This window comes from Kitasatospora sp. NPDC059673 (assembly GCF_042734215.1).
Classification (GTDB): Bacteria; Actinomycetota; Actinomycetes; order Streptomycetales; family Streptomycetaceae; genus Kitasatospora.
In genome coordinates, this window is record NZ_JBHWEN010000023.1 from 57,345 (window position 1) to 113,030 (window position 55,686).

Below are 55,686 nucleotides of genomic sequence, written 5' to 3' on the forward strand. Positions count from 1 at the left end.
CACGGTGGCGAGGTCGGCCAGCGGCTGCTTGGTGGCGGCCAGCCGGGCGCCGAGCATCAGGCCGGTCAGGGTGCCGTCACCGGTGGTGGCGTGGTCGAGCAGGATCACGTGGCCGGACTGCTCGCCGCCGAGGGCGAAGCCGTGCTGCTTCATCTCCTCCAGCACGTACCGGTCGCCGACCGCGGTCTGCACCAGCTCGATGCCCTCGCGTTCCATCGCCAGCTTGAAGCCCAGGTTGGACATCACGGTGGCCACCGCGGTGTTGCGGCGCAGCGTGCCCGATTCCTTCATGGCGACCGCGAGGATCGCCAGGATCTGGTCGCCGTCGACCTCGTTGCCCTCGGCGTCGGCGGCCAGGCAGCGGTCCGCGTCGCCGTCCAGGGCGATGCCCAGGTCGGCCTTGTGCTCCTTCATCGCGGCGCGCAGCTTGTCCAGGTGGGTGGAGCCGACGCCGTCGTTGATGTTCAGGCCGGTCGGCTCGGTGCCCAGGGTGTACACCACCTCGGCGCCGGCCCGGGCGAAGGCCTCGGGGGCGACCCGGGCGGCCGCGCCGTGCGCGCCGTCGATGACGACCTTCACGCCGTCCAGCCGGTTCGGCAGCACCGCGACCAGGTGCGCCACGTACCGGTCGAAGCCCTCGTTGTACTGGCGGACCCGGCCGACCGCGGCGCCGGTCGGGCGCTCCCAGGTCTCGTCGCCGACGCCGTAGCGGCGGTAGTGCGCCTCGATCGCGTCCTCGATCGCGTCGTCCAGCTTGTGGCCGCCGCGGGCGAGGAACTTGATGCCGTTGTCGGGCATCGCGTTGTGGCTGGCGGAGAGCATCACGCCGAAGTCCGCGCCGAGCGCGCCGGTCAGGTACGCGACCGCCGGGGTGGGCAGCACGCCGACCCGCAGCACGTCCACGCCGGCGCTGGCCAGGCCGGCGATCACGGCGGCCTCCAGGAACTCTCCGGACGCGCGGGGGTCACGGCCGACCACGGCGACCGGCCGGTGCCCCTCGAACGCGTTCGCGTCGCCGAGCACATGGGCGGCGGCCACTGACAGGCCGAGCGCCAGTTCCGCGGTCAGGCCCACATTGGCCACCCCGCGCACCCCGTCCGTACCGAAGAGTCGTGCCATGTTCGCGTTCGTCCCGTCCTGTCAGCGCCTTGCGGCTCGGTTGGTACCAGCCCCCGCGGACCCCGCACGAGTCCGGGAGGCACAACGCCCCGGAGCACGAAGTGCTCCGGGGCGAGGATCGCATGCGGGGTGCGATTAGCGCTTGCTGTACTGCGGCGCCTTGCGGGCCTTCTTCAGACCGGCCTTCTTGCGCTCGACGGCGCGGGCGTCACGGGTCAGGAAGCCGGCCTTCTTCAGCGGGCCGCGGTTGTTGTCCACGTCCGCCTCGTTCAGCGCACGGGCCACGCCGAGGCGCAGCGCGTAGGCCTGACCGGAGACGCCGCCACCCGAGATGCGGGCGACAACGTCGTAACGGCCGTCCAGCTCAAGGAGCTTGAAGGGCTCGTTCACGGTCTGCTGGTGCACCTTGTTGGGGAAGTAGTTCTCCAGGGTGCGACCGTTGATCTTCCACACGCCGGTGCCGGGGACGATGCGCACGCGGGCGATCGCCTCCTTGCGGCGGCCGAGGCCGGCGCCGGGGACGGCCTCGCCGAAGCGGCCGGCCAGCGACTCGGTGGTGTACTCGGACTCGGTGGTGTACTCGTCGACGTTCTCGTCGAACTCGACCTCGAGGGTGCTCTCGATGGCAGTCTCGGCCACGGTGTTCCTCAGCTCTTCTACGTCAGTTGGGGGTGGTGGCCGGAATTACTGCGCGACCTGGGAGATCTCGAACGGCACCGGCTGCTGCGCAGCGTGCGGGTGCTGGTCGCCCGAGTAGACCTTCAGCTTCGAGAGCATCTGACGGCCGAGGCTGTTCTTCGGAACCATGCCCTTGATGGCCTTCTCGACGGCCTTCTCCGGGTTGTTCGCCAGCAGGTCGTCGTAGCGCACCGAGCGGAGACCGCCCGGGAAGCCGCTGTGACGGTAGGCGAGCTTCTGGGTCTTCTTGTTGCCCGAGAGGTGCACCTTGTCGGCGTTGATGATGATGACGAAGTCACCAGTGTCAACGTGCGGCGCGTAGATCGCCTTGTGCTTGCCCCGCAGGAGGTTGGCGGCCTGGGAGGCCAGGCGGCCGAGCACGACGTCGGTCGCGTCGATGACGTGCCACTGACGCTGGACGTCGCCGGGCTTGGGGCTGTACGTACGCACGGTCGTAGCCTTCGCTTTTCAGTGAGTGGGTCCTGACAGGAGCACACAGGGCCTGGGGCCTCCAGCCGACCGTCCCGGACGCAATTCGGGCGTTGGCCGCTGGAGTTCGGCCTGTGGTGTCTCCGGCGTACCGACCTCTCACGTGAGATAGAGCGAGCCAATACGCACAACAGCAGCCAACAATACCGGGCCGGAGGCGCGGACTCCAAACCGGCCCGGCATCGTCGCCGCTTCAGCGGTCCCGGACCACCCGGGCCTCGTCCCAGACCGGCTCCGGCGACTCGTAGACCCGGCCGTCCGAGCCGAACACCAGGAACCGGTCGAAGGTACGGGCGAACCAGCGGTCGTGGGTGACGCACAGCACCGTGCCGTCGAACGCCTCCAGGCCCTGCTGCAGCGCCTCCGCGCTCTCCAGGTCCAGGTTGTCGGTCGGCTCGTCCAGCAGCAGCGCCGTCACGCCGGACAGCTCCAGCTTGAGGATCATCAGCCGGGCCTGCTGCCCACCGGACAGCGACTCGAACTTCTGCTCCTCCTGCCGGTCCAGCTCGTAGCGGCGCAGCGCCGACATCGCGGCGCCCCGGGACAGCGCGTGCTCCTCCTCGACGATCGCCCGCACCGTGCGGCCCAGCAGCTCCGGGTGCGCATGGGTCTGCCGGAAGTGGCCCGGCACCACCCGGGCACCGAGCTTCCAGGCGCCGCCGTGCTTCACCGACTCGTCGCCGGCCAGCAGCCGCAGGAAGTGCGACTTGCCGGAGCCGTTCGAGCCCAGCACCGCGACCCGCTCGCCGTAGAAGACCTCCAGGTCGAACGGCTTCATCAGCCCGGTCAGCTCCAGGCCCTGCATGGTGAACGCCCGCACCCCGGTGCGGCCGCCCTTCAGCCGCATGGTGATGCTCTGCTCGCGCGGCGGTGCCTCCGGCGGGCCCGCGTCCTCGAACTTCTTCAGCCTGGTCTGCGCGGCCGCGTACCGGGACGCCATCTCGTGGCTGACCGCCGCCGCCTGCCGCAGCGTCACCACCAGCTTCTTCAGCTTGGCGTGCTCCTCGTCCCACCGGCGGCGCAGCTCCTCGAACCGCTCGAACCGGGCCTTGCGGGCCTCGTGGAAGGTGTCGAAGCCGCCGCCGTGCACCCACACGCTGGAACCGGCCGCGCCGGACTCCACCGCGACGATCTTCTCGGCGGTACGGGAGAGCAGCTCACGGTCGTGCGAGATGTACAGCACCGTCTTGTTGGTGGCCCGGATGGCCTCCTCCAGCCAGCGCTTGCCCGGCACGTCCAGGTAGTTGTCCGGCTCGTCCAGCAGCAGCACCTCGTCCGGGCCGCGCAGCAGCGCCTCCAGCACCAGCCGCTTCTGCTCACCGCCGGACAGCGTGTTCAGGCCCCGCCACTGCGCGCGGTCGAACGGCATGCCGAGCGCGGCCATGGTGCAGACGTCCCAGTCGGCCTCGTACTCGTAGCCGCCGGCGTCCGCCCAGTCGGAGAGCGCCTGCGCGTACGCCATCTGCGACTTCTCGTCGTCCTGCGCGATCATCGCCAGCTCCGCGGCGTCCACCCGGCGGGCGGCGTCCGCGATCCGTTTCGGCGCGACCGAGACCAGCAAGTCCCGCACCGAGGCGTCGGCGGCCAGCGCGCCCGGGGTGTCCTTGGCGTCCTCCCGGCCGGTGGTGCCGACGAACTGGCGCATCACGCCCAGTCCACCGCTCACCGTCACCGAACCGCCGTGCGGCTGCACATCCCCCGCGATCATGCGCAGCAGCGTGGTCTTCCCCGCGCCGTTCGCGCCGACCAGCGCCACGGCCGCGCCCTCGCCGACGCGGAAGGACGCGTCGTCGAACAGCACCCGCCCGTCCGGCAGGTAGTACTCCAGGTGCGAGATTTCGACGTGTCCCATGCCACGGAATTGTGCCAAGCCCTCGCCGGGCGACAAAACGGATTACCTACCGCCCCCACCCACCCACCCGAGCACCCCCAGCGAACCGGCACCTCCGCCCTCACCCCGCGCCCCGACCGGGGCGCGTGGGGGTACCTCCCGGCCCGTTAGGGCTGGGGGAGAACTGCGCGAAGGGGAACGGCACCCTCAGTCGGATCCGCCCGGCGCAGACGCATCCGCACCCTCGGCGGCATCCCCGCCCAACGTCCGCAGCCGCCGCGAAACCCGATTCCGCTCCGCCAGCAACTCGTCCGCCGGGTACCCGACCTCCTCCAGCGTCAGCCCGTGCGGCCGGATCACGTTGACCGCCGAGTTGCGCACGCCCCCCGCCAGCACCTCGCCCGGGAACTCGACCGGCCGGTGCCCGTCGCCGACCAGCAGCATCGCGCCGACCAGCGAGCGCACCATGTTGTGGCAGAACGCGTCCGCCCGCACCGTCGCCACCGCCAGCGAGCCTTCCTGGGCCGCGTACGGGTCGATCGGCACCCGGTCCCAGTGGACCTCCAGCAGCGTGCGGATGGTGGTCGCGCCCTCGCGCTTCTTGCAGTAGGCGGCGAAGTCGTGCTCGCCGACCAGCAGTTTCGCGGCGGCGTTCATCTTCTCCAGGTCGAGCGGCCGGTCGTGCCACAGCACGTGCCCGCGCAGCAGCGGATCGACCCCGCCCTGGTGGTCGGCGACCCGGTACGCGTACCGCCGCCAGATCGCCGCGAACCGCGCGTCGAACCCGTGCGGCGCCTCGGACAGCCGGTACACCCGGACGTCGGCCGGCAGCCGCCCGGCGAGCCTGCGCAGCAGCTTCTCGCCGTGCTGGGCCCACAGCTCGTCCGGCAGATCGACGTGCGCCACCTGCCCGCGCGCGTGCACTCCGGCGTCGGTACGGCCGGCCACCGTCAGCGGAAAGTTCTCCTCGCTGCGCAGCACGATCCGCAGCGCGTCCTCCAACTCGCCCTGCACGGTGCGCCGTCCGCGCTGCCGGGCCCAGCCGGAGAACTCCGCGCCGTGGTAGGCCAGATCCAGCCTGATCCGGGTGTGCCCGTCGGCCGGGCCGTCCTTCACCGGCGGCTGCTCCGCGCAGTCGTTCACCACTCCAACTCCCCTGTCTCGCTGCTGAGATGCGAACGGGCCCGCTCCCCCGACGGACGGGAGAGCGGGCCCGGTCACGGACCTAGGAGGCTCAGGCCTCGGTGGTCTCGGCGGCCTCGTCGGCCTTGGCCTCGGCGGCCTGCTCGGCCTCCTTGACGGCGCGCTTGGCAGCGGCCTCGGCCTCGGCGACGGTCGCCTTGGTGGCGATCTCGCCCTCGACCAGCTCGATCACGGCCATCGGGGCGTTGTCGCCACGACGGGTGCCGATCTTGGTGATGCGGGTGTAACCGCCGGGGCGGTTCTCGAACCGCGGGGCGATCTCGGTGAAGAGGGTGTGCAGGACCGACACGTCGGTGATGGTCTTGCGCACCAGGCGACGGTTGTGGATGTCGCCCTTCTTCGCCTTGGTGATCAGCTTCTCCGCCAGCGGGCGCAGGCGACGGGCCTTGGCCTCGGTGGTGGTGATGCGGCCGTACTGGAACAGCTCGCGGGCCAGGCCGGCCAGCAGGAGCGGCTCGTGGTGCGGGCCGCCGCCGAGGCGGGCGCCCTTGGTGGGACGGGGCATGGAATGACTCCTCGTATCTCCGACTGCGGCCGTACCAGGTACCGCAGCGGGCGTACGGACACGGTGTCCGCACGACTTTCATGGTGTCGGGGGCGGTTCACTGGGAACCGCCCCCGGTGCCAAAACTCAGTACTGCTCGGTCTCCGCGTAGCCCTGGTCGTCCAGGTCGTCGGCGCCGAAGGCGTCGGCGGCAGCGGTCGGGTCGAATCCGGGCGGGCTGTCCTTGAGGGCCAGGCCCATGCCGGCCAGCTTCGCCTTGACCTCGTCGATCGACTTCGCACCGAAGTTGCGGATGTCGAGCAGGTCGGCCTCCGAGCGGGCAACGAGCTCACCCACGGTGTGGATGCCCTCGCGCTTGAGGCAGTTGTAGGAGCGGACGGTGAGCTCCAGCTCCTCGATCGGCAGCGCCAGGTCCGCGGCCAGGGCGGCGTCCGTCGGGGACGGACCCATGTCGATGCCCTCGGCGTCGACGTTCAGCTCGCGGGCCAGGCCGAACAGCTCGACCAGGGTCTTGCCGGCCGACGCCATCGCGTCACGCGGACGCATGGCGGGCTTGGTCTCGACGTCGACGATCAGCTTGTCGAAGTCGGTGCGCTGCTCGACACGGGTGGCCTCGACCTTGTAGGTGACCTTCAGCACGGGGCTGTAGATCGAGTCGACCGGGATACGGCCGATCTCCTGGCCGGAAGCCTTGTTCTGCACGGCGGAGACGTAGCCGCGACCGCGCTCGACGGTCAGCTCCATCTCCAGCTTGCCCTTGCCGTTCAGGGTGGCGAGGACCAGCTCGGGGTTGTGCACCTCGACACCGGCCGGGGGCGCGATGTCGGCGGCGGTGACCACACCCGGGCCCTGCTTGCGCAGGTACATCACGACCGGCTCGTCGTGCTCCGAGGAGACGACCAGCTGCTTGATGTTCAGGATGAGGTCGGTGACGTCCTCCTTGACGCCCGGCACGGTGGTGAACTCGTGCAGGACACCGTCGATGCGGATGCTGGTGACAGCGGCACCCGGGATCGAGGAGAGGAGCGTGCGGCGGAGCGAGTTGCCGAGGGTGTAACCGAAGCCCGGCTCCAGCGGCTCGATCACGAACCGCGAGCGGAACTCGTCGACAACCTCTTCGGTCAGCGAAGGACGCTGAGCGATAAGCATGTTCTGGATCCTCCAGTTGTCTTCGGCACCCACTATTTGATGCCGATGGAGTCAAGCGTACGGGGTCCCGTAGAGAACGGGACCCCGTACCAGGTTCAAAGCACTACCCACGTGCCCGGATCGCCCCCGAAGGGACGACACGGATCAAACGCGGCGGCGCTTCGGCGGGCGGCAGCCGTTGTGCGGGGTGGGGGTGACGTCCTGGATCGAGCCGACCTCCAGGCCGGTGGCCTGGAGCGAACGGATCGCGGTCTCGCGGCCGGAGCCCGGACCCTTCACGAAGACGTCAACCTTGCGCATGCCGTGCTCCTGCGCGCGACGGGCAGCGGCCTCGGCGGCCATCTGCGCGGCGAACGGGGTGGACTTGCGCGAGCCCTTGAAGCCGACGTGGCCGGCGGAGGCCCAGGAGATCACGTTGCCCGAGGGGTCGGTGATCGAAACGATGGTGTTGTTGAACGTGCTCTTGATGTGGGCGTGCCCGTGAGCGACGTTCTTCTTCTCCTTGCGGCGGATCTTCTTCGCGCCGGCAGCCTGACGACCCTTGGGGGGCATAAGTCTGTTCTCCTACTGAGGTGGTCGGTCCGCTATCCCGCGGGCCGGAGGGATGTCCGGTTGACGGGACGGACTACTTCTTGCCCGGCTTCTTCTTACCGGCGATCGCGCGACGCGGGCCCTTGCGGGTACGCGCGTTGGTGTGGGTGCGCTGACCGCGGACCGGCAGGCCACGGCGGTGACGCAGGCCCTCGTAGCAGCCGATCTCGACCTTGCGGCGGATGTCGGCGGCGACGGCGCGGCGGAGGTCACCCTCGACCTCGAAGTTCGCGTCGATGAACTTCTGCAGCTTGACGAGGTCTTCCTCGGTGATGTCGCGGACGCGGACGTCCGGGCTCACACCGGTCTCGGCCAGCGTCTGCTGGGCACGGGTACGGCCGATGCCGTAGACGTAGGTGAGGGCGATCTCGATCCGCTTTTCACGGGGGAGATCAACGCCGGCGAGGCGTGCCATTGATGGCTCCTGTGGTTCTTCAGAGGTCTGACGTGCCGCCTACTCGCTGTCTCTCGACAGGGAGCCCCGGCCTCTGACCGGGGGTGGCAGTCCGTCCCGTTCGGACGGATCGGGCGGCCCGCGTATGACGTTGGTGCGCGTCGCGCGAAGGTACTACGAGAAATGCTGGGGGGTGATTCAGCCCTGGCGCTGCTTGTGGCGCAGGTTGTCGCAGATCACCATGACCCGGCCGTGGCGGCGGATCACCTTGCACTTGTCGCAGATCTTCTTGACGCTCGGCTTGACCTTCATGATCCAGGTTCTCCGGGGTCTCGATCTGGCAAGCCCCTCGCAGGACGAGGGGTTGTTCCTACTTGTAGCGGTAGACGATCCGGCCGCGGGTCAGGTCGTAGGGGCTGAGCTCCACCACGACCCGGTCATCCGGGAGGATGCGGATGTAGTGCATGCGCATCTTGCCGCTGATGTGCGCGAGGACCTTGTGACCGTTCTGCAGCTCGACCTTGAACATCGCGTTCGGAAGAGACTCGATCACGGTGCCCTCGATCTCAATGGCGCCTTGCTTCTTAGCCATGAACTGCGAGATCCACCCTTCGGGTCCGGCTACCGTATGCGGAACGCTCGTGCGAACCAGGCTTCACCTCCACCCGGGAGAACTCTCCTGGGCTGAGGGCGTGCCGAAACACGCTACGAGTGAGCCGACGCACCATCGTAAACCAGGCACCGCGCCGACGCGAAATCTCAGCCCTTGACCGTCACCTGGATGGGCAGCACCGGCTCCACCACGGCGGTGCACGCCGAGCAGCGGCGGGCCGCCTCGGGGATCTCGGTCAGGCACTCGGGGCAGGGACGCTTGGGGGTGGCGGGCTTCTTCGGCAGGTACCGGGCGGTGGCCTTGGAGACCGGCAGCACCACGCAGAAGTACAGCACCGCGGCGGTCAGGAAGAACGCGATCAGCACGTTCAGGAACTGGCCGTACGGGAAGGTCACGCCCGCCACCGTGAACTTGTACGCGCTGAAGTCGCCGGCCGCGCCCACCACCACGCCCAGCACCGGGGTGAGGAACGCGGTCACGAAGCCGGTCACGACGCCGGTGAAGGCGGCACCGATGACCACACCGACGGCCATGTCGATGACGTTGCCGCGCATCATGAAGTCGCGGAAGCCCTTGAGCACTGTCTCTCCTGGGGTAGCTGCTGCGGGTATCAGCTGACGAAGGTAGGACAAGAGGCCCGGGGGTCAAAACCCCCGGGCCTCGATCTGCCGCTTTGAGACATGTCCCTCACCTCGCGGCAGCCGCGCGTGTCGCCGCCGCAGGATCAGCCCGGCGGGATCAGCCCAGCGGGATCAGCCCAGCGGGTCCGGGGCCGCGGTGACGCCCAGCTTGGCCAGCTCCGCCTTGCCACCGTCGAACGCGGTCAGCACCAGCGGGCCCTGCTCGGTGATGGCCACCGAGTGCTCCCAGTGCGAGGCCCAGGTGCCGTCGGTGGTGACCACCGTCCAGTCGTCGTCCAGGATCGCGGTGTGCGGGGTGCCGAGCGAGACCATCGGCTCGATCGCCAGCACCGTGCCGGGCACCAGCTTCGGGCCCTTGCCCCGGCCGGCCACGTAGTTCAGCACGTGCGGCTCCATGTGCATGGCGGTGCCGATGCCGTGGCCGCCGTAGCCCTCGGTGATGCCCCACTTGCCCTTCGGCGGCAGCGGCTGGCGGCGGATGAAGCCCTCGATCGCCCGGGACACGTCGACCAGGCGGTTGCCCTTCTTCATCTGGGCGATGCTGGCCCACATCGAACCCTCGGTGACCTTCGACAGCATCACGTTCTCGGAAGCGGTCTCGCCCACCGCGACGGTGATCGCCGCGTCGCCGTGCCAGCCGTCCAGGATCGCGCCGCAGTCGATCGAGATCAGGTCACCGGCCTTCAGCACCTTGTCGCCGGGGATGCCGTGCACGACCTCCTCGTTCACCGAGGCGCAGATCACGCCCGGGAACCACAGGCCGCCGTGGTCGGCACGGAAGTTGGACGTGGCACCGTGCTTGGTGATGACCTGGTCGGCGATCTCGTTCAGCTCGCCGGTGGTCACCCCGGGGGCGACCGCCTCGCGGCACGCCTTCAGGGCCTCGGCGACGACCAGCCCGGCCGCCCGCATCTTGGCGATCTGCTCGGGGGTCTTGATCTCCACCATCTGGTCAACGCCTTCCACGTTCTGATTTCGGACTGCCTTCCACCGTACGACGCCGAGACGGCCGGGCCGCCCGCTTCGGGGCGACCCGGCCGTCTCACTGCCTCGTGGGTCAGGCGTTCTTCTTCTGCTCCAGGGCGGCGACCGCGCGCTCGGTCACCTCGTCCACCTTGCCGAGGGCGGAGATGGTGACCAGCAGGCCCTGCTCCTGGTAGTAGCCGATGATCGGCTCGGTCTTGGAGTGGTACTCCTCCAGCCGGACCCGCACGGCTTCCTCGGTGTCGTCCGAGCGCTGGTACAGCTCGCCGCCGCACTCGTCGCAGACGCCCTCGGTCTTCGGCGGGTTGTACGCCACGTGGAAGACGTGGGCGCCGTTCTTGCGGCACAGCCGGCGACCGGCGATCCGCTTGACGACCTCGTCCTCGGGGACCTCAAGGTCCAGCACGCCGTCCAGCGCGATGCCGTGCTCGGTCAGGAAGGCGTCCAGCGCCTCCGCCTGGCCGAGGTTGCGCGGGAAGCCGTCCAGCAGGAAGCCGTGGGCGGCGTCCTCCTGGAGCATGCGGTCCTTGGCCATCCCGATGGTGACCTCGTCGGGCACCAGGCGCCCGGCATCCATGTACGCCTTCGCCTCGACACCCAGCGGGGTGCCCTGGCTGATGTTGGCACGGAACAGGTCACCCGTGGAGATGTGGGGAATGGACAGGGTCTTGGCCAGAACGTGCGCCTGAGTACCCTTCCCGGCCCCGGGGGGTCCGACGAGGACGATACGCATCAGCGGAGGAACCCTTCGTAATTGCGCTGCTGGAGCTGGCTCTCGATCTGCTTCACAGTTTCGAGTCCGACGCCGACGACGATGAGCACGGAGGTGCCACCGAACGGGAAGTTGGTCTGCTGCCCGAAGGCGACGAGGGCGACCATCGGGATCAACGCGATCAGGCCCAGGTACAGCGAACCCGGCCACGTGATACGGGTGAGCACGTAGTTCAGGTACTCGGCCGTCGGTCGGCCGGCCCGGATGCCCGGGATGAACCCACCATACTTCTTCATATTGTCGGCAACTTCTTCGGGGTTGAAGGAGATGGCGACGTAGAAGAAGGCGAAGAACACGATCAGCACGAAGTAGGTGGCCATGTAGATCGGGTGGTCACCCTTGATGAAGTGGTTCTTGATCCAAATCGCCCAGCCCGCCTGCGAGTTGGTCAGCTGCACCACCAGCGCCGGGATGTACAGCAGCGAGGAGGCGAAGATGACCGGGATCACACCGGCCTGGTTGACCTTCAGCGGGATGTAGGTCGAAGTACCGCCGAAGGACCGGCGACCGACCATCCGCTTCGCGTACTGCACCGGGATCCGGCGCTGGGCCTGCTCGACGAAGATGACCAGGCAGACCACGACGATGCCGACCAGGATCACCGCGGCGAACTCGCCCCAGCCGTCCAGCAGCTTGCCGGAGCCCTTGATGGCCCACATCGAGCCGGGGAAGCCGGCCGCGATCGAGGTGAAGATCAGGATCGACATGCCGTTGCCGATACCGCGGTCGGTGATCAGCTCACCCAGCCACATGATCACCGTGGTGCCGGCGGTCATGATGATCACCATGGTGGCGATCCGGAAGATCGACTGGTCCGGCACGATGTTCTGACCCTGCGGGCAGCCGGAGAACAGCGCGCCGCTGGACGCGGTCGCGAGAATGCCGGTGCCCTGCAGCACCGCCAGCGCGATGGTCAGGTAACGGGTGTACTGGGTGATCTTCGCCTGGCCGGACTGCCCCTCCTTCTTCAGGGCCTCCAGCCGCGGAATGACCACGGTGAGCAACTGCAGGATGATGCTGGCCGTGATGTACGGCATGATGCCGAGCGCAAAAATGGTCAGCTGCAGCAGCGCGTTGCCACTGAACAGGTTGACCAGCCCGAACAGACCCTCCTTCTGGCCGGCCACGCACGCGTGCACGGCCTCGAAGTTGATCCCGGGCATCGGAATGTGGGCGCCCAGCCGGAACAGCACCATGATGCCCAGCGTGAACAGCAGCTTCTTGCGCAGGTCGGGCGTCTGGAACGCCCGCGCGAACGCACTGAGCACGGTGCCTCCTGCGCCTCCCGCGCGTCGTCGGCGGAAGGGTCGGTCCTGATGTGGGGAAAGGGAACTTCACGGACTCTAACAGTGCCCGGGCGCTCGACAGAAGCGCGCGCTGCCGCTCCCCCACGCATGGGGTACGGCTTGCCCGGGTTTGACACACAAATACAGCACACCTGTTCAAGCCGAAACGAAGCCGGGCCCCGCCCCCTCTTTCTCAAGAGGAGTGCGGGGCCCGGTTTCTGTCCGTGCGTCAGATCAGCGACGTCACAGCAGCTCGGTGACCGAGCCGCCCGCGGCGGTGATCTTCTCGGCGGCGGAGCCGGAGACGGCGTCGACCGTCACCTGCAGCGCGACCGCGATGTCGCCCTGGCCGAGAACCTTGACGAGCTCGTTCTTGCGAACGGCGCCCTTGGCGACCAGGTCGGCAACGGTGACCTCGCCACCGTTCGGGTAGAGCTCGGCCAGGCGGTCCAGGTTCACGACCTGGAACTGCTTGTGGGCCGGGTTCTTGAAGCCCTTCAGCTTCGGGAGGCGCATGTGGAGCGGCATCTGGCCACCCTCGAAGCGCTCCGGAACCTGGTAGCGGGCCTTGGTGCCCTTGGTACCACGACCTGCGGTCTTACCCTTGGAGCCCTCACCACGACCGACGCGGATCTTGTCGGTCTTGGCGCCGGGCGCCGGACGCAGGTTGTGGATCTTGATCGGCGAGTTGTCCGCCATTTCAGTCCACCTCCTCGACCGTGACGAGGTGACGAACGGTGTGGACCATGCCGCGGATCTCCGGGCGGTCCTCCTTCACCACGGTGTCGTTCAGCCGCTTCAGGCCGAGCGAACGGAGGGTGTCACGGTGGTTCTGCTTGCTACCGATGTACGACTTGGTCTGGGTGACCTTCAGGCGAGCCATCAGGCGCTCACCCCAGCCGCACGGGCCCGGAGCAGCGCGGCCGGGGCCACGTCCTCCAGGGGCAGGCCACGGCGGGCGGCGATCTCCTCGGGGCGCACGAGGCCCTTCAGAGCGGCCACGGTGGCGTGCACGATGTTGATCGCGTTGTCCGAGCCGAGCGACTTCGACAGGATGTCGTGAACGCCGGCGCACTCCAGGACGGCACGCACCGGGCCACCGGCGATAACACCGGTACCGGGGGACGCCGGCTTCAGCAGCACGACGCCGGCGGCCTTCTCGCCCTGGATCGGGTGCGGGATGGTGCCCTGGATACGGGGGACCTTGAAGAAGTTCTTCTTGGCCTCCTCAACGCCCTTGGCGATGGCGGCCGGAACCTCCTTCGCCTTGCCGTAGCCGACACCCACGGTGCCGTCACCGTCGCCCACCACGACCAGCGCGGTGAAGCTGAAACGACGACCACCCTTGACAACCTTGGCGACACGGTTGATCGCGACGACGCGCTCGACGTAAGCAGTCTTCTCGGCGACCGGGGCGCCGCCCCGCTCGTCACGCTTACGGTCGCGCCGCTCGCCACCCGTGCCGCGACCGGCGCCGCCTTCGCGGCGCTGGGGTCCAGCCATTGGAATTACCTCTCTCGTTTACGTCCGCCGACAGAGTCGACGAGCGGCTTAGAAGTCGAGCCCGGCCTCGCGAGCCGCGTCCGCCAGAGCGGCGATGCGGCCGGCGTACCGGTTGCCCGCGCGGTCGAAGACGACCGACTCGACGCCGGCAGCCTTGGCGCGCTCGGCGACCAGGCTTCCGACCTTCTTGGCCAGCTCGGTCTTGTCGCCCTCGGTGCCCTTGATGGACACGTCGAGGGTGGACGCCGACGCCAGGGTGTGACCCTTGGCGTCGTCGATGACCTGGGCGACCATGTGGCGGTTCGAACGCGTCACGACGAGGCGCGGACGCACCTCGGTGCCGACGACGCGCTTGCGAACGCGAATGGCGCGGCGCTTGCGGGCGGCGTTCTTGTAGGCGTTGCCCTTGCCGATCTTGACAGAGACGCTCATCGCTTACTTACCACTCTTTCCGACCTTGCGGCGGATGACCTCGCCCGCGTACTTGACGCCCTTGGCCTTGTACGGGTCGGGCTTGCGCAGCTTGCGGATCTTCGCGGCGATCTCGCCGACCTTCTGCTTGTCGGTGCCGTCCACGTGGAACTTGGTGGGCGACTCGACGACGAAGGTGATGCCCTCCGGCGCCTCGACCAGAATCGGGTGGCTGTAGCCCAGCGCGAACTCCATGTTGGAGCCCTTCGCCGTGACTCGGTAACCGACACCGCTGATCTCCAGCGACTTGCGGTAGCCCGCGGTCACGCCGGTGATCATGTTCGCCACCAGCGTGCGCGAAAGGCCGTGCAGGGCCTTCGACTGACGCTCGTCGTTCGGGCGGGTGACGACCAGAGTGCCGTCCTCGCCCTTGCCGATTTCGATCGGCGCGGCGACGACGTGGGTGAGGGTGCCCTTGGGGCCCTTCACCGAGACCGTCTGGCCGTCGATGGTGACGTCCACACCAGCGGGAACCTGGATGGGCAGCCGTCCAATGCGCGACATTGCTGTACCTCCCTTTCCCGAATTACCAGACGTAGGCGAGAACTTCTCCGCCTACGCCCTTCTTGGCGGCCTGCTTGTCGGTCAGGAGGCCGGAAGACGTGGAGATGATCGCCACGCCCAGGCCGCCGAGCACCTTCGGCAGGTTGGTGGACTTTGCGTAAACACGCAGACCCGGCTTGCTGATGCGCTTGATGCCGGCGATGGAGCGCTCACGGTTCGGACCGAACTTGAGCTCGATGGTCAGCTTCTTGCCAACCTCGTTCTCGGCGGGGTCCTCAACCTTGTAGGAGGAGATGTAACCCTCCTGCTGCAGGATCTCGGCGACGTGCGCCTTGATCTTGCTCGACGGCATCACGACCGAGTCGTGGTACGCCGAGTTCGCGTTACGCAGACGAGTGAGCATGTCTGCGATCGGGTCGGTCATGGTCATGGTGGCCTCAGGCCTCTCTCGCCGTGGTTTCTCCGCGCCAGGTCCCCCTCCGCGCACTCGTGAAAGAGTGCGAAAGGGGCACAAGCGCAGGGGACCTGCGACGTAGTAAGACTGGGTTCGCGAGCCCTCGACAGAGAGCCGCAGGCTGCCCGGACAGGGCGCTGCGGCAGGGGCCCGACCCCACAACCTTACGGGATGCTTTCCAGATCCCAAAAATCGTGGGGCCGGGCACACTGCTTCGCTGGTTAAGACCTACTGGTAAGGGATTACCAGGAGCTCTTGGTCACGCCCGGCAGCTCGCCGCGGTGCGCCATCTCGCGGAGGCACACACGGCACAGGCCGAACTTGCGGTACACCGAGTGCGGACGGCCGCAGCGCTGGCACCGGGTGTACGCCCGGACGCCGAACTTCGGCTTGCGCTCGGACTTAGCGATCAGGGCCTTCTTCGCCATGGCTCACGCCTCCTTGAACGGGAAGCCCAGAGCGCGCAGCAGCGCCCGGCCCTCATCGTCGGTCTGAGCGGTGGTCACGACGGTGATGTCCATACCGCGCTGACGGTCGACCTTGTCCTGGTCGATCTCGTGGAACATGACCTGCTCGGTCAGACCGAAGGTGTAGTTGCCACGGCCGTCGAACTGCTTCGGCGAGAGGCCGCGGAAGTCACGGATACGCGGCAGAGCCAGCGACACCAGACGGTCCACGAACTCCCACATGCGGTCACCGCGGAGGGTGACGTGGGCACCGATCGGCTGGCCCTCGCGCAGCTTGAACTGCGCGATGGACTTGCGGGCCTTGGTGACGGCCGGCTTCTGACCGGTGATCGCGGTCAGGTCCTTGATGGCACCCTCGATCAGCTTGCTGTCACGGGCAGCCTCGCCGACACCCATGTTGACCACGACCTTGACCAGGCCGGGGATCAGCATGACGTTCTCGTACGAGAACTGCTCGTTCAGCTGGCCCTTGACCTCGGAGAGGTACTTCTCCTTGAGGCGGGGGGCCACCTTCTCAACAGTCGTCTCAGACATCAGATGTCCTCACCCGTCCGCTTGGCAACGCGGATCTTGTTGCCCTGGTCGTCGAAGCGGTAGCCGACGCGGGTAACGACCTTCTTGCCGTCCTTCTCCACGACCAGCTGGACGTTGGAGACGTGCACCGGGGCCTCGACGGTCACGATGCCACCCTGGGTGCCGGGGCCCGGCTTGGTGTGCTTCTTGACCCGGTTGACACCCTCGACCAGGACCTTGTTGTCAGCCGGCATGGCCTGAATGACCTTGCCCTGCTTGCCCTTGTCCTTGCCGGTGATGACCTGGACCAGGTCACCCTTCTTGATCTTCATGCTGTTCGCCATGGGTCAGAGCACCTCCGGCGCCAGCGAGATGATCTTCATGAACTTCTTGTCGCGCAGCTCGCGGCCCACCGGGCCGAAGATGCGGGTACCGCGGGGGTCGCCATCGGTGTTCTTGAGAACGACAGCGGCGTTCTCGTCGAAACGGATGTACGAGCCGTCCGGACGGCGACGCTCCTTGACGGTGCGAACGACGACGCACTTGACGACGTCGCCCTTCTTCACCGAGCCGCCGGGGATCGCGTCCTTGACGGTGGCGACGATGACGTCGCCGATACCGGCGTAGCGGCGACCGGAGCCACCGAGAACGCGGATGCAGAGAATCTCCTTGGCACCCGTGTTGTCGGCGACGCGCAGTCGCGACTCCTGCTGGATCACAGCTTTCTCCTGATCGTCAACAAGTGTTGACGGGCCGGCCGCTGCTCACACCCGCGCCCTTGCGGGCCTGGTGCACATACGGCCGTACCGCGAACAACCTTGTTACTTGGCCTTCTCGAGGATCTCGACGACGCGCCAGCGCTTCGTCGCGGACAGCGGCCGGGTCTCCATCAGGAGGACACGGTCGCCGACACCGCACGCGTTCTGCTCGTCGTGCGCCTTCAGCTTGTTCGTACGGCGGATGACCTTGCCGTACAGCGCGTGCTTGACGCGGTCCTCGACGGCGACGACGACGGTCTTGTCCATCTTGTCGCTGACGACGAGACCCTCACGGGTCTTGCGGAAACCGCGCGTCTCGTTGGTGTTCTCAGTCATCAGGCGTTCTCCACCGTCTCGATGCCCAGCTCGCGCTCGCGCATCAGGGTGTAGATCCGCGCGATGTCCTTACGGACCAGCCGGAGCCGTCCGTGGTTGTCGAGCTGCCCGGTCGCCGCCTGGAAGCGGAGGTTGAACAGCTCCTCCTTGGCCTCACGGAGCTTGGCAACGAGAGCCTCGTTGTCCAGTTCGCGAAGCTCAGCAGCCTTGGTAGCGGCCGACATCAGCTCTCACCGTCCTCGCGCCGAACGATCCGGCACTTCATCGGAAGCTTGTGCGCGGCACGCGTGAGCGCCTCGCGGGCAATCTTCTCGTTCGGGTACGACAGTTCGAACATGACCCGACCCGGGTGCACGTTCGCGATCCACCACTCCGGCGAACCCTTACCGGAACCCATGCGGGTTTCGGCCGGCTTCTTGGTGAGCGGGCGGTCCGGGTAGATGTTGATCCAGACCTTGCCGCCACGACGGATGTGACGGGTGATCGCGATACGAGCGGACTCGATCTGACGGTTCGTCACGTAGGCCGGGGTCACGGCCTGGATGCCGAACTGGCCGAACGCCAGCTCGGTGCCACCCTTCGAGGCGCCGGAGCGCTTCGGGTGGTGCTGCTTGCGGTGCTTGACCCGACGGGGGATCAGCATGAGGGTCAGGCCTCCGTTCCGGTGTTCTCAGCAGCCGGAGTCTCGGCGGCGGCAGCCGGGGCCTGAGCCTCGGCAGCAGCAGCGGCGGGACGACGGCCACGGCCACCGCGCTCGCCACCGCGGCGCTCGCCACCGCGAGCGGGACGACCGCCCTCGGGACGGGCCGGACGGTTGCCGGAGCGGGCAGCGGCGTTCTCAGCGCGGACCTCGGCGATGTTCTTGACGTCGCCCTTGTAGATCCAGACCTTCACGCCGATGCGGCCGAAGGTGGTCTTGGCCTCGAAGAAGCCGTAGTCGACGTTCGCGCGCAGGGTGTGCAGCGGCACACGGCCCTCGCGGTAGAACTCCGAACGGCTCATCTCGGCGCCGCCGAGACGACCGGAGCACTGGACCTTGATGCCCTTGGCGCCGGCCTTCATGGTCGACTGCATGCTCTTGCGCATGGCGCGACGGAAGGAGACGCGGGAGGACAGCTGCTCCGCGACGCCCTGAGCCACGAGCTGGGCGTCCAGCTCGGGGTTCTTGACCTCGAGGATGTTCAGCTGGACCTGCTTGCCGGTCAGCTTCTCCAGGTTGCCCCGGATCTTGTCGGCCTCCGCGCCGCGGCGGCCGATCACGATGCCCGGACGGGCGGTGTGGATGTCCACGCGGACGCGGTCACGGGTGCGCTCGATCTCAACCTTCGAGATACCGGCGCGCTCCATGCCCTTCGTCATGAGACGACGGATCGCGACGTCTTCCTTGACGTAGTCCTTGTACAGCTTGTCGGCGTACCAGCGGGACTTGAAGTCCGTGCTGATGCCGAGGCGGAACCCGTGCGGGTTAACCTTCTGGCCCATTACCGGGTCCCTTCCTTGCTGCTGACGACCACGGTGATGTGGCTGGTCCGCTTGCGGATCCGGTAGGCACGGCCCTGGGCGCGCGGACGGAACCGCTTCAGGGTCGGACCCTCGTCAACGTACGCCTCGGAGATGTAGAGGTCGTCCACGTTGGAGTGGTTGTAGTTGTGCGCGGCGTTGGCGATGGCGCTGTTCAGCACCTTGCCGACCGGCACGGTGGCAGCCTGCGGAGCGAAACGCAGGACCGCCTGGGCCTCCGTGGCCGGCAGGCCACGGATGAGGTCCACCACGCGGCGGGCCTTCATGGGCGTGACGCGGATGTACCGCGCCTGGGCCCTGGCTTCCATGGTTGTCCCCTTAATGGAGTAAGTCACTTTGTCGTTCTGGCGCTACAGCTCGCGGAAGCGATTAGCGACGCTTCGACTTGCGGTCTTCCTTCACGTGCCCCTTGAAGGTGCGCGTGGGAGCGAACTCGCCGAGCTTGTGGCCGACCATCGACTCGGTGACGAACACCGGGACGTGCTTGCGGCCATCGTGAACCGCGATCGTGTGGCCCAGCATGGCCGGGGAGATCACGGAACGACGGGACCAGGTCTTGATGACGTTCTGCGTGCCCGCCTCGTTCTGCACGTCCACCTTCTTCTGAAGGTGGTCGTCGATGAAGGGGCCCTTCTTGAGACTGCGCGGCATCTGACCTGCTCCTAGCGCTTCTTGTTGGTCTTGCGGCGGCGCACGATGAGCTTGTCCGACGCCTTGTTCGGGCGACGGGTGCGGCCCTCGGGCTTGCCCCACGGCGAGACCGGGTGGCGACCACCGGAGGTCTTACCCTCACCACCACCGTGCGGGTGGTCGATCGGGTTCATGGCGACACCACGCACGGTCGGGCGGACGCCCTTCCAGCGCATACGGCCGGCCTTGCCCCAGTTGATGTTCGACTGCTCGGCGTTGCCGACCTCACCGACGGTCGCGCGGCAGCGCGCGTCCACCAGGCGGATCTCACCGGAGGGCATGCGCAGGTGCGCCATGCGACCCTCACGGGCGAGCAGCTGAATGCCGGAACCCGCGGAACGGGCCAGCTTGGCGCCACCGCCGGGACGGAGCTCCACCGCGTGGATGGTGGTACCGACCGGGATGTTGCGCAGCGGCAGGTTGTTGCCCGGCTTGATGTCGGCGCCAGCGCCGTTCTCGATCCGGTCACCCTGCGCGACGCCGCGGGGGGCGATGATGTAGCGCTTCTCGCCGTCCGCGTAGTGCAGGAGCGCGATGCGCGCGGTGCGGTTGGGGTCGTACTCGATGTGCGCGACCTTGGCCGGCACGCCGTCCTTGTCGTGACGACGGAAGTCGATCAGACGGTAGGCGCGCTTGTGACCGCCACCCTGGTGGCGAGCAGTGACACGACCGGCGTTGTTACGGCCGCCCTTGCTGTGCAGCGGGCGAACCAGCGACTTCTCCGGCGTGGACCGCGTGATTTCGACGAAGTCGGCCACGCTGGAGCCACGACGGCCCGGCGTAGTCGGCTTGTACTTGCGGATACCCATTTCTGTCCTCGTCCTTTACGACGATCGCAGCCTCTGACGGAACGTCAGGAGACCGGACCACCGAAGATGTCGATGCGGTTGCCCTCGGCCAGCGTCACGATCGCGCGCTTGGTGTCCTTGCGCTTGCCGAAACCGGTGCGGGAGCGCTTGCGCTTGCCCTGGCGGTTCAGCGTGTTGACGGCCTCGACCTTGACCGAGAAGACCGCCTCGACGGCCTGCTTGATCTGGGTCTTGTTGGCAGCCGGCGCCACGACGAACGTGTACTTGTTCTCGTCGAGGAGCGAGTAGCTCTTCTCCGAGATGACCGGCTTGATCAGGACGTCACGGGGGTCCGTGTACGTCTTGGAGGTGATCTCGCTCATCAGGCGGCAGTCCCTTCGAGCTCGCCCTCAGCAGCAACGGCCTTGGCGGACGCGGCCGGACCGGCCACGAAACGCTCGAAGGCGGCCTGGGTGAAGACCACATCGTCGGAGACGAGCACGTCGTAGGTGTTCAGCTGGCCGGCGTCCAGGATGTGCACGTTCGCCAGGTTGCGAGCGGACAGGATGCCCAGCTCGTCCTCGCGCTCGACCACCAGGAGGAGGTTCTTGCGCTCGGAGATCTTGCCGAACAGAGCCTTGGCGGCCTTGGTCGACGGAGCCTCGGTCGCGGTCACGCCGGTGACGACGTGGATGCGCTCGTGGCGGGCCCGGTCGGTGAGCGCGCTGCGCAGGGCGGCGGCGATCATCTTCTTCGGGGTCCGCTGCGAGTAGTCGCGCGGCACGGGACCGTGCACAACGCCACCACCGGTGAACTGCGGCGCGCGGGTCGAGCCCTGACGGGCGCGACCGGTGCCCTTCTGGCGGTACGGCTTCTTGCCGCCACCACGGACCTCGCCACGACGCTTGGCCTTGTGGGTGCCCTGACGGGCCGCAGCGAGCTGCGCCACGACGACCTGGTGCATCAGCGGAACGCTGACCTTGGCGTCGAAGATCTCGGCGGGCAGCTCGAGGCTGCCGGCCTTGTCGCCGGCCGGCGACAGAATGTCAATGGTGCTCATATCCTTCACAGCCCCTTCGCCGCGGTGCGGACGAGGACGAGGCCGCCGTTCGGACCCGGGATCGCGCCCTTGATGAGCAGCAGACCCTTCTCCGCGTCGACCGCGTGCACGGTCAGGTTCTGGGTGGTCACGCGCTCGTGGCCCATCCGACCCGCCATGCGCAGGCCCTTGAACACACGGCCCGGGGTGGCGCAGCCACCGATGGAACCGGGCGAGCGGTGCTTGCGCTGGGTGCCGTGACCGGCGCCGAGGCCCTTGAAGTTGTGACGCTTCATGACACCGGCGAAGCCCTTGCCCTTGGAGGTGCCGGTCACGTCGACCTTGACACCCGCCTCGAACAGCTCGGCGGTGATCTCCTGGCCCAGGGTGTACTCGGACGCGTCCGAGGTACGCAGCTCGACCAGGTGGCGGCGGGGGGTGACACCGGCCTTGGCGAAGTGGCCCTGGAGGGGCTTGTTCACCTTGCGGGGGTCGATCTCGCCGAAGCCGATCTGCACGGCGTCGTAGCCGGCCGGGCTGTCGGCGGTGTGGACCTGGGTCACGACATTGGGCCCAGCCTTGACGACGGTCACCGGGACAACCCGGTTGTTCTCGTCCCAGACCTGGGTCATGCCGAGCTTCTCGCCCAGGATGCCCTTAATCTGCTTAGCCATCTTCGGTGCGCCTCTCAGAGCTTGATCTCGATGTCGACGCCCGCCGGCAGGTCGAGACGCATCAGCGAGTCAACCGTCTTCGGCGTGGGGTCGAGGATGTCGATCAGACGCTTGTGAGTGCGCATCTCGAAGTGCTCGCGCGAGTCCTTGTACTTGTGCGGCGAGCGGATGACGCAGTAAACGTTCTTCTCAGTGGGCAGCGGCACCGGGCCCGCGACCTGCGCACCAGTGCGGATCACCGTCTCGACGATCTTCTTCGCCGAGGAGTCGATGACCTCGTGGTCGTAGGCCTTGAGCCGGATGCGGATCTTCTGTCCCGCCATGGCTACTTCGTAGTCCTTTGTGTCGTACGTTGCCTCGCGACTCTCCTCCGACCCCCGCGCTCGGGCGTGTCGCACTCGCGCTTGCAAAAAACCGGCGAACAGATTCGTCGGCTTCGAACTGCTGGAGAAGAGGTGAGCCGGGCCGATACCCCGCATACGCTTCCCGGAAGATTCCCGTACTTTCGCCCCGCAGCTGCCGCGGTGTCGCTTACACACCACTGCACCCACACACAGCACGTGGGCACATGAACGGCCATTCACGGGAACGACGAGTACATGGGACTCGCTTCCAGTCCTCCCGGCGGGAGGCGCGCAGCATCGGTACTCAACCGAGCAACTCAGACATCCTGCCACAGAATGCGGTCGATACGCCAATCGGTTCCGCGCGCAGCGGCGCACGTCACACCGGGTGCGCCGGCCCCGGTGCCCGGACATGCCGAGGGCCCGGCCCCCTCCCTCGCGGGAGCGGACCGGGCCCTGCAGTTGACCAGAGGTCAGATCGGCAATTACTTGACGATCTTGGTGACCTGGCCGGCGCCGACGGTGCGGCCACCCTCACGGATGGCGAACTTCAGGCCCTCCTCCATGGCGACGGGCTGGATCAGCGCGACGGTCATGGCGGTGTTGTCGCCCGGCATGACCATCTCGGTGCCCTCGGGGAGGGTCACAACGCCGGTCACGTCCGTGGTACGGAAGTAGAACTGCGGGCGGTAGTTGTTGAAGAACGGGGTGTGACGGCCACCCTCGTCCTTCGACAGGATGTAGGCCTGGGCCTCGAAGTCGGTGTGCGGGGTAACCGAACCCGGCTTGATGATGACCTGGCCGCGCTCGACGTCCTCGCGCTTGATGCCGCGGAGCAGCAGACCGACGTTCTCACCGGCCTGGCCCTCGTCGAGCAGCTTGCGGAACATCTCGATACCGGTGACCGTGGTGGTGGTCTTGGTGGTCTTGATGCCGATGATGTCGACGGTCTCGTTGACCTTGAGGATACCGCGCTCGATACGACCGGTGACGACGGTGCCACGACCGGTGATCGTGAAGACGTCCTCGATCGGCATCAGGAACGGCTGGTCGGTGAGGCGAGCCGGGGTCGGGATGGCCTCGTCGACCGCGTGCATCAGGCCGAGGAGCTTCTCGCCCCACTCCTTGTCGCCCTCCAGCGCCTTCAGCGCGGAGACGCGGACGACCGGCAGGTCGTCGCCCGGGAACTCGTACTCGGAGAGGAGCTCACGGACCTCGAGCTCGACGAGCTCCAGGATCTCCTCGTCGTCCACCATGTCGGCCTTGTTCAGGGCGACAACGATGTAGGGAACGCCGACCTGGCGGGCCAGGAGGACGTGCTCCTTGGTCTGCGGCATCGGGCCGTCGGTGGCGGCGACGACGAGGATCGCACCGTCCATCTGGGCCGCACCGGTGATCATGTTCTTGATGTAGTCGGCGTGACCCGGGCAGTCGACGTGGGCGTAGTGACGCGCCTCGGTCTGGTACTCGACGTGCGCGATCGAGATGGTGATACCGCGCTGACGCTCCTCCGGCGCCTTGTCGATCTGGTCGAACGGCGTGAAGGGGTTGATCTCCGGGTACGCGTCGTGCAGCACCTTGGTGATGGCCGCGGTCAGCGTGGTCTTACCGTGGTCGATGTGACCGATGGTGCCGATGTTGACGTGGGGCTTCGTCCGCTCGAACTTCGCCTTCGCCACTGCAGTCCTCCTGAGGACAGTTCTGTACGCCGTACGACGTCAGTTGGTCTGGATCGGGTTATTGGAACGGGGCGCTGGTCGCGCCCCATGCCGTCCCGCGGGTGGGGGTGCCGGAGGGCTCCCGGGCGGAACCCGGACGGGTGAACGTCCGGGTGCCCTCCTTCTAGCCTAAAGGGTCTGATTCATCCCGATTACCGGGACGTCACTCGCCCTTGGCCTTGGCGATGATGTCGTCCGCCACGTTCCGCGGAACCTCGGCGTACGAGTCGAACTGCATCGAGTAGCTTGCGCGACCAGAGGTCTTGCTGCGCAGGTCACCGACGTAGCCGAACATCTCGGAGAGCGGCACCAGCGCCTTGACGACGCGGGCACCGTGACGCTCCTCCATGGCCCGGATCTGGCCACGGCGGGAGTTGATGTCGCCGATCACGTCGCCCATGTAGTCCTCGGGGGTGGTGACCTCGACGGCCATCATCGGCTCGAGCAGAGCCGGCGACGCCTTCTTGGCACCTTCCTTGAACGCCATGGAACCGGCGATCTTGAACGCGAGCTCGGACGAGTCGACGTCGTGCGACGCACCGTCGAGCAGGCTCACGCGAACGCCCTGGAGCGGGTAGCCGGCGAGAACGCCGAACTCCATGGCCTCCTGGCAACCGGCGTCGACCGAGGGGATGTACTCCTTCGGCACGCGGCCACCGGTGACCTTGTTGACGAACTCGTAGCCCTCGCCGGACTCCAGCGGCTCGATCGCGATCTGGATCTTCGCGAACTGGCCGGAACCACCGGTCTGCTTCTTGTGCGTGTAGTCGATGCGCTCGACGGCCTTGCGGATCGTCTCGCGGTACGCGACCTGCGGCTTGCCGACGTTGGCCTCGACCTTGAACTCACGGCGCATACGGTCGACCAGCACCTCGAGGTGCAGCTCGCCCATACCCGCGATGATGGTCTGGCCGGTCTCTTCGTCGGTGTTGACCTGGAAGGACGGGTCCTCCTCGGCCAGACGCTGGATGGCGACACCCAGCTTCTCCTGGTCGCCCTTGGACTTGGGCTCGATCGCGACGCGGATGACCGGGGCCGGGAAGTCCATGGACTCCAGGATGACCGGCTGCTTCTCGTCGGACAGCGTCTCACCGGTGGTGGTCTGCTTCAGGCCCATGACGGCGATGATGTCGCCGGCGCCCACCGAGTCGATCTCCTCACGCTTGTTCGCGTGCATGCGGTAGATCTTGCCGATGCGCTCCTTCTTGCCCTTGACGGAGTTCAGCACCGAGGTGCCGGACTCCAGGCGGCCGGAGTACACGCGGACGAAGGTGAGCTTGCCCAGGTGCGGGTCGGACATGATCTTGAACGCGAGGGCGGCGAGCGGCTCGTCGTCAGAGGCCTGACGGACGATCTTCTCCTCGTCGTTGCCCGGCTTCGTACCCTCGATGCCCTCGATGTCGAGCGGCGACGGCAGGTACTTCACGACCGCGTCGAGCAGGGGCTGAACGCCCTTGTTCTTGAACGCGGAGCCGCAGAAGATCGGGGTGAACGACGAGTCCAGGGTGCCCTTGCGGATCGCGGCGACCAGCAGCTCCTCGGGGATGTCCTCGCCCTCCAGGGCGAGCTCCATCACCTCGTCGCTGATGTTCGACACGGTGTCGATCAGGGCCTCGCGGTACTCCGCGGCCTGCTCAGCCAGGTCGGCCGGGATGTCGACGGTGTCGTACATCTCGCCCTTGGGCGCGTCGGCCGAGTAGACCAGGGCCTTCATCTTCACCAGGTCGACGACGCCGGTGAAGTCGGCCTCGGCACCGATCGGCAGCTGCATGACCAGCGGGGTGGCGCCGAGGCGGTCCACGATGGTCTGCACGCAGAAGAAGAAGTTGGCGCCCGTGCGGTCCAGCTTGTTGATGAAGCAGATGCGCGGGACACCGTAGCGGTCAGCCTGCCGCCACACGGTCTCGGACTGGGGCTCGACACCGGCAACGCCGTCGAACACGGTCACGCCACCGTCGAGGACGCGCAGCGAGCGCTCCACCTCGACGGTGAAGTCGACGTGGCCCGGGGTGTCGATGATGTTGATCGTGTTCTCGACACCGTCGAGGGTCCAGTGGCAGGTCGTCGCGGCCGACGTGATGGTGATGCCGCGCTCCTGCTCCTGCTCCATCCAGTCCATGGTGGCAGCGCCATCGTGGACCTCACCGATCTTGTACGAGACACCGGTGTAGAACAGGATCCGCTCGGTGGTGGTGGTCTTGCCCGCGTCGATGTGCGCCATGATCCCGATGTTGCGGACCTTGGCGAGGTCAAGGGAGGTTGCAGCCATGGTGGCTCGTTCTCTCTCTGTCTAGTGACGGGGTTCGGACTACCAGCGGTAGTGCGCGAAGGCCTTGTTGGACTCGGCCATCTTGTGGGTGTCCTCGCGACGCTTCACGGAAGCGCCCAGGCCGTTGCTGGCGTCGAGGATCTCGTTGAGCAGACGCTCGGTCATGGTCTTCTCGCGACGGGCGCGGGAGTAGCCGACCAGCCAGCGCAGCGCCAGGGTGTTGGCGCGGCCCGGGCGGACCTCGACCGGCACCTGGTAGGTGGCGCCACCGACGCGGCGGGACTTGACCTCGAGGGTCGGCTTGACGTTCTCCAGCGCGCGCTTCAGCGCGACAACCGGGTCGGCGCCGGTCTTCTCACGGACACCCTCGAGGGCGCCGTAGACGATCCGCTCGGCGGTGGAGCGCTTGCCGTGCAGCAGGATCTTGTTGACCAGCGAGGTCACCAGCGGGGAGCCGTAGACCGGGTCGATGATGACCGGGCGCTTCGGGGCGGGGCCCTTACGAGGCATTCTTACTTCTCCTTCTTGGCGCCGTAGCGGCTGCGGGCCTGCTTGCGGTTCTTGACACCCTGGGTGTCAAGCGAGCCGCGGATGATCTTGTAGCGGACACCAGGAAGGTCCTTCACACGGCCACCGCGGACCAGCACGATGGAGTGCTCCTGCAGGTTGTGGCCCTCGCCCGGAATGTAAGCGGTGACCTCGATCCCGCTGGTGAGGCGCACACGGGCGACCTTGCGGAGAGCCGAGTTCGGCTTCTTCGGGGTGGTCGTGTACACACGCGTGCAGACGCCGCGACGCTGGGGCGAACCCTTCAGTGCGGGCGTCTTGTTCTTCTCGACCTTGTCCTGCCGGCCCTTTCGGACCAGCTGCTGGATCGTAGGCACCGTTTCTCCGTTTTCTGTGTGCCAAGGCTTGGTGGAACTAACCTGCGGTATGGCCCACACTCTCCGACCCACGCGGTCGGGCGTGTTGAGCCTTCTTCGGGGGAAGAATCACGGAATCCCGAGCTGAGCTGCGGCTACGGCACAGGCCGAGCGGGTGGAGTCTCCGCTGCGGCGACCGGTCTGCTGGCACGCACAAGGACCCGGGCACACCCCAGGCACAAGGTCAGAGCGTACCTAGCGCACAGGCGGCGGTCAAAACAAATGGGGCTCGCCGAACCGGGCGCCACCCGGACCAGGGTAACGACCTCGGTCTCAGTGCGGCCCGCTACCGGCCACCATGACCACCAGCAGGAAGAACAGCGCCCAGCCGGCGATCGACAGCCAGCCGAACACCAGCCCCAGGATCGCCAGGCCGTCGCCCTCCTCGCGGGTGCGGCGGATCTGCGAGCGGGCGATGTGGCCGGTGATCACGGCGGGCAGGCCGGTGAGGCCGCCGGTGAACAGCGTCAGGCTGCCGAGGATCGCCGAGGCCGTCGCCATGCCGTTGCGCGGCGGGGCGGGCGGCGGGAGCAGCGGCGGAGGCATGAAGGTCGCCGGGACGGGGGCACCGAACGGGGCGACCATCGGCCCGGTCGGCAGGTCGGCCACCAGCACGGACAACTGGCCGTAGGTGGCGGCCTGGTGAGCGGAGGTCAGCCGGTGCTCGTACTCGTCGGCGGTGATCCGGCCCTCGGCGTAGGCGGCCTTCAGTACGTCCACGGTGCGTTCGCGGTCGGCGTGCGCGGCACGCATCGCGGACTGCGGCGTCGGCGCCGGGTGCCAGGGCTGCTGCCCGTACGGCGCCGGTGTTCCCCACTGACCGGCCATCGCGGCCACCTCCCGTTCCCCGCGCTGCACGCGCGCTTCTCAGGATGCAGGACGAACGGCGGGTCCGGGTAGTTGCCGAGGTGCGGCGGGTGACCGGCGAACTGCCGCTCCCGTAAGGGGCGGTTCCGCCACATGGGGGATGGAAAGGTAAAGAAATGATCATAGGGTCGAACGGACCGGCCAGGGACCGACCCCGACAAGGAGACCACCCGCCATGGAGGCGACCACCACGCCGCCCGCTGTCTCGATCCGCGACCTGTGGAAGCGCTTCGGTGCGCAGACCGCCGTCGCCGGACTCAACCTCGACCTTCCGGCCGGCTCGTTCATCGGGCTGGTCGGCCCCAACGGCGCCGGCAAGACCACCACGCTGTCGATGGTCACCGGCCTGCTGCGGCCCGACCAGGGCACCGTGCTGATACACGGCGCCGACGTCTGGCAGGACCCGGTCGCGGTCAAGTCCCGGATCGGCATCCTGCCCGAGGGCCTGCGGATGTTCGAGCGTCTCAGCGGGCGCGAACTGCTCCAGTACAACGGGCGGTTGCGCGGCCTGCCCGGCCCGGAGACCGACCGGCGCGCCGAGGAACTGCTGGCCGTGCTCGACCTGATCGGCTCCGCCGACAAGCTGGTCGCCGACTACTCCACCGGCATGCGCAAGAAGATCGGCCTGGCCGCGGCGCTGCTGCACAACCCCGACGTGCTGTTCCTGGACGAGCCGTTCGAGGGCGTCGACCCGGTGTCCGCGCAGACCATCCGCGGCGTGCTCACCCGGTACGCCGCCTCCGGCTCCACCGTGGTGTTCTCCAGCCACGTCATGGAACTCGTCGAGTCGCTGTGCGACTGGGTCGCCGTGGTCAACGCCGGGCAGGTGGTCGCCGCCGGGCCGCTCGACCAGGTGCGCGGCGGGAACACGCTGCAGCAGGCGTTCCTCGGACTGATCGGCGTCCGCGAGGACGACGGGCACGCGCTCGGCTGGCTCGGTGGGGGCCACCGGTGAGCACCACCTCCCCCACCGCCTCCCCCACCGCCTCCCCCACCGCCGACGACCGGGCCGTCGTCCGCACGCTGGTCTCGCTCAAGGTCCGGCTGCTGCGCAACGGGCTGCGGCGCAGCCCCGGCCGGGCCGCCGGTTACCTGGCCGGCACCTGCCTCGGGCTGCTGTTCGGCGTGTCCACGGCCGCCGGAATGGTGGTGCTGCGCGGGCACACGGGCGCCGCCGACGTCGCCGTGATGCTCACCGCCGGACTGGCCGTCAGCTGGGCCGCCATGCCGCTGTTCTTCTTCGCCGGCGACGAGAGCGCCGACCCGACCCGGCTCACCATGCTGCCGCTGCGCCCGCGCGCCCTGCTGCGCGGCACCCTGATCGGCAGCCTGGTCGGACCCGGCCCGCTGGTCGGCCTGCTGCTGCTGATCGGCGCCGCCCTCACCGCCGGGCAGGGCGCCGCGTCCGCCGCCGTCGCGGTGCTCGCGGTGCCGCTCACCCTGCTGGTGCTGATCGCGCTGAGCCGCTCGGTGGCCGCCGCCAACGCCCGGCTGCTGTCCAGCCGGCGCGGCAAGGACTTCGCGATCTTCGGCGGCCTGCTGTTCGCGGTGCTGATCCAGCTCGGCAACCTGGGCGTGCAGAGCTCCTTCCGGAGCCCCGAGCAGGGCCTCGACCTGTCGGTGCTGCACCCGTACGCCTCGGTGCTGCGCTGGATACCGCCGGTCTCCGCGATCGACGCGGTGCGCTCGGCCGGCGAGGGCTCCTACCTGGTCGCGGCGCTGCAACTCGCGCTCGCCGGCGGCCTGCTGACGGTGCTGCTGCGCTGGTGGCTGCGCAGCCTGCAGGCCCTGATGGTGTCCGGTGACGCCTCCACCCTGGTGGAGACCTCCTCGGTGCACTCCGGTTCGGGCTCCCGCGCCTGGCGGCTGCTGCCCGCCGGCCGGGCCGGCACCGTCGCCCAGCGGCACCTGCGCTACACCTGGCGCGAGCCCCGCGCCAAGGCGGCGATCTTCACCGGCATCGGCATGACCTGCGTGATCGCGGCACTGTCGGTGGTCCAGGGCTGGGGCTCGGTGTACGTGATCGCGATCGGCGGGCTGATGCTCGGCCTGCAGTCCGCCAACCTGTTCGGCATGGACGGCTCCGGGTTCTGGATGGTCGCCGCGACCCTGGTCACCCGCCGGGACGCCCGCGACGAACTGCGCGGCCGGGTGTACGCCGTCCTCGCCCAGGGCGTCCTGGTGCTGCTGCTGGTCGGCCCGGTGCTGGCCGCCGTCACCGGTGGCTGGGCGGACCTCGCGCCCGCGCTCGGCGTGTCCTTCGCCGCCCTCGGCACCAGCGTCGGCCTGGGCAGCGTGATCAGCGTGTACGCCCCGTACGCGGTGCCCGCCGACGGCAACCCGATGCGCAGCGCCGCGCCCGGGCAGAACGGCGTGGTGATGCTCAACGCCTTCGGTTCGATGATCGGCGTCTCGCTGGGCTGCGCGCCGATCGGCATCACCCTCGGCATCCTGCTGATCTCGCACCAGTCGGCCTGGCCGATCCTGCCGGTCGGCGTGCTGTACGGCGCGGGGATGGTCCTGCTGGGCATCCGGGTGGCATCCGGCGGTCTGATCAAGCGGCTGCCGGAGATCCTCGCCCGGGTGATCGAGCGCTGACCGGTCGAGCGCTGACCGGTCGAGCACTGACCGGTCGAGCGCTGACAGCCCCTTCTCGGCCCCGGGCCCGCCGCTATCATGCTGCGCGCCCGGGGCCGACCCGTGCGCACGGGGAGGGAGCACCATGCACAGCACGCAGTACGGCTGGACAGACAGCCCGTTCTGGACGCAAACCGTGCTGCCGGTGCTCGTCATGCTGCTGGTGCTGCGGCTGATCACCGCCTTCGCCCTCGGCCGTAGCCAGCACGGCTACCGGGCCCGGCTGCTGAGCCGCGCCCGGCGGGCCCAGATCCGCACCCTGCTCGCCGGGGACGCCTCCCGCCGCCGGTCCGAACTGCGGGCGCTGTCCACCGCGTACCCGCCGCAGTGGATCGCCTCCGCGGTGGAGCTGGTGCTGCCCGTGCTGATCGGCGGCGTGCTCACCGTGCTGATGTGGATCGGCACGCACCACCACTTCGAGGACCCGAACGACGCCCTCGACCAGGAGGCGGTGCGCACCAGCCCGCCGTGGCTGGCGGCGCGGGCGCTGCTCGCGCTGTTCGGCGGCGACGGCGGGCTCGGAGCGGCCCTGACCGGCTTCGTGCTGACCGCGCTGTGGCAGCTGCTGTGGGCCCGCACCCGGTTCCTGGTGCTGTGCACCCGGATGCCGTCCGGCACCTGGGAGCACTCCCGGCTGCGCCGCTACCTGGTGCCGGTGCTCGCCGCCCAGTTCCTGCTGATCCCGCTGGTGCTGCCGAACGGCGCGCTGATCGCACTGGTGGCGTGGCAGCTGTGCTCGCTGTTCGCCACCCGCCGTCTGAACCTGCTGCCGACGGCCGCCGTCGCCCCGCCGCTGACGGGCGTCACCGCGTCCGCCGAGGCGCCCGCGGGGGCGGTCCGGGACACCGTGGACACGCTCGGCGCGGCCGCCTCGGCCCGCCTGCAGTCGATCCGCGAGACCCGTGAGGCGCAGCGCACCCGCCGCGCCCGGGAGGCCGCCGCGCGCGCCGCCGCCGCGCAGACCGAGGCGCAGTTCGCCGCCCGGGATGCCGAGATCGCCCGGGCGGTGGTCGCCGAGTCCGAGGCGCTGCGGGCCGCCCGGGAGGCCGAACAGGCCGAGGCGGCGGCCCGGTTCGCGGCCGAGCCCACGGTGACCGGCGCCCCCGCCGCCACGGCCACGCCGACGGTGCTGGGCAGCACGGTGCGCGAGCAGGACGGGCTGCCGACCGTCGATGCCAAGCCGCTGCCGAACGGGGCGCCCACCGCGATCGGCGCGTACCGGCTGCTCGGGCTGATCGGCTCCGGCGGGTTCGGCACCGTCTACCTGGCGCGCCGTCAGGGCTCCGCCACCATGGTCGCGCTGAAGACCCTGCACGCCGACACCGGGCAGGACGAGGAGCTGCACCGCCGGTTCGAGAACGAGGCGAAGGTGCTGGCCCAGGCGCCCGCCGCGCACACCGCGCGGGTGCTGGACACCGGCGTCGCCGACAGCACCCCGTTCATCGCCATGGAGCTGCTCGACGGCCGTCCCCTGCAGGCCCTGCTGCGCGAGCGCGGCACCCTCGCCGACCCGGCCGCGCTGCGGGCGCTCGCGGTGGCGCTGGCCGTCGCGCTGGACGCCCTGCACCGCAGCGGGCTGGTGCACCGGGACCTGAAGCCGTCCAACATCATGATGACCAGTGACGGCCCCAAGCTGCTGGACTTCGGCATCTCGCTGATGGCCGACCACACCCGGCTGACCCGGACCGGCGGCATGGTCGGCACGCCCGTCTTCATGGCCCCCGAGCAGCTGGCCGAGGGCCCGGTCGGACCGGCCGCGGACGTCTGGGCGTGGGCCTGCTGCCTGGTCTGCGCGGCGTACGGCGAGAGCCCGTTCGCCACCGCCAACCAGTACGCCGTCTACCACCGGATCGTCAACGAGGCGCCGTCCCCGGCCGGGATCGCCGCCGTCCGCGCGCTCGACCCCGGCCTGGCCGACGCCGTCGAGCGCGCTCTCGCCAAGGACCTCGCCGAGCGTCCCGCCGACGGGGCCGCGCTGCTGGCGCTGCTCACCGCGGACGGCACCCCGGCGCAGCGGCAGATCGCCCGCGGCTGGGACGCCCTGGCCGGCTGACGGACTCGCCGGACGGCGCGCTCCGACAGCACGCTCCGGCATCATGGGGAGCGCCCCTCCCCCGCACCCCAGGAAGCAGGACCGCCGTGACCAGCACCGATCAGCCCGTGGACGAGCTGCTGGCGGAGGCGGTGGGCCGGGTGACGGGTGCGCCGGCCGACGGGCTGGAGTTCGTGGTGGACGGCGCGGCCTCGGTGCTGGCGGCGTCCGCGGACCGGTGGCCGCTGGTGAGCCGGGCGCTGCTGGGCTTCGCGGAGCGGTCGGTGGGCCGGTGCTGGACGGCGGGCTGGCGGCCGGCCGACCTGGTGCGGGTGGCGCGGCGCGAGCTGGGCCCGGTGCAGGTCGCCCTGGCGGTGGACCTGATCGCGGCGGAGGGCCGCCGGCACCCCACTGCCGCGCTGGACCGCCGCTGGCGGGAGCAGCTGCGGGAGCTGGAGGCGGAGCCCTGGTGGCCGTCCGACGAGGCGTACCTGCAGGCGTTCGCGGACCGGCACCGGCTGGACCGGTTCGCGCTGGCCACGGCGGTGCTGGAGCTGTTGCGGACGTGGGCGCTGCTGCCGCCCGTGCAGCCGGTGGGCCCGGCGCCGGGGCAGTCCGCGCCGCGGGTGAGCGCACCGCGCGGCGGGGAGCCACGGATGCTGGGGCGGATCCGGGCGCTGCTGGCGAAGGCCGAGTCGACCGGTTTCCCGGACGAGGCGGAGGCGCTGACCGCGAAGGCCCAGGAGCTGATGGCGCGGCACTCGATCGACGAGGCGCTGCTGTCTGCGGGTGGCCCGTCGGCGGACGAGCCAGCGGCGCTGCGGATCGGCGTGGACAACCCCTACGAGGGCCCGAAGACGATGCTGCTGGACGCGGTGGCGGCGGCGAACCGGTGCCGGGTGGTGTGGGCGAAGGAGTTCGGGTTCTGCACGGTGATCGGCTTCGACGCCGACCTGGACTGCGTCGAGCTGCTGTACACCTCGCTGCTGGTGCAGGCGACCTCGGCGATGCAGCGGGCGGGCAGCCGCAAGCACAAGGACGGCGCGGCCCGGACGAAGGCGTTCCGGCAGTCGTTCCTGGTGGCGTACGCGGCGCGGATCCGGGAGCGGCTGGCCGAGGCCACCGAGCGGGCCACCGAGGACGCGGCGGCCGGGCGCCCGGCCGAGCCGGGTGGTGTCGAGGACGGCGGCGGGACGCTGCCGGTGCCGGCCCCGGACGGCGGGCTGCTGCCGGTACTGGCGGCCCGGGCGGAGGCCGTGGACGATGCGGTGGGCAGGATGTTCCCGAAGCTCGTGTCGCAGCGGGTGCGGGTGAGTGACGGCGAGGGCTGGGTCGAGGGCCGGGCCGCCGCCGACCGGGCCACGCTGCACCGGGGTTCGGGACGGATCGAGCGCTGACGGAACGTCGGCGGACAAGGGGGGGATGGGGATGGAGTTCTCGGAGCGGGTCCGCGGCTCGTTGGTCGGCGGTGCGCTGGGCGACGCGCTGGGGTGGCCGATCGAGTTCCTGCGGTGGGAGAACATCCAGCGGCAGTTCGGCGAGGCGGGCCTGACCGACCTGGCGAACGGCGACCGCGACGGCCACTTCACCGACGACACCCAGATGACGCTGTTCACCGCGGAGGGCCTGCTGCGCGGCGGCCGCCGCCGGGACCTGCACGCCGCGTACCGGCGCTGGCTGGAGACCCAGCGGCAGAACCGGCCGATCCTCCCGGACGGCTGGCTGGCCTCACAGCCGCTCCTGTACGCCTCCCGGGCCCCGGGCAACGCCTGCATGTCGGGCGTGGTGCTGGACTACACGGATGCCGTCCCGTTCGGTCAGGAGGGCCCGGTCAACCCGCAGTCGAAGGGCTGCGGGACGGTGATGCGCTCGGCCCCGTTCGGTCTGCTCGGCATGGGCCCCGACGAGGCGTTCGGACGCGCCGCGCTGGCCGCGCAACTGACCCACGGTCACCCGACCGGCTACCTGGCGGCGGGCGCGTTCGCCGCGCTGATCGAGCGCGTCGTCGCCGGGATGCCGCTGCGGGAGGCGCTCTCCGCGACGCTGACGCAGCTGGCGGCGGTGCCGTCCCACACCGAGACGGCGCAGGCCCTGCACCGGGCGGTGCGGGTGGCCGAGGAGGGCCCGGGTTCGGCGGAGACGGTGGAGCGGGTCGGCCTGGGCTGGATCGCCGAGGAGTGCCTGGCGATCGCGGTGTACGCGGCGCTGGTCACCACGAACGCCCGGGACGCCCTGGTGCTGGCGGTCAACCACTCCGGCGACAGCGACTCCACGGGCGCGGTCTGCGGCAACCTGGTCGGCGCGCTGTACGGCCTGTCCGGCTTGCCCGCCGACTGGTGCGCGATCGTCGAGGGCCGGGACGTGCTCCTGCAGGTGGCCGACGACCTGGTGGCCCTCGCCCGCGGCGACCGGGCGGCGCTCGCCGACCGCTATCCGCTGCCGGTCGGGTGACGGGGTGGCGCTGAGTCCGGAGAAGGTGTCGGCCACCGCGCCCGGCCTGGTCGACCTGTACAAGTCCGCGCGGGTGAGCCTGACCAAGCGCGGACTCCAGCACGCCCGGGCCGCCGTCTACCTGGTGCTCGACCGCTCCGGCTCAATGCGTCCGCACTACCGTTCCGGGGCCGTCCAGCACTTCGCCGAGCAGGTGCTGGCGCTCTCGGCGCACCTGGACGACGACGGGCGGGTGCCGGTGGTCTTCTTCTCCACCGGGGTGGACGGCGTCGCCGAGATCTCGCTCGACGACCACCTGGGCCGGATCGGCCGCCTGCACTCCTCGTTGGGGCACATGGGCCGGACCAACTACCACCTGGCGATGAAGGCGGTGATCCGCCACTACCAGCTCTCCGGCGCCACCGACCCCGCGCTGGTGGTGTTCCAGACCGACGGCGGCCCGACCTCGCGCGCGGCGGCCCGGGACATGCTCTGCCTGGCCGCCGAACTCCCGCTCTACTGGCAGTTCGTGGGCTTCGGCGACCCCGCCGACCAGGAGTTCGCCTTCCTCCGCCGCCTCGACGAACTCCCCGTCCCGGCCCGCCGCCCGGTCGACAACGCCGGCTTCTTCCCCGCCGGCCAGGACCCGCGCGCCCACACCGACGCCGACCTGTACGACCACCTGCTGACCGGCTTCCCGGAGTGGCTCGCCGCCATGGGGCTGGGCTGACGGCGCCGGGGTCAGTCCCAGAGCGCGCCGAAAGCGAGCAGTTCCTTGCGGTACTCGATCCGCTCCACCCAGTCCTGGGGCCACCCGCCCGCGCCGTGCCGGGCACCGGCGAAGGCGCCGGCCAGGCAGGCCAGGGAGTCGGAGTCGCCGGAGGAGACGGCGGCCCGGCGGACGGCGGCGACCGGGTCGTCGGGGAGCAGCAGGAAGCAGAGCAGGGCGGTGGCGAACGCCTCCTCGGCGACCCAGCCTTCGCCGGTCCGCTCGCACGGGTCTGCGTCGACTTCACCGGCGGCGAGCGCGGCGTCGAGGCGGTCGAGGGCCTGGAGGCACTCGTCCCAGCCGCGTGCGATGAACTCCCCGGGCGAGCCGAAGTGGTCCCGCGAGGCGAGGTCGCCGAGCCAGAACTCGTCGTAGTGGGTGCGCTGTTGGTGGGCGTGGGCACGCAGCCGGGCGGGGAGTTCGGAAGGGTCGGTGCCTTGGGCCAGCCAGCGGACGGTGAACGCGGTGAGCTCGCTGGCGGCCAGCGCGGTCGGGTGGCCGTGGGTGAGGCCGGACTGCAACTGGGAGGCGCCGGACACCTGCCGGTCCGTCAGCTCCCGGACCAGGCCGAGCGGGGCGACCCGCATGTTCGCGCCGCAGCCCTTGGAGCCGATGTCGGACGCGTCCTGCCAGGGGCGGCCGGTGGACAGCCGGAAGCAGGACCGCAGGCAGGTCATGCCGGGGGCCCGGTTGTTGTCCGGGGAGCGCCACCAGTCCACGAACTCCTCGCGCAGCGGCAGTTCGAGGCGCAGCGGGACGAGCGGGCCCTCGGCGAGGCCGGTGCGCAGGGCGCGGGCGAGCGCCAGTGTCATCTGGGTGTCGTCGGTGACCTGGGCCTTCTTCGGCAGCGGGAGATTCCGCCAGTCGGGGCTGAGCAGCCCGATCTCGTCCAGGTTCAGGAATTCGGTGCGCCTGCCGAGGGCGTCGCCGATCGCCAGCCCCAGCATCGTTCCTGTCGCCCGCCCCACGGCATGCCCCTCTCAGACCTCGACCAGCAGTTCCTTCAGTCCGCGGATCACGTAGCCGGGGTTCCACTCGGGTTCGCGCACCAGCGTCAGCCCGGGGGCCTTGCGGAGCAGCGCGCCGTAGGACTCGGTGAGTTCGAGTCTGGCAAGCGGCGCGCCGAGACAGAAGTGAATTCCGGCGCCGAAGGTGATGTGCGGGTTGTCGGTGCGGCCGAGGTCGAGCCGGTCGGGGTCGGTGAAGCGTTCGGGGTCGCGGTTGGCGGAGCCGAACAGCAGCGCCACCTCGGAGCCGCGCGGGATCCGGACGCCGCCGACCTCGATGTCCTCCAGCACCCAGCGTTCGAACATCTGCAGCGGGGTGTCGTAGCGCATCAGCTCTTCGATCGCGGTGGGCAGCAGTTCGTCCACCGAGCCGCGCAGCCGGGCGAGTTCGCCGGGGTTGCGCAGCAGCGCCCACCAGCCGTTGCCGGTGGTGTTGACGGTCGCCTCGTGGCCGGCGTTCAGCAGCAGCACGCAGGTGGAGATCATCTCCTGCTCGCTGAGCACCTGCCCGTCCTCGGCGGCCTGGGCCAGCGCGCTGATCAGATCGGTGCCGGGTTCCTCGCGCCGGCGGCGGATCAACTCCCGCAGGTATGCGGAGAATTCGAGGCTGGCGGTGACCGCGCGACGGGCGGTGTCCTGGTCCGGGTTGAGCTCGAACATGCCGGTGATGTCGGCGGACCAGGGCCGCAGCAGGTGCCGGTCCGCTTCGGGGACGCCGAGCATCTCGGCGATCACGGCGACCGGCAGCGGCTCGGCGACCTTCGCGATCAGGTCGCCGCCGCCGTCGGCGAGCAGCCCGTCGACCAGTTCGCCGGCCAGCCGCCGCACGGTCGGGCGCAGCGACTCCACCATGCGCGGGGTGAACGCCTTGGCCACCAGCCGCCGGATCCGGGTGTGGTCGGGGCCCTCCAGGTCGAGCAGGCCGTAGTCGTTGAGGGTGTGGAACGGCTCGTGCGCCGGGTTCGGCGCGGGCTGCCCGAACTCCTCGTGGCTGAACCGGTGCGTGTAGGTGCGGCCCAGCCGCCGGTCCCGCAGCAGCGCGTTGACGTCCGCGTACCGGGAGATCAGCCACTGGTCGCTCGGCGCGTAGTGGACGACCGGCGACTGCTCACGCAGCACCGCGTACGCCGGGTACGGGTGGGCCACGAACTCGGCCGACCACGGGTCGAAGGCATCAAGCGCCATGGAGTTGTCCTCCTGCTCGTCAGATCGCCATCGTATGCGCTCCGACCTGCGGGTTTACCCTCAGCCCCGGGACAGGTCGCCGTTCACCAGCCGCCGCACCAGCTTCGGCAGCGCCTCGGAGATCGGCTCGCGGATCACCTCGTGCGCCGCCTCGTCCCAGGCGGTGGGCTCGCCGTTGACGACGATCAGCCGGGCGTCGTGCTCCAGCGCGATCCGCGGCAGCAGCGCCGCCGGCCTCACCTGGAGCGAACTGCCCACCGCCAGAAAGACCTGGCACGCCTTGGCGACCGCGTCCGCCTGCGCCAGCACCTTCTCGTCCAGCGTCTCGCCGAACATCACGGTGCGCGGACGCAGCACCCCGCCGCACTGCTCGCACGCCGGGTCGTCCTCCCCCGCCGCGACCCGCTCCAGCGCCGCCTCCATCGGGCTGACGACCCGGCACCGGGCGCACTGCACCTCGGTGGCGGTGCCGTGCAGCTCGATCACCTTCCGGGCGGGCAGCCCGGCCGCCTGGTGCAGGCCGTCCACGTTCTGCGTCAGCACCCGCATGGGCACGCCCGCCCGCTCCAAATCCACCAGCGCCCGGTGCCCGGCGTTCGGCCTGGCACCGATCGCACCGGCGTCCCGCCGCATCAGCCAGGACCGGCGGCGTACCTCCGTGCTCGCCAGGTACGGGCCGATCGTCACCATCTCCTGCGCGCTCGGGTCGCGCTGCCAAAGCCCTTGCGGGCCGCGGTAGTCGGGAATCCCCGAGTCCGTGGAGATCCCCGCCCCCGTCAACACCGCCACCAGCGGACGCTTCTCGCTCATGCCCCGGACGGTACGGCTCGCGGCCGGTTCTGACCATCCGTTATCACCGGCCAGAACGCCACCAGGTACAACACCGCGCCGACCGGCATGAAGTCCAGCGACGCCCCCATCAGCACCGTGCCCGCCAGCACCAGCACCGGGCTCCACCAGCGCACCACCCCGCGCACCGTCAGCCGCACCAGCAGCGCCAGCAGCCCCACGTACAGCAGCATCGGCACCACCGTGTACACCAGCGGCATCACCCCCGGCACCGACTGAATCCGCTCGAACAGGTCCGAACGCGCCGCGTAGTCCTGCGAGACCGCGTTGGCGTACAGGTCGATGCCGCTCTGCGCGAGGCCGGCCACCACCCCCGCGAGACCCGCCCCCAGCCAGACCCGGCCCCAGGCCCCCCGTTCACCGCCGAGACGCCACAGCTCCACCATGCCGAGACCCATCAGCACCATCCCCGCGAACAGCGCGACATGCCCGACCGTCCAGCCCGGCCCCACCCCCCGCGACCCCGGCACCAACCGCACCGCCCCGTACACCGCGAGCAGCCCCGCGGCCCATCCCAGCGCCCGACGCCCCGTCACCATCTCGCCCAACCCCTTTGCGTGAGTGCCCTTTTCGACACCCCCAACCCTGCCGTGGCGGCCAGCGGCGCGACTCCCCCGCGACGGTGAAAGGTCCGCATCCCTCTCAGGTAGGAGAGAACGCGGGTGGGCGCGAAAACAGGGGCGCGGGGAACTGCGCGAAGCGGGAGGAACCCCACCGCAAGATCGCGACGCAGGACAATGACCTGCACTTGATCGCGACCTTTCGGACGTGGTGTGCGCTTGTCGCGCAGTTCCCCGCGCCCCCGGTTGTGCTCTCCCCGGTTTCACGCCTTCACTCCCCTGCCGTCACGGCCCCCGCCTCGTACGCGAACACCACCGCGTGTACCCGGTCCCGCAGCCCCAGCTTCTGCAGCAGGTTGCTGACGTGCGTCTTGACCGTGTGCTCGCTGACCACCAGCTCCGCGGCGATCTCGGCGTTCGACATGCCCCGGGCGACCAGCCGCAGGGTCTCCAGCTCGCGGGCGGTGAGGGTGCCCAGGAGCAGACTCAGCGGCCGGGAGACGGCCAGCGCCCCGCCCGCCTTGCGCGCCGTGACTTCGCCGATGACCCGGCGGGTGACGGACGGAGCGAGCAGGGCCTCGCCGGAGGTGACGACGCGGACGGCGTGGGCGAGGTCGTCGCGGCGGACATCCTTGAGCAGGAAGCCGCTGGCCCCCGCGTACAGCGCGTCGAACACGTAATCATCGACGTCGAAGGTGGTCAGCATGATCACTTTGCAGCGGGGGAACTCGGCACAGACCCGGCGCGCCGCCTCCAGCCCGTCCATCACCGGCATCCGGACGTCGAGCAGCAGCACGTCGGGATCAAAGCTGCGCACAGCCTCTATCGCCTGCTGTCCGTCGCCGGCTTCGGCGACCACCTCGATGTCGGGTTGGGCGTCGAGGATCATGCCGAATCCGGCGCGGACCAGTTCCTGGTCGTCGGCGATCACCACTCGTATGGGCAACTGAACTTCCTCTCTCAGGCGTTGAGCGGCAGCACGGCGGCCACCAGGTAGCCCGGGCCGTCGGGTCGGGGGCCGGTTTCGACGCTGCCGCCGCAGGCGGCCGCGCGTTCCCGGATGGAGAGCAGGCCGCGTCCGCCGGAGCGCCCGTCGATCCCGGCGCCGGCCGCAGCAGTAGGGCCGCTCCCGTCGTCGGCGACGGAGACGGTCAGATCCGTGCCGTCGCGGACGCCGACCCGGACCACCGCCCGGCTCGCCCCGGCGTGCTTGACCACGTTGGTGAGGGCTTCCTGGACGATCCGGTAGGCGGCGGCCTGCACCTCGGCGGGGCCGGCCTCCTCGATGCGGGCGTCGACATCGACGCCCGATTCGCGGACGCGGTCGAGGACCCCGGCGAGTTCGGCCAGCCGGGGCTGCGGCGCGACCGCGGGCGCCGCCCCGTCCTCCTTGAGCACGCCGAGCACCCGCCGGAGCTGGACCATGGCGTCGCGTCCGGAGTCGGCGATGGCGTCGAAGGCGCGGATCGCCCGGTCGGGGTTGGTGCGCACCACCAGCGGCCCGGCCTCGGCCTGGACGACCATCAGGGAGACGGCGTGGGCGAGGATGTCGTGCATCTCGCGGGCGATCCGGCCGCGTTCCTCCGCGACGGCCCGGGCGGCGTCACTGGCGGCGCGCAGTCCGACCTGCCGGGCGCGTTCGGCCTCGACGCCGGCCAGCCGGCGCAGTTCGCGCACCAGTGAGCCGACCAAGAAGCTGCCGACGGACACCAGCAGGCTGAACAGCAGGCCGTCGAAGGAGCGGGTGCCGATCACGTTGCCGATCACGCAGGACGCCAGCAGCACGGCCCGCTGCCAGTCCTTGCCCCGGTCGGCGACGGTGTAGATGGCCACCGCCATGGCGACCTGGATCTGCGGCATCGCGAAGTGCGCCAGCGCGGACAGCGCCATGGTGGGCACGGCGCACATCCCGAGCACCGCCCACGGCGCCCGGCGCCGCCACCACAGCGGCACCGAACCGGCCAGCGCCAGCGCGTACGCCCACCATTTCCCGCCCGCTCCGTACGGGTCGGTCCACACGCCCGTGACCGAGACGCAGACCGCCAGCGCGACCAGCGGCGCGTCCACCGCCCACGGCCGGGCCCTCCCCCAGGCCAGCAGGCCTTCCATCCACTTCCCCATTCGCGCATCCTCTCGCATCGTCGGCGGCGGCCACCGTCCCTCTCCCCGCCCCCGGGAACGCCGAAGGGCGCCCCCGACCGGGAGCGCCCTGACGAGGCGTCAATGCCGGGGCGTCACAGCAGCCGCTTGATCTCTCCGCGCGCCCGGTAGAACCCGCCGGACGCGGACTCCCGCACCTCCGCCACCAGGTAGCGCGCCCCGGCGATGCGGACGTCCTTGGGGAACTGCACCCGCCAGGACGGGTCGAAGCCGGGCGAGACCACCCGCACCCGCAGCCGATTGCCGTCGGCGACGCACTCCACCTCGACGCCGCTGCCGGCCGCCGCGGTGACGCTGACGGTCTCCAGCACCGCGGACGACTCCACCCGGGTGAAGCCGCGGCCGGTGACCTCGGCGGTGGCCGGCAGGGTGCCCTGCTCGGCGGCCTGGACGGCGCCCGGCGAGGCGTCCAGGCAGGCCAGCGAGCCGTCGGTGGTGACCACGTACAGCCGTCCGTCGCGGTACTGCATGCTGTACGCGGAGCCGCAGCCGGTGCCGAGCTTCCACAGCCGGGTGCCGTCGGCGGCGAAGCAGTACACCGACGAGTGGTTGTCGCCGGCGAACACGTACTCGCCGTCCGGGGAAGCCGCGCAGGAGAACACCGCGGCGTCGCACTTGTACGCGGTGACCTCGGCGCCGTCGGACTTGCGCAGCCGGTGCACCCAGCCCTGCGAGGTGCCGGCGAACACCTCGTCCCGTTCCTGCCAGCCGAACAGCACCTGGCCCTTGGTGCGGGTGTGCCACTGCTGGTCGCCGCCGCGCTTCGCGTACCGGGTGACGCCCGCCGAGTAGCCGTGGTAGACGGAGTCGGCGTCGCAGCGCACCATCCAGCCGGCCGAGCCCTGGGCGCTGCGCCGCCACTGGAACTCGTCCTCGTGGTCGACGGTGGTCAGCCCGCCGCGCGCGTCGGCGACGCCTAGCACGCCGTCGTGGATGTCCAGCCAGTAGATGTCCACGTCCTGGGCGATCTCGTACGCCACCCGCGGCACCTTGCCGCCCAGGTCGTACACCTTGCCGTCGTCGCAGCCCGCGTAGATCCACCAGTCGTCGGCGACGATGCACTTGACGCCGTCGGGCAGGCCGAACCGGCCGGTGACCTCGCCGTCCCGGGTCAGCGTGTAGACGTCGCCGCTCTCGTTGCCGACCCAGGCGTGCTCCTCGCCGACGTACACCCCGAACGCGGGCGAGCCGGAGCGGAAGCGCCACAGCAGCGGCGCCTGGCGGGCGGTGGAGCGGGTCGAGGTGATCTGCCGGCGGGTCACCGCCCGGCGCTGGCGGACGCCCTGGACGGCCGGCGCGTAGCCCTTGCGGACCTTCTCGCCGATCTTCTTGGCGGCCGTGGCGGCGGCCTTCTCCGCGCTCGGGCAGAGCGTGGTCTTCGTCGTGCCCGGCTCGCCGATCCGTCCGTAGCGGATCGTCAACTCCGCGCCCTTGACGGTGACTTCGTAGAACTTGTGGGCACTTCCCTGGTCCTCGGAGAGTTCCAGGTAGGTCACCTGCGGGTCCGCGGAAACCGTGGCAGACATGGCCGACGCCCCTTTCGGGCACAGAGTTCGGGGGGTGCCGGCGGGGCCCTCGCCACCTGCCGACACGCCTCAATCTAGGCCCTGCCACCGACAGCCGCGGCAGCCGGTCAGCTGTTGTACACCTGCACACCGCCGCTGTCGGCGCGGGCGATCACGACGTGCGGCGCGCCGGGGGTCGAGGGCACCTTCACCTCGGTGCCGCCGCTGTTGGCGCGCGCGTCCACCTGGTACTGCTCCCCCGACGGCACCTTCACCTGCACGCCGCCGGACTCGGTGGACACCTCCGCCCGGGTCGGCGCCTCGGCGAACCGGGCCTCCACCCCGCCGGACTCCACGGACAGCTTCACGTTCTTGGACTTCAGGCCGAAGGCGTTGATCCCGCCGGAGGACACCTTGGCGTCCACGTCGCCCGCCACGTCGTGCAGCTGGATGCCGCCGCTGGTCTGGCTGAGCTTCAGCTTCGTGCCGGCCGGGACGTGCACCTCGTACCCGATCCCGCAGTTGTCGCAGGAGTACGTCAGCTTCAGCACCCCGTCCTTGAGCTCGTGGGTGCCCTGCGGCTCCTCGTCCCGCCAGGACCGCTTCTCCACCACCCGCACCGGCCCGTCGTCGACCCGGACGTCGATCCCCCCACTGGTCCCGTCGACCACCAGCTGATCGACCTGCCCGGGCACCTCGTACGACACCGTCTTGCGCTGCTGGTCGCCCCACGGCCCGCAGCCCACTGCCCCGACCACCAGCAGTCCCACGACCGCCGCCACCCCCATGATCCGCTTCACCGCGGCCTCCTTTCGACTTCCCCAAGTCTCCCCTCCCCCGGGGCCCCGGCGCCTCCCTCCACGGAGTGGTTCGACCGCCTCCGTCCCCAGGGGGATCCCCTAGGGCCTGTCCGGTCGATCTTGTCGGATCAGCGTGCGGCGTCGGGCGCCCGGCTGGGAGTGCCGGCGAACCGTCCTCGTACTGGGTGTACTTGGATGGTTTGCCGGTGCTTCCAGGCGGGATGATCCGGCGTCGCGCGCCCGGCAAGATCGGCCGGACAGGCCCTAGGTGAAACGCGGGCCGGAAACGCCGCAGGGCGGCCACCCCGAGTGGGGTGACCGCCCTGCGGATCAGCCGAAGGATCAGCCGGTGTACGGACCGTAGTCGTAGTCGTCCAGCGGGACGGCCTGACCGGAGCCCGCGCCGAACGGCGACAGGTCGTAGTCGTCGTAGCCGACGGCCGAGTACATCGCGGCCTTGGCCTCCTCGGTCGGCTCGACCCGGATGTTGCGGTAGCGGGGAAGACCCGTACCGGCCGGGATGAGCTTACCGAGGATGACGTTCTCCTTGAGGCCCAGCAGCGGGTCCGACTTGGCGTGGATCGCCGCGTCGGTGAGCACCCGGGTCGTCTCCTGGAAGGAGGCGGCCGACAGCCAGGACTCGGTGGCCAGCGAGGCCTTGGTGATACCCATCAGCTGCGGACGGCCGGAGGCGGGGTGACCGCCCTCGGACACCACGCGGCGGTTCTCCTGCTCGAAGCGGCCGCGCTCGACCAGCTCGCCCGGCAGCAGCTCGGCGTCGCCCGACTCGATGATCGTCACGCGGCGGAGCATCTGCCGGATGATGATCTCGATGTGCTTGTCGTGGATCGACACACCCTGCGAGTTGTAGACCTTCTGGACTTCGGCGACCAGGTGGATCTGGACGGCACGCTGGCCCATGATCCGCAGCACGTCGTGCGGGTTGGTGGCACCGACGGTCAGCTTCTGGCCGACCTCGACCGCCTCGCCCTCGCTGACCAGCAGCTTGACGCGCTTGGAGACCGGGTACGCGATCTCGTCCGTGCCGTCGTCCGGCGTGACGACGACCTTGCGGGTCTTCTCGGTGTCCTCGATCCGGACCCGGCCGGCCGCCTCGGAGATCGGGGCGACACCCTTCGGGGTACGGGCCTCGAAGAGCTCGACAACACGGGGCAGACCCTGGGTGATGTCGTCACCGGCCACACCACCGGTGTGGAAGGTACGCATGGTCAGCTGGGTACCGGGCTCACCGATGGACTGGGCGGCGATGATGCCGACCGCCTCACCGATGTCGACCAGCTTGCCGGTGGCCAGCGAACGGCCGTAGCAGAAGGCACAGGTGCCGACCGCCGACTCACAGGTCAGGATCGAGCGGACCTTGACCGCGCTGACGCCGTTCCGGATCAGCTCGTCCATCAGGACGTCGCCGAGGTCGGTGTTGGCGGTCGCGATCAGCTTGCCGTCGACAGTGATGTCCTCGGCGAGCATGCGGGCGTACACGCTGGTCTCGACGTCGTCGGCCTTGCGCAGCACACCGTCCGCGCCGACCTGGCCGATCTCCAGCTTGAGGCCGCGCTCGGTGCCGCAGTCCTCCTCGCGGATGATCACGTCCTGCGAGACGTCCACCAGACGACGGGTCAGGTAACCCGAGTCGGCGGTACGCAGCGCGGTGTCGGCCAGACCCTTACGGGCACCGTGGGTGGAGATGAAGTACTCCAGCACGGACAGGCCCTCACGGAACGAGGCCTTGATGGGACGCGCGATGGTCTCGTTCTTCGCGTTCGACACCAGACCACGCATACCGGCGATCTGACGCATCTGCATCATGTTTCCGCGCGCGCCCGAGTCGACCATCATGAAGATGGGGTTCGTCTTCGGGAAGTTCGCGGCCATCGCGTCGGCGACCTCGTTGGTCGCCCGGGTCCAGATGCCGACCAGCTCGGACTTGCGCTCGTTGTCGGTGATCAGACCGCGCTCGTACTGCTTCTGGACCTTCTCCGCCTGCGCCTCGTAGCCCTCCAGAATGGCGGGCTTGCTCGGCGGGACGATGACGTCCGAGATCGAGACGGTGACACCGGAACGGGTCGACCAGTGGAAGCCGGCCGCCTTCAGGTTGTCGAGCGTCGCGGCGACGACGACCTTCGGGTAGCGCTCGGCGAGGTCGTTGACGATCGCCGACAGCTGCTTCTTGCCGACCTCGTAGTCGACGAACGGGTAGTCCTCGGGCAGCAGCTCGTTGAAGAGCGCGCGGCCCAGGGTGGTGGAGATCCGGAACGGCTCGCCCTCGGTCCAGGTCGGCTGCCCGTCCTCGTCCACCGGCGCGACCCAGCCGCGCGGCGGCACGGTGCCGGCCGGCATGCGCAGGTCGATCGGGGCCTGGACGTCCAGCTCGCGGGCGTCGAAGGCCATGATCGCCTCGGCGGTCGAGGAGAAGGAACGGCCCTTGCCCTTGACCTCCTCGCGGTCCGAGGTGAGGAAGAACAGGCCCAGCACCATGTCCTGGGTCGGCATGGTGACGGGACGACCGTCGGCCGGCTTCAGGATGTTGTTCGAGGACAGCATCAGGATGCGGGCCTCGGCCTGCGCCTCCGCGGACAGCGGCAGGTGCACGGCCATCTGGTCACCGTCGAAGTCCGCGTTGAACGCGGTGCAGACGAGCGGGTGGATCTGGATGGCCTTGCCCTCGACCAGCTGCGGCTCGAAGGCCTGGATGCCGAGGCGGTGCAGGGTGGGCGCACGGTTCAGCAGCACCGGGTGCTCGGCGATGACCTCTTCGAGGACGTCCCACACCACGGGGCGGGCGCGCTCGACCATGCGCTTGGCCGACTTGATGTTCTGCGCGTGGTTCAGGTCGACCAGGCGCTTCATCACGAACGGCTTGAAGAGCTCCAGCGCCATGGCCTTCGGCAGACCGCACTGGTGCAGCTTGAGCTGCGGGCCGACGACGATGACCGAACGGGCCGAGTAGTCGACTCGCTTGCCGAGCAGGTTCTGACGGAAACGACCCTGCTTGCCCTTCAGCATGTCGCTGAGGGACTTCAGCGGGCGGTTGCCCGGGCCGGTGACCGGACGGCCACGACGGCCGTTGTCGAACAGCGCGTCGACGGCCTCCTGCAGCATGCGCTTCTCGTTGTTCACGATGATCTCGGGCGCGCCGAGGTCGAGAAGCCGCTTCAGGCGGTTGTTGCGGTTGATGACGCGGCGGTACAGGTCGTTCAGGTCGGAGGTGGCGAAGCGGCCACCGTCGAGCTGGACCATCGGACGCAGGTCCGGCGGGATCACCGGGACGCAGTCCAGCACCATGCCCTTGGGCTTGTTGCTGGTCTGCAGGAAGGCGGAGACGACCTTGAGGCGCTTGAGCGCACGGGTCTTCTTCTGGCCCTTGCCGGTGCGGATGATCTCGCGGAGGCGCTCGGCCTCCTCGCCCAGGTCGAAGGACTCCAGGCGGTCCTTGAGGGCCGCCGCGCCCATCGAGCCGGAGAAGTAGGTGCCGAAGCGGTCGCGCAGCTCGCGGTAGAGCAGCTCGTCGCCCTCGAGGTCCTGGACCTTGAGGTTCTTGAAGCGGGCCCACACCTCGTCCAGGCGGTCGATCTCGCGCTGGGTGCGGTCGCGGAGCTGCTTCATCTCGCGCTCGGCGCCCTCGCGCACCTTGCGGCGGACGTCGGCCTTGGCGCCCTCGGCCTCCAGCTCGGCCAGGTCGGACTCGGCCTTCTTGGCCCGGGCCTCGAGGTCGGCGTCGCGGCGGTTCTCGATCTGCTGACGCTCGACCGAGACGTGCGCCTCCAGGGAGGGGAGGTCGCGCTGACGGCGCTCGTCGTCCACCCAGGTGATCATGTAGGCGGCGAAGTAGATGACCTTCTCGAGGTCCTTCGGCGCAAGGTCGAGCAGGTAGCCCAGGCGGGACGGGACACCCTTGAAGTACCAGATGTGGGTGACCGGGGCGGCCAGCTCGATGTGGCCCATCCGCTCACGGCGCACCTTGGCGCGGGTCACCTCGACGCCGCAGCGCTCGCAGATGATGCCCTTGAAGCGGACGCGCTTGTACTTACCGCAGTAGCACTCCCAGTCCCGGGTGGGACCGAAGATCTTCTCGCAGAAAAGGCCGTCCTTTTCCGGCTTCAGCGTGCGGTAGTTGATGGTCTCCGGCTTCTTCACCTCGCCGTGCGACCACTGGCGGATGTCGTCGGCGGTGGCCAGTCCGATGCGGAGCTCGTCGAAGAAGTTGACGTCAAGCACTGGTCGTCAAGCCCTCTTTCGTGATTCGAGAGTCTGTCTGTTGGTCTGAGGGGGGCCTGGGGGCGGGCCGACCGGGGTCACCGGCCGGCCCGACCTCCGTCAGACCTCTTCGACGCTGCTCGGCTCGCGCCGGGACAGGTCAATGCCGAGCTCCTCGGCGGCGCGGAACACGTCCTCGTCGCTGTCGCGCATCTCGATGGACTGGCCGTCCGAGGACAGCACCTCCACGTTGAGGCAGAGCGACTGCATTTCCTTGATGAGGACCTTGAAGGACTCGGGAATGCCGGGCTCGGGGATGTTCTCGCCCTTGACGATGGCCTCGTAGACCTTCACTCGGCCGAGGACGTCGTCGGACTTGATGGTGAGCAGCTCCTGCAGCGCGTACGCGGCGCCGTATGCCTCAAGGGCCCACACCTCCATCTCACCGAAGCGCTGACCACCGAACTGCGCCTTACCACCGAGCGGCTGCTGGGTGATCATCGAGTACGGACCGGTCGAACGGGCGTGCAGCTTGTCGTCGACCAGGTGGTGCAGCTTGAGGATGTACATGTAGCCGACCGAGACCGGCATCGGGAACGGCTCGCCGGAGCGGCCGTCGAACAGCCGGGCCTTGCCGGTGGAGTTCACCAGGCGCTCACCGTCACGGGTGAGGGTGGTGTTGTCCAGCAGGCCGGTGATCTCGTCCTCGCGGGCGCCGTCGAACACCGGGGTGGCGAGGTTGGTGCCGCCCTCGACGGTGTCCGCGCCGATCGCCTGCAGACGCTTGGCCCACTCGTCGGCGAGGCCGGAGACGTCCCAGCCCTGCTTGGCGAGCCAGCCGAGGTGGATCTCCAGGACCTGTCCCGGGTTCATTCGGGACGGAACACCCAGCGGGTTCAGGATGATGTCGACCGGGGTGCCGTCCTCCAGGAACGGCATGTCCTCGACCGGCAGGATCTTGGAGATAACACCCTTGTTGCCGTGACGGCCGGCCAGCTTGTCACCGTTGGTGATCTTGCGCTTCTGGGCGACGTAGACGCGGACCAGCTGGTTCACGCCGGGGGGAAGCTCGTCGCCCTCCTCGCGGTCGAAGACGCGGACGCCGATGACCTTGCCGGACTCACCGTGCGGCACCTTCAGCGAGGTGTCGCGGACCTCACGGGCCTTCTCACCGAAGATCGCGCGGAGCAGGCGCTCCTCCGGGGTCAGCTCGGTCTCACCCTTCGGGGTGACCTTGCCGACCAGGATGTCGCCGGTGACGACGTCGGCGCCGATCCGGATGATGCCGCGCTCGTCGAGGTCGGCGAGGACCTCCTCGGAGACGTTCGGGATGTCCCGGGTGATCTCCTCGGGGCCCAGCTTGGTGTCACGGGCGTCGACCTCGTGCTCCTCGATGTGGATCGAGGAGAGGACGTCGTCCTGGACGAGGCGCTGCGACAGGATGATCGCGTCCTCGTAGTTGTGGCCCTCCCACGACATGAACGCCACGAGGAGGTTCTTGCCGAGGGCCATCTCGCCCTCGTCGGTGCACGGGCCGTCGGCCAGCACCTGGCCGGCCTCCACCCGGGCGCCCTCGTCCACGAGCACCTTCTGGTTGAAGGCGGTGCCCTGGTTGGAGCGGGTGAACTTGGCGGCGCGGTAGGTGTTGTACGTGCCGTCGTCGTTGGCCACGGTGACGTAGTCGGCCGAGACCTCCTGCACCACACCGGCCTTGTCGGCGGTGATGACGTCCGCGGCGTCGACGGCGCAGCGGTACTCCATGCCGGTGCCGACCAGCGGCGCCTCGCTGCGCAGCAGCGGGACGGCCTGGCGCATCATGTTCGAGCCCATCAGCGCGCGGTTGGCGTCGTCGTGCTCGAGGAAGGGGATCATGGCGGTCGCGACCGACACCATCTGGCGCGGCGAGACGTCCATGTAGTCGATCTCGGTGCCGGGGATGTAGTCGATCTCGCCGCCACGGCGGCGGACCAGGACACGCGGCTCGGCGAAGGTCAGCTCCGCGGTCAGCGGGGCGTTGGCCTGCGCGATGACGTAGCGGTCCTCCTCGTCGGCGGTCAGGTAGTCCACGGCCTCGGTGACGACACCGTCGACGACCTTGCGGTACGGGGTCTCGATGAAACCGAACGCGTTGACCCGGCCGTACGAGGCCAGCGAGCCGATCAGACCGATGTTCGGGCCTTCGGGGGTCTCGATCGGACACATGCGGCCGTAGTGCGAGGGGTGCACGTCACGGACCTCGAAGCCGGCCCGCTCACGGGACAGACCACCGGGGCCGAGCGCGGACAGACGACGCTTGTGGGTCAGGCCCGACAGCGGGTTCGTCTGGTCCATGAACTGCGACAGCTGGCTGGTGCCGAAGAACTCCTTGATGGAGGCGACGACCGGCCGGATGTTGATCAGGGTCTGCGGCGTGATCGCCTCGACGTCCTGGGTGGTCATGCGCTCGCGGACCACGCGCTCCATGCGGGCGAGGCCGGTGCGGACCTGGTTCTGGATCAGCTCGCCGACGTTGCGCAGGCGACGGTTGCCGAAGTGGTCGATGTCGTCGACCTCGATGACAATGTCGCGGCCCTCGTCATCACGCCACTCGGTCTCGCCGGCGTGCAGCTTGACCAGGTACTTGATGGTGTTGATGATGTCGGGCTCGGTGAGCACACCGGAGTCCAGCGACTCGGCGTTGCCGAGCTTGCGGTTCACCTTGTAGCGGCCGACCTTCGCCAGGTCGTAGCGCTTCGGGTTGAAGTACAGGTTCTCCAGCAGCGTCTGCGCGGCCTCACGCGTGGGCGGCTCGCCCGGGCGCAGCTTGCGGTAGATGTCGAGCAGCGCGTCGTCCTGGCCCTGGGTGTGGTCCTTCTCCAGGGTGGCGCGCATCGACTCGTACTCGCCGAACTCCTCGAGAATCATCTCGCTGGTCCAGCCGAGGGCCTTCAGCAGCACGGTGACCGACTGCTTGCGCTTGCGGTCGATGCGGACACCGACCATGTCGCGCTTGTCGATCTCCATCTCCAGCCAGGCACCGCGGGAGGGGATGATCTTCGCGGAGAAGATGTCCTTGTCGGACACCTTGTCCAGGGTGGAGTCGAAGTAGACACCGGGGGAACGCACCAGCTGGGACACGACGACACGCTCGGTGCCGTTGATGATGAACGTGCCCTTGTTGGTCATGAGCGGGAAGTCGCCCATGAACACGGTCTGGGACTTGATCTCACCGGTCTCGTTGTTGGTGAACTCCGCGGTGACGAAGAGCGGGGCCGCGAAGGTGAAGTCGCGGTCCTTGCACTCGTCGATGGAGTTCTTCGGCGGCTCGAAACGGTGGTCCCGGAAGGTCAGGGACATCGACCCGCTGAAGTCCTCGATCGGGGAGATCTCCTCGAAGATCTCCTCCAGACCGGACTTGGTGGGGACGTCCTGACCGCTCTCCAGGGCTGCCTCGACCCGGGACTTCCAGGCCGCATTGCCGAGCAGCCAGTCAAAGCTCTCGGTCTGCAGGGCGAGGAGGTTGGGGACCTCGAGGGGCTCCTTGATCTTCGCGAACGAGACGCGGAGCGGGGCGGTGGATGCGGAATTGTTCGAGGCGTTGCGCGGCGCGGCCAAGAGGGGGGTCCTTCCGAGGGCTCGGAGCTCACTACGCGCATACCGTCCGGGCCTTGGCCGAGGCGGAAAACCCCAGGTCAGGACAGGGGCCACTCCGGGCGACGAGTCACGGAGCAGCTAACAGGCAGCGCAAAGGGACAGTGTAGCCAATGGCGACACTGCTAGCAAGCCCTGATTCGGAGACCGAATCGGACGCTCCTCCCGTACAACCGACAACCCGGGCAGTGATCCCTCACCGGCCGGGCCGTCGCACCCACTCCTGCGTCACCGGGAACCTTCCCAGTGCCGCCGCCGAATATGCATCGGAGGCGGTTCCGCTTGGGCACGCGCCTTGAGAATCGCGCGCCGCGTGCAGTTCGTCAAGGCCCCCACCAGGGTGCGGACCTCGCAGTGCCCATCGTCGCAGCCGCTCCCGGCGTTACACACGGCCCGTGACGGGGTCGCGACGACAGCGATCACCCTACCCCCGGGGACCGACAGGATCCGAGTCCACCATCGGCCGAACGAAGCCCGGCCGGAAGAGCACCTCTCAGAGAGAGGAGAAAGTCACTTGACGGTGACCTTGGCGCCAGCGCCCTCGAGCTGAGCCTTCGCCTTCTCGGCGACGTCCTTGGCAACCTTCTCCAGGACCTTGGCACCAGCGGTGTCAACGAGGTCCTTGGCCTCCTTCAGGCCGAGGGAGGTCAGGGCGCGCACCTCCTTGATGACCTGGATCTTCTTGTCGCCGGCACCGTCGAGGATGACGTCGAACTCGTCCTGCTCCTCAACAGCCTCAGCGGCAGCGCCCGGAGCGGCAACGCCGGCAACGGCGACCGGGGCGGCGGCGGTGACGTCGAACTTGTCCTCGAAGGCCTTGACGAACTCGGAGAGCTCGATCAGGGTCATGTCCTCGAACTGCGCGAGCAGGTCCTCGGTGCTGAGCTTCGCCATGATTGGCGTCCTTCCACTAATTCGGCAGGTGCCGGATGTACGGGTTGGCGGGCGTGCTTACGGGCCCGCTGGGACAGGGAGTGGTTACTCCGCGTCCTCGGCGGGAGCCGGAGTACCGGCACCGCCCTGCTCGACCTTCTCGCGCAGCGCTTCCACGGTGCGAACGAGCTTGGACGGGAGCGCCTGGAAGACCGCGGCAGCCTGGGACGGCTTGGCCTTCATCGCACCCGCCAGCTTGGCGAGCAGCACCTCGCGGGACTCGAGGTCCGCGAGCTTCTTGATCTCATCGGCGGTCAGCGCCTTACCGTCAAGGACACCGCCCTTGATGATGAGAGCAGGGTTCTCCTTGGCGAAGTCACGCAGAGCCTTCGCCGACTCCACCGGGTCACCGGTGACGAAGGCGACAGCCGTCGGACCGGCGAACAGGTCGTCCAGCTCGGAGATCCCGGCCTCGTTGGCCGCGATCTTGGTCAGCGTGTTCTTCACCACGGCGTAATCGGCGTTGCCGGTGAGCGAGCGACGCAGCGTCTTCAGCTGCTTCACCGTGAGACCGCGGTACTCGGTCAGAACGGCGGCGCTGGAAGCACGGAACTTGTCCGTGATCTCGGCGACGTCGGCAGCCTTGTCGGGCCTGGCCATAGGCTTACGCCTCCTTCCGTGATGTCGAAGTCGGGCCGACCTTCGAGAAGTCGACCATTCAACGCCGCGGACCCCGGGAAGCGAAAAAGCCCCGGCGCGCAGGCGCACGGGGCTTGCCACGACCTCGACGAACCGTGAACGGCTCGGAGATCTTGATCTGCTCCACAACCTGCGCGGGCGACCCGCACGAGGCGGATCCTTCGGCACCGACCACCCTCACGGGCAAACGGCAACAACCAGCGGTCTTTGGCTCGGCCAGCTTAACGAAGCGAAGTAAACATGTGCAAATTGCTTCGGTTTCGCGCGCCCGCCTACGGGAACAGCGGCGGGCTCGCGCCGGACTCCGGAGCGATGTCCGCCTCGGCGGGGCCCTGCACCGAGATCGCGGAGCTGCCGTACTCGCTGTAGCCGATGGTGTCCACCTCGGCGGCGGCGCGGCGGAGCTGGATCAGCTGGTCGTGGTCGTTGAGCCACAGGTCGAGCACCACCTCGCCGGGGCCGAGCGCGGTCTCCAGGGCCTGGCGCCGGACCTGGTCCAGCTGGGTCTGCGCGGCGGCGTACTGGGCGGCGGTCAGGGTGACCCGGTAGTGCTGGACGGTGGTGTCCAGCAGCTTCTCCTCGCCGAGCAGCACCGGAGTGTCGGCGGCGGCCGCGGCGGTGGTGGCGACCACCGGACTGATCCGGTCGATCAGCGCGGAGTAGGGGCAGCGGGTGCCACCCGAGTACTTCTCCCAGTGCGGGCCGCCGAGCCGGGCGGCGGTCTGCGGGTCGCCGCCCACGTAGGCGGAGGTGTCCAGCACCATCAGCCGCCGGGCGTCCCCGTCGCCCCGGTACTGCAGCACCGTCTTCGGTGCCCAGAACAGCGCGCCCTTGGCCCGCTCCTCCCCCAGGGTGGCCCGGAACTCGCCGCGCCGGGCCTCGCGCAGCGCCAGCTGGGCGGAGAGCAGCACCCCGTGCGGGGAGCGGTCGGTGGGCGTGGCCTGGGCGCTGGTCTGGGACGGGGTGGCGGGCCGCGCGGAGCTGTCGCCGTGGCCGGAGCCGCTGCAGCCGCTCGCCGCGGCCAGCAGCAGGGCACCCGCCAGCAGGGCCGCGGTCGTCCGCGCGCGTGCCGCCATCGGTCCCTCCTTCCGGCCGTCCGTTCCGCTCCCCCACCTTGTCACGCGTCCCCTCCGGCCCGGCAGCGACCCCGGGCCGGACGGGACCGGGATCACTGCTTCAGCAGATCGGTCAGCGAGAAGACCTCGGAGTCGGCCGGGGCCTTGGCCGGCTGGACGCTGCCGAGATCGCTGTAGACGACCTTGGCGAAGCCGGTCAGGCCGCTGCTGGACTGCTGGACGAGCTCATTCTTGGCGTTGATCCAGAACTCGGTGGTGATCGTCGAGCCCTTCTTCTTCAGCTCGTCCAGCACCTGGGTCTTCAGCTCCGGCGCCAGCTGCATCTTCTCGACCAGGGTCTCCACCGGGACCTCGCTGCGGTAGTGCCTGGTGAACTGGCCCGCCACCGTCTCGGTGCCGGACTGGATCGCGGTCGGCGCGGCGACGGCCAGCTGCACGGCCGGGTCCATCAGCTCCATGGTGGAGGCGAAGCCGCCGGCGTCACTGCCGCCCGGCGCGCCCTGGGCGGCGGCCTTCGGGTCGATCTTCATCCAGCTCTTGCCGCCGGCCAGCTCGGCCATGTCGGCACCGGCCCCGACGTACATCACGTCACCGATGAAGAGGACCTTGGTGTCCTCGCCGTCGCTCTTGGTGGTGAGCAGGAAGGTCTTCGGCGCCTTCCAGACGAACTCGCCGGTGCCTTCGGTCTTGCCGCTGACAGTCAACTTGGCGCTGCCGGCCTTCTCCATCACCGCGGCCGAGGCGAGCATCGTCTCCTTGGCGCCGAGCAGCGCGCCACCCTGGCCGCCGCTGCCGCTGCCCGCGCCGTCCCCGCCCTGGCTGCCCGCGCCCTGGCTGGCCGAGGCGCCGCCGGAGGCGGCGGTCGAACCCGGCTTGGCGTCGGCGGTGCTGCTGCTGCCCGATCCGGAGCTGCCACAGGCGGTCAGCAGACCTGCGGCCAGGCAGGCCACGGCAACGGTACGCAGTGCGCGCACGAGAGTCCCCCTCTTATCCGATTCTCATGTCAAAAGGCCATCGGACTCTATCCGATGGCCTCCGGGCGCGCGGCACAGTCGAAAACGGCACCGGGCCCGCACCCCAGGAGGGGTGCGGGCCCGGTGAGTTGACCGCGTGGGGAACTGACCTGGGGTCAGACCGCCGCCGGGTCCTCCTCGACGAGGAGGTT

At 69.3% G+C, this 55,686-nt stretch carries 62 protein-coding genes (2 of these 62 running past the window's edge); 6 read left to right on the plus strand and 56 right to left on the minus strand.

The window, feature by feature from the left end:
• The 41 genes from glmM to ACFV18_RS25045 form a co-directional block, all read right to left on the minus strand.
• Positions 1–1,119, minus strand: partial view of a phosphoglucosamine mutase gene (gene glmM / locus ACFV18_RS24845; protein WP_380486721.1) — the 5' portion only. Its footprint begins 246 nt before the window's first position; only the first 1,119 of its 1,365 coding nucleotides appear in the window; the start codon lies at positions 1,117–1,119; its stop codon lies beyond the left edge, outside the window.
• A 135-nt stretch (positions 1,120–1,254) separates the two neighbouring features.
• Positions 1,255–1,758, minus strand: coding sequence for a 30S ribosomal protein S9 (gene rpsI / locus ACFV18_RS24850; protein WP_380486724.1), 504 nt, complete (start codon positions 1,756–1,758; stop codon positions 1,255–1,257).
• 45 nt (positions 1,759–1,803) lie between these two features.
• Complete coding sequence (rplM, locus tag ACFV18_RS24855; RefSeq protein ID WP_035863497.1) at positions 1,804–2,247, minus strand: 50S ribosomal protein L13; 444 nt, start codon at positions 2,245–2,247, stop codon at positions 1,804–1,806.
• 232 nt (positions 2,248–2,479) lie between these two features.
• A complete protein-coding gene (locus ACFV18_RS24860) occupies positions 2,480–4,138 on the minus strand; it encodes an ABC-F family ATP-binding cassette domain-containing protein (protein ID WP_380486727.1) in 1,659 nt (552 codons plus the stop codon).
• Positions 4,139–4,324: 186 nt separating this feature from the next.
• Positions 4,325–5,260: a tRNA pseudouridine(38-40) synthase TruA gene (gene truA / locus ACFV18_RS24865; RefSeq protein ID WP_380486730.1), complete on the minus strand. Its 936-nt coding sequence runs from the start codon at positions 5,258–5,260 to the stop codon at positions 4,325–4,327.
• A gap of 91 nt (positions 5,261–5,351) precedes the next feature.
• Complete coding sequence (gene rplQ / locus ACFV18_RS24870) at positions 5,352–5,825, minus strand: 50S ribosomal protein L17 (RefSeq protein WP_380486733.1); 474 nt, start codon at positions 5,823–5,825, stop codon at positions 5,352–5,354.
• 126 nt (positions 5,826–5,951) lie between these two features.
• A complete protein-coding gene (locus tag ACFV18_RS24875; protein WP_030457404.1) occupies positions 5,952–6,974 on the minus strand; it encodes a DNA-directed RNA polymerase subunit alpha in 1,023 nt (340 codons plus the stop codon).
• Between the two features lie 144 nt (positions 6,975–7,118).
• Positions 7,119–7,526: a 30S ribosomal protein S11 gene (rpsK, locus tag ACFV18_RS24880; protein WP_014136257.1), complete on the minus strand. Its 408-nt coding sequence runs from the start codon at positions 7,524–7,526 to the stop codon at positions 7,119–7,121.
• A 73-nt stretch (positions 7,527–7,599) separates the two neighbouring features.
• Complete coding sequence (gene rpsM, locus ACFV18_RS24885; RefSeq protein WP_380486736.1) at positions 7,600–7,980, minus strand: 30S ribosomal protein S13; 381 nt, start codon at positions 7,978–7,980, stop codon at positions 7,600–7,602.
• A gap of 177 nt (positions 7,981–8,157) precedes the next feature.
• Positions 8,158–8,271: a 50S ribosomal protein L36 gene (rpmJ, locus tag ACFV18_RS24890; RefSeq protein ID WP_003956441.1), complete on the minus strand. Its 114-nt coding sequence runs from the start codon at positions 8,269–8,271 to the stop codon at positions 8,158–8,160.
• A gap of 58 nt (positions 8,272–8,329) precedes the next feature.
• Positions 8,330–8,551 carry a translation initiation factor IF-1 gene (gene infA / locus ACFV18_RS24895; protein WP_003956442.1) on the minus strand — a complete coding sequence of 74 codons (222 nt, stop codon included), beginning with the start codon at positions 8,549–8,551 and terminating at the stop codon, positions 8,330–8,332.
• Positions 8,552–8,718: 167 nt separating this feature from the next.
• Complete coding sequence (gene mscL / locus ACFV18_RS24900; protein ID WP_380486738.1) at positions 8,719–9,153, minus strand: large conductance mechanosensitive channel protein MscL; 435 nt, start codon at positions 9,151–9,153, stop codon at positions 8,719–8,721.
• A 171-nt stretch (positions 9,154–9,324) separates the two neighbouring features.
• Complete coding sequence (gene map, locus ACFV18_RS24905) at positions 9,325–10,161, minus strand: type I methionyl aminopeptidase (protein ID WP_380486741.1); 837 nt, start codon at positions 10,159–10,161, stop codon at positions 9,325–9,327.
• Positions 10,162–10,270: 109 nt separating this feature from the next.
• Entirely contained in the window at positions 10,271–10,930 is a 660-nt protein-coding gene (locus ACFV18_RS24910) for an adenylate kinase (protein ID WP_380486744.1), read from the minus strand.
• Complete coding sequence (secY, locus tag ACFV18_RS24915; protein WP_380486747.1) at positions 10,930–12,237, minus strand: preprotein translocase subunit SecY; 1,308 nt, start codon at positions 12,235–12,237, stop codon at positions 10,930–10,932. Before secY ends, ACFV18_RS24910 begins: the two co-directional genes overlap by 1 nt.
• A 261-nt stretch (positions 12,238–12,498) precedes the next feature.
• The gene (gene rplO / locus ACFV18_RS24920; protein ID WP_380486750.1) at positions 12,499–12,954 is read right to left on the minus strand and encodes a 50S ribosomal protein L15; all 456 of its coding nucleotides are present in this window, start codon (positions 12,952–12,954) and stop codon (positions 12,499–12,501) included.
• A gap of 1 nt (position 12,955) precedes the next feature.
• On the minus strand, positions 12,956–13,138 hold the full coding sequence (gene rpmD / locus ACFV18_RS24925) for a 50S ribosomal protein L30 (protein ID WP_014136270.1): 183 nt from the start codon (positions 13,136–13,138) through the stop codon (positions 12,956–12,958).
• Entirely contained in the window at positions 13,138–13,758 is a 621-nt protein-coding gene (rpsE, locus tag ACFV18_RS24930; RefSeq protein WP_043914567.1) for a 30S ribosomal protein S5, read from the minus strand. The genes rpmD and rpsE overlap by 1 nt, the downstream gene beginning before the upstream one ends.
• 48 nt (positions 13,759–13,806) lie before the next feature.
• On the minus strand, positions 13,807–14,190 hold the full coding sequence (gene rplR, locus ACFV18_RS24935; protein ID WP_035863513.1) for a 50S ribosomal protein L18: 384 nt from the start codon (positions 14,188–14,190) through the stop codon (positions 13,807–13,809).
• Between the two features lie 3 nt (positions 14,191–14,193).
• On the minus strand, positions 14,194–14,733 hold the full coding sequence (gene rplF / locus ACFV18_RS24940; RefSeq protein ID WP_380486752.1) for a 50S ribosomal protein L6: 540 nt from the start codon (positions 14,731–14,733) through the stop codon (positions 14,194–14,196).
• Positions 14,734–14,755: 22 nt separating this feature from the next.
• Positions 14,756–15,163, minus strand: coding sequence for a 30S ribosomal protein S8 (gene rpsH, locus ACFV18_RS24945; protein ID WP_035863516.1), 408 nt, complete (start codon positions 15,161–15,163; stop codon positions 14,756–14,758).
• Positions 15,164–15,429: 266 nt separating this feature from the next.
• Positions 15,430–15,615, minus strand: a complete 186-nt coding sequence (locus tag ACFV18_RS24950; RefSeq protein ID WP_008747480.1) for a type Z 30S ribosomal protein S14 — start codon at positions 15,613–15,615, stop codon at positions 15,430–15,432.
• A gap of 3 nt (positions 15,616–15,618) precedes the next feature.
• The gene (gene rplE, locus ACFV18_RS24955; protein WP_035863517.1) at positions 15,619–16,188 is read right to left on the minus strand and encodes a 50S ribosomal protein L5; all 570 of its coding nucleotides are present in this window, start codon (positions 16,186–16,188) and stop codon (positions 15,619–15,621) included.
• Positions 16,188–16,499 carry a 50S ribosomal protein L24 gene (gene rplX, locus ACFV18_RS24960; RefSeq protein ID WP_035872243.1) on the minus strand — a complete coding sequence of 104 codons (312 nt, stop codon included), beginning with the start codon at positions 16,497–16,499 and terminating at the stop codon, positions 16,188–16,190. The genes rplE and rplX overlap by 1 nt, the downstream gene beginning before the upstream one ends.
• Before the next feature lie 15 nt (positions 16,500–16,514).
• Positions 16,515–16,886 carry a 50S ribosomal protein L14 gene (gene rplN, locus ACFV18_RS24965; RefSeq protein WP_030300391.1) on the minus strand — a complete coding sequence of 124 codons (372 nt, stop codon included), beginning with the start codon at positions 16,884–16,886 and terminating at the stop codon, positions 16,515–16,517.
• 102 nt (positions 16,887–16,988) lie between these two features.
• Complete coding sequence (gene rpsQ / locus ACFV18_RS24970; RefSeq protein WP_014136278.1) at positions 16,989–17,261, minus strand: 30S ribosomal protein S17; 273 nt, start codon at positions 17,259–17,261, stop codon at positions 16,989–16,991.
• Positions 17,261–17,485 carry a 50S ribosomal protein L29 gene (rpmC, locus tag ACFV18_RS24975; RefSeq protein WP_030457414.1) on the minus strand — a complete coding sequence of 75 codons (225 nt, stop codon included), beginning with the start codon at positions 17,483–17,485 and terminating at the stop codon, positions 17,261–17,263. Before rpmC ends, rpsQ begins: the two co-directional genes overlap by 1 nt.
• Positions 17,485–17,904 carry a 50S ribosomal protein L16 gene (gene rplP, locus ACFV18_RS24980; RefSeq protein ID WP_035863520.1) on the minus strand — a complete coding sequence of 140 codons (420 nt, stop codon included), beginning with the start codon at positions 17,902–17,904 and terminating at the stop codon, positions 17,485–17,487. Before rplP ends, rpmC begins: the two co-directional genes overlap by 1 nt.
• A 5-nt stretch (positions 17,905–17,909) precedes the next feature.
• Positions 17,910–18,743 carry a 30S ribosomal protein S3 gene (gene rpsC / locus ACFV18_RS24985; RefSeq protein ID WP_380486755.1) on the minus strand — a complete coding sequence of 278 codons (834 nt, stop codon included), beginning with the start codon at positions 18,741–18,743 and terminating at the stop codon, positions 17,910–17,912.
• Positions 18,743–19,090, minus strand: coding sequence for a 50S ribosomal protein L22 (rplV, locus tag ACFV18_RS24990; RefSeq protein ID WP_014136282.1), 348 nt, complete (start codon positions 19,088–19,090; stop codon positions 18,743–18,745). Before rplV ends, rpsC begins: the two co-directional genes overlap by 1 nt.
• A gap of 61 nt (positions 19,091–19,151) precedes the next feature.
• Positions 19,152–19,433: a 30S ribosomal protein S19 gene (gene rpsS / locus ACFV18_RS24995; protein WP_014136283.1), complete on the minus strand. Its 282-nt coding sequence runs from the start codon at positions 19,431–19,433 to the stop codon at positions 19,152–19,154.
• An 11-nt stretch (positions 19,434–19,444) separates the two neighbouring features.
• Positions 19,445–20,281: a 50S ribosomal protein L2 gene (rplB, locus tag ACFV18_RS25000; RefSeq protein ID WP_043914588.1), complete on the minus strand. Its 837-nt coding sequence runs from the start codon at positions 20,279–20,281 to the stop codon at positions 19,445–19,447.
• 44 nt (positions 20,282–20,325) lie between these two features.
• On the minus strand, positions 20,326–20,643 hold the full coding sequence (gene rplW, locus ACFV18_RS25005) for a 50S ribosomal protein L23 (protein ID WP_380486756.1): 318 nt from the start codon (positions 20,641–20,643) through the stop codon (positions 20,326–20,328).
• Complete coding sequence (rplD, locus tag ACFV18_RS25010) at positions 20,643–21,320, minus strand: 50S ribosomal protein L4 (protein WP_380486758.1); 678 nt, start codon at positions 21,318–21,320, stop codon at positions 20,643–20,645. Before rplD ends, rplW begins: the two co-directional genes overlap by 1 nt.
• Positions 21,321–21,325: 5 nt before the next feature.
• Positions 21,326–21,973: a 50S ribosomal protein L3 gene (rplC, locus tag ACFV18_RS25015; RefSeq protein ID WP_380486760.1), complete on the minus strand. Its 648-nt coding sequence runs from the start codon at positions 21,971–21,973 to the stop codon at positions 21,326–21,328.
• Positions 21,974–21,987: 14 nt separating this feature from the next.
• The gene (rpsJ, locus tag ACFV18_RS25020) at positions 21,988–22,296 is read right to left on the minus strand and encodes a 30S ribosomal protein S10 (RefSeq protein ID WP_012785157.1); all 309 of its coding nucleotides are present in this window, start codon (positions 22,294–22,296) and stop codon (positions 21,988–21,990) included.
• Positions 22,297–22,802: 506 nt separating this feature from the next.
• The gene (gene tuf / locus ACFV18_RS25025) at positions 22,803–23,996 is read right to left on the minus strand and encodes an elongation factor Tu (RefSeq protein ID WP_380486762.1); all 1,194 of its coding nucleotides are present in this window, start codon (positions 23,994–23,996) and stop codon (positions 22,803–22,805) included.
• 202 nt (positions 23,997–24,198) lie between these two features.
• Positions 24,199–26,304, minus strand: a complete 2,106-nt coding sequence (gene fusA / locus ACFV18_RS25030) for an elongation factor G (RefSeq protein ID WP_380486764.1) — start codon at positions 26,302–26,304, stop codon at positions 24,199–24,201.
• A 39-nt stretch (positions 26,305–26,343) separates the two neighbouring features.
• Positions 26,344–26,814 (minus strand): 30S ribosomal protein S7, encoded by a 471-nt coding sequence (gene rpsG / locus ACFV18_RS25035; protein ID WP_030457432.1) that lies wholly within the window; start codon positions 26,812–26,814, stop codon positions 26,344–26,346.
• Positions 26,815–26,816: 2 nt separating this feature from the next.
• Entirely contained in the window at positions 26,817–27,188 is a 372-nt protein-coding gene (gene rpsL, locus ACFV18_RS25040; protein ID WP_014144289.1) for a 30S ribosomal protein S12, read from the minus strand.
• 312 nt (positions 27,189–27,500) lie between these two features.
• Positions 27,501–28,085 carry a DUF1707 and DUF4190 domain-containing protein gene (locus ACFV18_RS25045; protein WP_380486765.1) on the minus strand — a complete coding sequence of 195 codons (585 nt, stop codon included), beginning with the start codon at positions 28,083–28,085 and terminating at the stop codon, positions 27,501–27,503.
• A 184-nt stretch (positions 28,086–28,269) separates the two neighbouring features.
• Between ACFV18_RS25045 and ACFV18_RS25050 the strand changes: the two genes are divergently transcribed.
• The 6 genes from ACFV18_RS25050 (at position 28,270) to ACFV18_RS25075 (ending at position 35,923) form a co-directional block, all read left to right on the plus strand.
• Positions 28,270–29,049 carry an ABC transporter ATP-binding protein gene (locus tag ACFV18_RS25050; protein WP_380486767.1) on the plus strand — a complete coding sequence of 260 codons (780 nt, stop codon included), beginning with the start codon at positions 28,270–28,272 and terminating at the stop codon, positions 29,047–29,049.
• On the plus strand, positions 29,046–30,692 hold the full coding sequence (locus tag ACFV18_RS25055) for a transporter (RefSeq protein ID WP_380486768.1): 1,647 nt from the start codon (positions 29,046–29,048) through the stop codon (positions 30,690–30,692). Before ACFV18_RS25050 ends, ACFV18_RS25055 begins: the two co-directional genes overlap by 4 nt.
• 124 nt (positions 30,693–30,816) lie before the next feature.
• Complete coding sequence (locus ACFV18_RS25060) at positions 30,817–32,784, plus strand: serine/threonine-protein kinase (protein ID WP_380486770.1); 1,968 nt, start codon at positions 30,817–30,819, stop codon at positions 32,782–32,784.
• 86 nt (positions 32,785–32,870) lie between these two features.
• Positions 32,871–34,160 (plus strand): DUF2786 domain-containing protein, encoded by a 1,290-nt coding sequence (locus ACFV18_RS25065; RefSeq protein ID WP_380486772.1) that lies wholly within the window; start codon positions 32,871–32,873, stop codon positions 34,158–34,160.
• Positions 34,161–34,191: 31 nt separating this feature from the next.
• The gene (locus ACFV18_RS25070) at positions 34,192–35,214 is read left to right on the plus strand and encodes an ADP-ribosylglycohydrolase family protein (protein WP_380486774.1); all 1,023 of its coding nucleotides are present in this window, start codon (positions 34,192–34,194) and stop codon (positions 35,212–35,214) included.
• Between the two features lie 4 nt (positions 35,215–35,218).
• Positions 35,219–35,923: a VWA domain-containing protein gene (locus ACFV18_RS25075; RefSeq protein ID WP_380486775.1), complete on the plus strand. Its 705-nt coding sequence runs from the start codon at positions 35,219–35,221 to the stop codon at positions 35,921–35,923.
• 11 nt (positions 35,924–35,934) lie between these two features.
• On the opposite strand, the gene ACFV18_RS25080 is transcribed toward ACFV18_RS25075, so the two are convergent.
• From ACFV18_RS25080 to rplA, 15 genes are all read right to left on the minus strand, one after another.
• Positions 35,935–36,909: an ADP-ribosylglycohydrolase family protein gene (locus ACFV18_RS25080; protein WP_380486777.1), complete on the minus strand. Its 975-nt coding sequence runs from the start codon at positions 36,907–36,909 to the stop codon at positions 35,935–35,937.
• A gap of 33 nt (positions 36,910–36,942) precedes the next feature.
• Positions 36,943–38,154, minus strand: a complete 1,212-nt coding sequence (locus ACFV18_RS25085) for a cytochrome P450 (RefSeq protein ID WP_380486779.1) — start codon at positions 38,152–38,154, stop codon at positions 36,943–36,945.
• A gap of 60 nt (positions 38,155–38,214) precedes the next feature.
• Positions 38,215–38,964 (minus strand): NAD-dependent deacetylase, encoded by a 750-nt coding sequence (locus ACFV18_RS25090; protein ID WP_380486781.1) that lies wholly within the window; start codon positions 38,962–38,964, stop codon positions 38,215–38,217.
• Positions 38,961–39,542, minus strand: coding sequence for a hypothetical protein (locus ACFV18_RS25095; RefSeq protein ID WP_380486783.1), 582 nt, complete (start codon positions 39,540–39,542; stop codon positions 38,961–38,963). Before ACFV18_RS25095 ends, ACFV18_RS25090 begins: the two co-directional genes overlap by 4 nt.
• A 292-nt stretch (positions 39,543–39,834) precedes the next feature.
• Entirely contained in the window at positions 39,835–40,509 is a 675-nt protein-coding gene (locus tag ACFV18_RS25100) for a response regulator (RefSeq protein WP_380486785.1), read from the minus strand.
• Between the two features lie 14 nt (positions 40,510–40,523).
• Positions 40,524–41,684 (minus strand): sensor histidine kinase, encoded by a 1,161-nt coding sequence (locus tag ACFV18_RS25105; RefSeq protein WP_380486788.1) that lies wholly within the window; start codon positions 41,682–41,684, stop codon positions 40,524–40,526.
• A 113-nt stretch (positions 41,685–41,797) separates the two neighbouring features.
• On the minus strand, positions 41,798–43,249 hold the full coding sequence (locus ACFV18_RS25110; protein ID WP_380486790.1) for a WGR domain-containing protein: 1,452 nt from the start codon (positions 43,247–43,249) through the stop codon (positions 41,798–41,800).
• Between the two features lie 107 nt (positions 43,250–43,356).
• Positions 43,357–44,028 (minus strand): DUF4097 family beta strand repeat-containing protein, encoded by a 672-nt coding sequence (locus tag ACFV18_RS25115; RefSeq protein WP_380486791.1) that lies wholly within the window; start codon positions 44,026–44,028, stop codon positions 43,357–43,359.
• A 342-nt stretch (positions 44,029–44,370) separates the two neighbouring features.
• Positions 44,371–48,264: a DNA-directed RNA polymerase subunit beta' gene (locus ACFV18_RS25120; RefSeq protein WP_380486793.1), complete on the minus strand. Its 3,894-nt coding sequence runs from the start codon at positions 48,262–48,264 to the stop codon at positions 44,371–44,373.
• Between the two features lie 99 nt (positions 48,265–48,363).
• Positions 48,364–51,837, minus strand: a complete 3,474-nt coding sequence (gene rpoB, locus ACFV18_RS25125; RefSeq protein ID WP_380486795.1) for a DNA-directed RNA polymerase subunit beta — start codon at positions 51,835–51,837, stop codon at positions 48,364–48,366.
• A gap of 546 nt (positions 51,838–52,383) precedes the next feature.
• Positions 52,384–52,767 (minus strand): 50S ribosomal protein L7/L12, encoded by a 384-nt coding sequence (rplL, locus tag ACFV18_RS25130; protein WP_380486796.1) that lies wholly within the window; start codon positions 52,765–52,767, stop codon positions 52,384–52,386.
• 84 nt (positions 52,768–52,851) lie between these two features.
• Positions 52,852–53,406, minus strand: coding sequence for a 50S ribosomal protein L10 (rplJ, locus tag ACFV18_RS25135; protein ID WP_099899965.1), 555 nt, complete (start codon positions 53,404–53,406; stop codon positions 52,852–52,854).
• A 311-nt stretch (positions 53,407–53,717) separates the two neighbouring features.
• On the minus strand, positions 53,718–54,521 hold the full coding sequence (locus ACFV18_RS25140; protein WP_380486798.1) for a hypothetical protein: 804 nt from the start codon (positions 54,519–54,521) through the stop codon (positions 53,718–53,720).
• A gap of 92 nt (positions 54,522–54,613) precedes the next feature.
• Positions 54,614–55,495: a hypothetical protein gene (locus tag ACFV18_RS25145; protein WP_380486800.1), complete on the minus strand. Its 882-nt coding sequence runs from the start codon at positions 55,493–55,495 to the stop codon at positions 54,614–54,616.
• A gap of 155 nt (positions 55,496–55,650) precedes the next feature.
• Positions 55,651–55,686, minus strand: the 3' portion of a protein-coding gene (rplA, locus tag ACFV18_RS25150) for a 50S ribosomal protein L1 (protein WP_380486802.1). The gene runs 687 nt beyond the window's last position; only the last 36 of its 723 coding nucleotides appear in the window; the start codon falls outside the window, past its right edge — the gene reads right to left on this strand; the stop codon is at positions 55,651–55,653.

Excerpts from the sequence above, each read along its gene's own strand:
- ACFV18_RS25105 (WP_380486788.1), bottom strand. The coding sequence starts at position 41,684 with ATGGGGAAGTGGATGGAAGGCCTGCTGGCCTGGGGGAGGGCCCGGCCG.
- rplE (WP_035863517.1), bottom strand. The coding sequence starts at position 16,188 with ATGTCTGAGACGACTGTTGAGAAGGTGGCCCCCCGCCTCAAGGAGAAG.
- ACFV18_RS25140 (WP_380486798.1), bottom strand. The coding sequence starts at position 54,521 with ATGGCGGCACGCGCGCGGACGACCGCGGCCCTGCTGGCGGGTGCCCTG.
- rplC (WP_380486760.1), bottom strand. The coding sequence starts at position 21,973 with ATGGCTAAGCAGATTAAGGGCATCCTGGGCGAGAAGCTCGGCATGACC.
- rpsS (WP_014136283.1), bottom strand. The coding sequence starts at position 19,433 with ATGCCGCGCAGTCTCAAGAAGGGCCCCTTCATCGACGACCACCTTCAG.
- infA (WP_003956442.1), bottom strand. The coding sequence starts at position 8,551 with ATGGCTAAGAAGCAAGGCGCCATTGAGATCGAGGGCACCGTGATCGAG.
- rpsG (WP_030457432.1), bottom strand. The coding sequence starts at position 26,814 with ATGCCTCGTAAGGGCCCCGCCCCGAAGCGCCCGGTCATCATCGACCCG.
- rpsE (WP_043914567.1), bottom strand. The coding sequence starts at position 13,758 with ATGGCTGGACCCCAGCGCCGCGAAGGCGGCGCCGGTCGCGGCACGGGT.
- rplO (WP_380486750.1), bottom strand. The coding sequence starts at position 12,954 with ATGGCGGACAACTCGCCGATCAAGATCCACAACCTGCGTCCGGCGCCC.
- rplV (WP_014136282.1), bottom strand. The coding sequence starts at position 19,090 with ATGGAAGCCAGGGCCCAGGCGCGGTACATCCGCGTCACGCCCATGAAG.
- rplP (WP_035863520.1), bottom strand. The coding sequence starts at position 17,904 with ATGCTGATCCCCCGTCGGGTCAAGCACCGCAAGCAGCACCACCCGAAG.
- rplF (WP_380486752.1), bottom strand. The coding sequence starts at position 14,733 with ATGTCGCGCATTGGACGGCTGCCCATCCAGGTTCCCGCTGGTGTGGAC.
- ACFV18_RS24950 (WP_008747480.1), bottom strand. The coding sequence starts at position 15,615 with ATGGCGAAGAAGGCCCTGATCGCTAAGTCCGAGCGCAAGCCGAAGTTC.
- rpsC (WP_380486755.1), bottom strand. The coding sequence starts at position 18,743 with ATGGGCCAGAAGGTTAACCCGCACGGGTTCCGCCTCGGCATCAGCACG.
- rplL (WP_380486796.1), bottom strand. The coding sequence starts at position 52,767 with ATGGCGAAGCTCAGCACCGAGGACCTGCTCGCGCAGTTCGAGGACATG.
- ACFV18_RS25085 (WP_380486779.1), bottom strand. The coding sequence starts at position 38,154 with ATGGCGCTTGATGCCTTCGACCCGTGGTCGGCCGAGTTCGTGGCCCAC.
- rpsH (WP_035863516.1), bottom strand. The coding sequence starts at position 15,163 with ATGACCATGACCGACCCGATCGCAGACATGCTCACTCGTCTGCGTAAC.
- ACFV18_RS25110 (WP_380486790.1), bottom strand. The coding sequence starts at position 43,249 with ATGTCTGCCACGGTTTCCGCGGACCCGCAGGTGACCTACCTGGAACTC.
- ACFV18_RS25080 (WP_380486777.1), bottom strand. The coding sequence starts at position 36,909 with ATGCTGGGGCTGGCGATCGGCGACGCCCTCGGCAGGCGCACCGAATTC.
- rpsQ (WP_014136278.1), bottom strand. The coding sequence starts at position 17,261 with ATGACTGAGAACACCAACGAGACGCGCGGTTTCCGCAAGACCCGTGAG.
- ACFV18_RS24875 (WP_030457404.1), bottom strand. The coding sequence starts at position 6,974 with ATGCTTATCGCTCAGCGTCCTTCGCTGACCGAAGAGGTTGTCGACGAG.
- map (WP_380486741.1), bottom strand. The coding sequence starts at position 10,161 with ATGGTGGAGATCAAGACCCCCGAGCAGATCGCCAAGATGCGGGCGGCC.
- rplB (WP_043914588.1), bottom strand. The coding sequence starts at position 20,281 with ATGGGTATCCGCAAGTACAAGCCGACTACGCCGGGCCGTCGTGGCTCC.
- rpsJ (WP_012785157.1), bottom strand. The coding sequence starts at position 22,296 with ATGGCGGGACAGAAGATCCGCATCCGGCTCAAGGCCTACGACCACGAG.
- rplW (WP_380486756.1), bottom strand. The coding sequence starts at position 20,643 with ATGAGCGAGATCACCTCCAAGACGTACACGGACCCCCGTGACGTCCTG.
- fusA (WP_380486764.1), bottom strand. The coding sequence starts at position 26,304 with ATGGCTGCAACCTCCCTTGACCTCGCCAAGGTCCGCAACATCGGGATC.
- rplJ (WP_099899965.1), bottom strand. The coding sequence starts at position 53,406 with ATGGCCAGGCCCGACAAGGCTGCCGACGTCGCCGAGATCACGGACAAG.
- ACFV18_RS25090 (WP_380486781.1), bottom strand. The coding sequence starts at position 38,964 with ATGAGCGAGAAGCGTCCGCTGGTGGCGGTGTTGACGGGGGCGGGGATC.
- rplD (WP_380486758.1), bottom strand. The coding sequence starts at position 21,320 with ATGAGCACCATTGACATTCTGTCGCCGGCCGGCGACAAGGCCGGCAGC.
- ACFV18_RS25070 (WP_380486774.1), top strand. The coding sequence starts at position 34,192 with ATGGAGTTCTCGGAGCGGGTCCGCGGCTCGTTGGTCGGCGGTGCGCTG.
- ACFV18_RS24860 (WP_380486727.1), bottom strand. The coding sequence starts at position 4,138 with ATGGGACACGTCGAAATCTCGCACCTGGAGTACTACCTGCCGGACGGG.
- rplQ (WP_380486733.1), bottom strand. The coding sequence starts at position 5,825 with ATGCCCCGTCCCACCAAGGGCGCCCGCCTCGGCGGCGGCCCGCACCAC.
- ACFV18_RS25050 (WP_380486767.1), top strand. The coding sequence starts at position 28,270 with ATGGAGGCGACCACCACGCCGCCCGCTGTCTCGATCCGCGACCTGTGG.
- rplX (WP_035872243.1), bottom strand. The coding sequence starts at position 16,499 with ATGAAGATCAAGAAGGGTGACCTGGTCCAGGTCATCACCGGCAAGGAC.
- rpmJ (WP_003956441.1), bottom strand. The coding sequence starts at position 8,271 with ATGAAGGTCAAGCCGAGCGTCAAGAAGATCTGCGACAAGTGCAAGGTG.
- ACFV18_RS25095 (WP_380486783.1), bottom strand. The coding sequence starts at position 39,542 with ATGGTGACGGGGCGTCGGGCGCTGGGATGGGCCGCGGGGCTGCTCGCG.
- rpmC (WP_030457414.1), bottom strand. The coding sequence starts at position 17,485 with ATGTCGGCCGCTACCAAGGCTGCTGAGCTTCGCGAACTGGACAACGAG.
- rplR (WP_035863513.1), bottom strand. The coding sequence starts at position 14,190 with ATGAGCGTCTCTGTCAAGATCGGCAAGGGCAACGCCTACAAGAACGCC.
- ACFV18_RS25060 (WP_380486770.1), top strand. The coding sequence starts at position 30,817 with ATGCACAGCACGCAGTACGGCTGGACAGACAGCCCGTTCTGGACGCAA.
- rpmD (WP_014136270.1), bottom strand. The coding sequence starts at position 13,138 with ATGGCTCGCCTGAAGGTCACCCAGACCAAGTCGTACATCGGTAGCAAG.
- rpsK (WP_014136257.1), bottom strand. The coding sequence starts at position 7,526 with ATGCCCCCCAAGGGTCGTCAGGCTGCCGGCGCGAAGAAGATCCGCCGC.
- rpsM (WP_380486736.1), bottom strand. The coding sequence starts at position 7,980 with ATGGCACGCCTCGCCGGCGTTGATCTCCCCCGTGAAAAGCGGATCGAG.
- ACFV18_RS24910 (WP_380486744.1), bottom strand. The coding sequence starts at position 10,930 with ATGCGTATCGTCCTCGTCGGACCCCCCGGGGCCGGGAAGGGTACTCAG.